The organism is Streptomyces sp. NPDC126499 (assembly GCF_040302485.1).
Lineage (GTDB): Bacteria > Actinomycetota > Actinomycetes > Streptomycetales > Streptomycetaceae > Streptomyces.
On record NZ_JBEOUO010000005.1, the window covers coordinates 280,057 to 336,616 of the forward strand.

50 protein-coding genes (2 of these 50 running past the window's edge) are annotated in these 56,560 nt (G+C 73.2%); 23 read left to right on the plus strand and 27 right to left on the minus strand.

From position 1 onward, the window contains the following. The 4 genes from ABTZ91_RS09805 to ABTZ91_RS09820 all read right to left on the minus strand — a co-directional run. On the minus strand, positions 1-135 hold the 5' portion of the coding sequence (locus tag ABTZ91_RS09805; protein ID WP_352076608.1) for an LD-carboxypeptidase. Its footprint begins 795 nt before the window's first position; 135 of the gene's 930 nt are visible here — the first part of the coding sequence; it begins with the start codon at positions 133-135; its stop codon lies beyond the left edge, outside the window. Beyond that, entirely contained in the window at positions 132-2,117 is a 1,986-nt protein-coding gene (locus ABTZ91_RS09810) for a prolyl oligopeptidase family serine peptidase (RefSeq protein ID WP_352076609.1), read from the minus strand. The genes ABTZ91_RS09805 and ABTZ91_RS09810 overlap by 4 nt, the downstream gene beginning before the upstream one ends. Positions 2,118-2,249: 132 nt before the next feature. After that, the gene (locus ABTZ91_RS09815; RefSeq protein ID WP_352076610.1) at positions 2,250-3,584 is read right to left on the minus strand and encodes a M20/M25/M40 family metallo-hydrolase; all 1,335 of its coding nucleotides are present in this window, start codon (positions 3,582-3,584) and stop codon (positions 2,250-2,252) included. After that, on the minus strand, positions 3,577-4,410 hold the full coding sequence (locus ABTZ91_RS09820) for a M55 family metallopeptidase (protein WP_352076611.1): 834 nt from the start codon (positions 4,408-4,410) through the stop codon (positions 3,577-3,579). Before ABTZ91_RS09820 ends, ABTZ91_RS09815 begins: the two co-directional genes overlap by 8 nt. Positions 4,411-4,597: 187 nt before the next feature. Here ABTZ91_RS09820 and ABTZ91_RS09825 point away from each other — a divergent pair, with 187 nt between their 5' ends. Further along, positions 4,598-5,644: a hypothetical protein gene (locus tag ABTZ91_RS09825; protein ID WP_352076612.1), complete on the plus strand. Its 1,047-nt coding sequence runs from the start codon at positions 4,598-4,600 to the stop codon at positions 5,642-5,644. A gap of 260 nt (positions 5,645-5,904) precedes the next feature. Here ABTZ91_RS09825 and ABTZ91_RS09830 read toward each other — a convergent pair whose 3' ends face one another. Next, on the minus strand, positions 5,905-8,349 hold the full coding sequence (locus ABTZ91_RS09830; RefSeq protein ID WP_407077932.1) for an MFS transporter: 2,445 nt from the start codon (positions 8,347-8,349) through the stop codon (positions 5,905-5,907). 320 nt (positions 8,350-8,669) lie between these two features. Further along, the gene (locus ABTZ91_RS09835; RefSeq protein WP_352076614.1) at positions 8,670-9,113 is read right to left on the minus strand and encodes an SRPBCC family protein; all 444 of its coding nucleotides are present in this window, start codon (positions 9,111-9,113) and stop codon (positions 8,670-8,672) included. 135 nt (positions 9,114-9,248) lie between these two features. On the opposite strand from ABTZ91_RS09835, the gene ABTZ91_RS09840 reads away from it, so the two are divergent. The 3 genes from ABTZ91_RS09840 (at position 9,249) to ABTZ91_RS09850 (ending at position 12,695) form a co-directional block, all read left to right on the plus strand. After that, the gene (locus ABTZ91_RS09840; RefSeq protein WP_352076615.1) at positions 9,249-10,280 is read left to right on the plus strand and encodes an Rv2578c family radical SAM protein; all 1,032 of its coding nucleotides are present in this window, start codon (positions 9,249-9,251) and stop codon (positions 10,278-10,280) included. A 183-nt stretch (positions 10,281-10,463) separates the two neighbouring features. Continuing rightward, positions 10,464-12,128, plus strand: a complete 1,665-nt coding sequence (locus ABTZ91_RS09845) for an alpha/beta hydrolase (protein WP_352076616.1) — start codon at positions 10,464-10,466, stop codon at positions 12,126-12,128. A gap of 108 nt (positions 12,129-12,236) precedes the next feature. Further along, positions 12,237-12,695 (plus strand): RidA family protein, encoded by a 459-nt coding sequence (locus ABTZ91_RS09850; RefSeq protein ID WP_352076617.1) that lies wholly within the window; start codon positions 12,237-12,239, stop codon positions 12,693-12,695. Here the strand turns inward: ABTZ91_RS09850 and ABTZ91_RS09855 are convergent. Next, positions 12,683-13,207: an FxLYD domain-containing protein gene (locus tag ABTZ91_RS09855; RefSeq protein ID WP_352076618.1), complete on the minus strand. Its 525-nt coding sequence runs from the start codon at positions 13,205-13,207 to the stop codon at positions 12,683-12,685. The two genes, ABTZ91_RS09850 and ABTZ91_RS09855, sit on opposite strands and share 13 nt — an antisense overlap. 206 nt (positions 13,208-13,413) lie before the next feature. Between ABTZ91_RS09855 and sigJ the strand changes: the two genes are divergently transcribed. Together sigJ and ABTZ91_RS09865 are read left to right on the plus strand one after the other, a co-directional pair. Next, the gene (gene sigJ, locus ABTZ91_RS09860; RefSeq protein ID WP_352076619.1) at positions 13,414-14,361 is read left to right on the plus strand and encodes an RNA polymerase sigma factor SigJ; all 948 of its coding nucleotides are present in this window, start codon (positions 13,414-13,416) and stop codon (positions 14,359-14,361) included. Positions 14,362-14,484: 123 nt separating this feature from the next. Further along, entirely contained in the window at positions 14,485-15,708 is a 1,224-nt protein-coding gene (locus ABTZ91_RS09865) for an FAD-dependent oxidoreductase (protein ID WP_352076620.1), read from the plus strand. 214 nt (positions 15,709-15,922) lie between these two features. On the opposite strand, the gene ABTZ91_RS09870 is transcribed toward ABTZ91_RS09865, so the two are convergent. Continuing rightward, positions 15,923-16,519: a HEAT repeat domain-containing protein gene (locus ABTZ91_RS09870; RefSeq protein ID WP_352076621.1), complete on the minus strand. Its 597-nt coding sequence runs from the start codon at positions 16,517-16,519 to the stop codon at positions 15,923-15,925. A gap of 402 nt (positions 16,520-16,921) precedes the next feature. Here ABTZ91_RS09870 and ABTZ91_RS09875 point away from each other — a divergent pair, with 402 nt between their 5' ends. The 9 genes from ABTZ91_RS09875 to pssA all read left to right on the plus strand — a co-directional run bounded on the left by ABTZ91_RS09875 (position 16,922) and on the right by pssA (position 28,317). Beyond that, a complete protein-coding gene (locus ABTZ91_RS09875; protein WP_352076622.1) occupies positions 16,922-18,703 on the plus strand; it encodes a 3-hydroxybutyryl-CoA dehydrogenase in 1,782 nt (593 codons plus the stop codon). 124 nt (positions 18,704-18,827) lie between these two features. Further along, complete coding sequence (locus ABTZ91_RS09880) at positions 18,828-19,667, plus strand: TetR family transcriptional regulator (RefSeq protein ID WP_352076623.1); 840 nt, start codon at positions 18,828-18,830, stop codon at positions 19,665-19,667. A gap of 856 nt (positions 19,668-20,523) precedes the next feature. Beyond that, the gene (ccrA, locus tag ABTZ91_RS09885; RefSeq protein ID WP_352076624.1) at positions 20,524-21,861 is read left to right on the plus strand and encodes a crotonyl-CoA carboxylase/reductase; all 1,338 of its coding nucleotides are present in this window, start codon (positions 20,524-20,526) and stop codon (positions 21,859-21,861) included. Between the two features lie 15 nt (positions 21,862-21,876). Next, the gene (locus ABTZ91_RS09890) at positions 21,877-23,934 is read left to right on the plus strand and encodes a protein meaA (protein ID WP_352076625.1); all 2,058 of its coding nucleotides are present in this window, start codon (positions 21,877-21,879) and stop codon (positions 23,932-23,934) included. Beyond that, the gene (locus ABTZ91_RS09895) at positions 23,931-24,896 is read left to right on the plus strand and encodes a CoA ester lyase (RefSeq protein ID WP_345484521.1); all 966 of its coding nucleotides are present in this window, start codon (positions 23,931-23,933) and stop codon (positions 24,894-24,896) included. The genes ABTZ91_RS09890 and ABTZ91_RS09895 overlap by 4 nt, the downstream gene beginning before the upstream one ends. A gap of 5 nt (positions 24,897-24,901) precedes the next feature. Next, positions 24,902-25,414, plus strand: a complete 513-nt coding sequence (locus ABTZ91_RS09900) for a MaoC family dehydratase (RefSeq protein WP_345484522.1) — start codon at positions 24,902-24,904, stop codon at positions 25,412-25,414. 3 nt (positions 25,415-25,417) lie between these two features. Beyond that, positions 25,418-26,623 (plus strand): acyl-CoA dehydrogenase family protein, encoded by a 1,206-nt coding sequence (locus ABTZ91_RS09905; protein WP_352076626.1) that lies wholly within the window; start codon positions 25,418-25,420, stop codon positions 26,621-26,623. Between the two features lie 166 nt (positions 26,624-26,789). Continuing rightward, positions 26,790-27,446, plus strand: coding sequence for a phosphatidylserine decarboxylase (locus ABTZ91_RS09910; RefSeq protein ID WP_352076627.1), 657 nt, complete (start codon positions 26,790-26,792; stop codon positions 27,444-27,446). Beyond that, positions 27,439-28,317 carry a CDP-diacylglycerol--serine O-phosphatidyltransferase gene (gene pssA, locus ABTZ91_RS09915; protein WP_352076706.1) on the plus strand — a complete coding sequence of 293 codons (879 nt, stop codon included), beginning with the start codon at positions 27,439-27,441 and terminating at the stop codon, positions 28,315-28,317. Before ABTZ91_RS09910 ends, pssA begins: the two co-directional genes overlap by 8 nt. A 99-nt stretch (positions 28,318-28,416) precedes the next feature. Here pssA and ABTZ91_RS09920 read toward each other — a convergent pair whose 3' ends face one another. The 6 genes from ABTZ91_RS09920 to ABTZ91_RS09945 form a co-directional block, all read right to left on the minus strand. Continuing rightward, positions 28,417-29,412: a GNAT family N-acetyltransferase gene (locus tag ABTZ91_RS09920; RefSeq protein WP_352076628.1), complete on the minus strand. Its 996-nt coding sequence runs from the start codon at positions 29,410-29,412 to the stop codon at positions 28,417-28,419. Positions 29,413-29,478: 66 nt separating this feature from the next. Further along, positions 29,479-30,744 (minus strand): ABC transporter substrate-binding protein, encoded by a 1,266-nt coding sequence (locus ABTZ91_RS09925; RefSeq protein WP_352076629.1) that lies wholly within the window; start codon positions 30,742-30,744, stop codon positions 29,479-29,481. Continuing rightward, a complete protein-coding gene (locus ABTZ91_RS09930) occupies positions 30,741-31,829 on the minus strand; it encodes a branched-chain amino acid ABC transporter permease (RefSeq protein WP_352076630.1) in 1,089 nt (362 codons plus the stop codon). Before ABTZ91_RS09930 ends, ABTZ91_RS09925 begins: the two co-directional genes overlap by 4 nt. Next, the gene (locus tag ABTZ91_RS09935) at positions 31,822-32,712 is read right to left on the minus strand and encodes a branched-chain amino acid ABC transporter permease (protein ID WP_352076631.1); all 891 of its coding nucleotides are present in this window, start codon (positions 32,710-32,712) and stop codon (positions 31,822-31,824) included. The genes ABTZ91_RS09930 and ABTZ91_RS09935 overlap by 8 nt, the downstream gene beginning before the upstream one ends. Next, positions 32,709-33,617: an ABC transporter ATP-binding protein gene (locus ABTZ91_RS09940; RefSeq protein WP_352076632.1), complete on the minus strand. Its 909-nt coding sequence runs from the start codon at positions 33,615-33,617 to the stop codon at positions 32,709-32,711. The genes ABTZ91_RS09935 and ABTZ91_RS09940 overlap by 4 nt, the downstream gene beginning before the upstream one ends. Before the next feature lie 82 nt (positions 33,618-33,699). Beyond that, complete coding sequence (locus ABTZ91_RS09945; protein WP_352076633.1) at positions 33,700-34,530, minus strand: ABC transporter ATP-binding protein; 831 nt, start codon at positions 34,528-34,530, stop codon at positions 33,700-33,702. 175 nt (positions 34,531-34,705) lie between these two features. Between ABTZ91_RS09945 and ABTZ91_RS09950 the strand changes: the two genes are divergently transcribed. Continuing rightward, complete coding sequence (locus ABTZ91_RS09950; protein ID WP_352076634.1) at positions 34,706-35,908, plus strand: helix-turn-helix domain-containing protein; 1,203 nt, start codon at positions 34,706-34,708, stop codon at positions 35,906-35,908. Between the two features lie 34 nt (positions 35,909-35,942). Then, positions 35,943-36,557: a hypothetical protein gene (locus ABTZ91_RS09955; RefSeq protein WP_352076635.1), complete on the plus strand. Its 615-nt coding sequence runs from the start codon at positions 35,943-35,945 to the stop codon at positions 36,555-36,557. Between the two features lie 438 nt (positions 36,558-36,995). On the opposite strand, the gene ABTZ91_RS09960 is transcribed toward ABTZ91_RS09955, so the two are convergent. Next, complete coding sequence (locus tag ABTZ91_RS09960; RefSeq protein WP_352076636.1) at positions 36,996-38,147, minus strand: glycerate kinase; 1,152 nt, start codon at positions 38,145-38,147, stop codon at positions 36,996-36,998. Between the two features lie 112 nt (positions 38,148-38,259). On the opposite strand from ABTZ91_RS09960, the gene ABTZ91_RS09965 reads away from it, so the two are divergent. The 3 genes from ABTZ91_RS09965 (at position 38,260) to ABTZ91_RS09975 (ending at position 41,645) form a co-directional block, all read left to right on the plus strand. After that, positions 38,260-40,011, plus strand: coding sequence for a BCCT family transporter (locus ABTZ91_RS09965; protein WP_352076637.1), 1,752 nt, complete (start codon positions 38,260-38,262; stop codon positions 40,009-40,011). Between the two features lie 72 nt (positions 40,012-40,083). Then, on the plus strand, positions 40,084-41,157 hold the full coding sequence (locus tag ABTZ91_RS09970) for an ADP-ribosylglycohydrolase family protein (protein ID WP_352076638.1): 1,074 nt from the start codon (positions 40,084-40,086) through the stop codon (positions 41,155-41,157). Beyond that, positions 41,154-41,645: an NUDIX hydrolase gene (locus tag ABTZ91_RS09975; protein WP_352076639.1), complete on the plus strand. Its 492-nt coding sequence runs from the start codon at positions 41,154-41,156 to the stop codon at positions 41,643-41,645. Before ABTZ91_RS09970 ends, ABTZ91_RS09975 begins: the two co-directional genes overlap by 4 nt. Positions 41,646-41,718: 73 nt before the next feature. Here ABTZ91_RS09975 and ABTZ91_RS09980 read toward each other — a convergent pair whose 3' ends face one another. After that, positions 41,719-41,919 carry a DUF2191 domain-containing protein gene (locus ABTZ91_RS09980; RefSeq protein ID WP_352076640.1) on the minus strand — a complete coding sequence of 67 codons (201 nt, stop codon included), beginning with the start codon at positions 41,917-41,919 and terminating at the stop codon, positions 41,719-41,721. A 64-nt stretch (positions 41,920-41,983) separates the two neighbouring features. Here ABTZ91_RS09980 and ABTZ91_RS09985 point away from each other — a divergent pair, with 64 nt between their 5' ends. Next, complete coding sequence (locus tag ABTZ91_RS09985) at positions 41,984-42,700, plus strand: Sir2 family NAD-dependent protein deacetylase (protein ID WP_352076641.1); 717 nt, start codon at positions 41,984-41,986, stop codon at positions 42,698-42,700. Positions 42,701-42,710: 10 nt separating this feature from the next. On the opposite strand, the gene ABTZ91_RS09990 is transcribed toward ABTZ91_RS09985, so the two are convergent. The 3 genes from ABTZ91_RS09990 to ABTZ91_RS10000 all read right to left on the minus strand — a co-directional run bounded on the left by ABTZ91_RS09990 (position 42,711) and on the right by ABTZ91_RS10000 (position 46,201). Then, the gene (locus ABTZ91_RS09990; protein WP_352076642.1) at positions 42,711-43,208 is read right to left on the minus strand and encodes a methylated-DNA--[protein]-cysteine S-methyltransferase; all 498 of its coding nucleotides are present in this window, start codon (positions 43,206-43,208) and stop codon (positions 42,711-42,713) included. Positions 43,209-43,222: 14 nt separating this feature from the next. Beyond that, positions 43,223-44,722 carry an AlkA N-terminal domain-containing protein gene (locus ABTZ91_RS09995; RefSeq protein ID WP_352076643.1) on the minus strand — a complete coding sequence of 500 codons (1,500 nt, stop codon included), beginning with the start codon at positions 44,720-44,722 and terminating at the stop codon, positions 43,223-43,225. A gap of 309 nt (positions 44,723-45,031) precedes the next feature. After that, entirely contained in the window at positions 45,032-46,201 is a 1,170-nt protein-coding gene (locus tag ABTZ91_RS10000) for a helix-turn-helix transcriptional regulator (protein WP_352076644.1), read from the minus strand. 145 nt (positions 46,202-46,346) lie between these two features. Between ABTZ91_RS10000 and ABTZ91_RS10005 the strand changes: the two genes are divergently transcribed. Beyond that, entirely contained in the window at positions 46,347-47,081 is a 735-nt protein-coding gene (locus tag ABTZ91_RS10005) for a helix-turn-helix domain-containing protein (RefSeq protein WP_352076645.1), read from the plus strand. Positions 47,082-47,338: 257 nt separating this feature from the next. Here the strand turns inward: ABTZ91_RS10005 and ABTZ91_RS10010 are convergent, their stop codons facing one another. From ABTZ91_RS10010 to ABTZ91_RS10045, 8 genes are all read right to left on the minus strand, one after another. Further along, positions 47,339-48,937 (minus strand): MFS transporter, encoded by a 1,599-nt coding sequence (locus ABTZ91_RS10010; RefSeq protein ID WP_352076646.1) that lies wholly within the window; start codon positions 48,935-48,937, stop codon positions 47,339-47,341. A 28-nt stretch (positions 48,938-48,965) separates the two neighbouring features. After that, positions 48,966-50,126: a type III polyketide synthase gene (locus tag ABTZ91_RS10015; RefSeq protein WP_352076647.1), complete on the minus strand. Its 1,161-nt coding sequence runs from the start codon at positions 50,124-50,126 to the stop codon at positions 48,966-48,968. Positions 50,127-50,213: 87 nt separating this feature from the next. Further along, entirely contained in the window at positions 50,214-51,476 is a 1,263-nt protein-coding gene (locus ABTZ91_RS10020; RefSeq protein ID WP_352076648.1) for a beta-ketoacyl-[acyl-carrier-protein] synthase family protein, read from the minus strand. Further along, on the minus strand, positions 51,466-51,732 hold the full coding sequence (locus ABTZ91_RS10025; protein ID WP_352076649.1) for a phosphopantetheine-binding protein: 267 nt from the start codon (positions 51,730-51,732) through the stop codon (positions 51,466-51,468). Before ABTZ91_RS10025 ends, ABTZ91_RS10020 begins: the two co-directional genes overlap by 11 nt. Next, positions 51,729-52,709: an acyl-ACP desaturase gene (locus ABTZ91_RS10030; protein ID WP_352076650.1), complete on the minus strand. Its 981-nt coding sequence runs from the start codon at positions 52,707-52,709 to the stop codon at positions 51,729-51,731. The genes ABTZ91_RS10025 and ABTZ91_RS10030 overlap by 4 nt, the downstream gene beginning before the upstream one ends. 312 nt (positions 52,710-53,021) lie before the next feature. Next, positions 53,022-53,543, minus strand: coding sequence for an O-acetyl-ADP-ribose deacetylase (locus ABTZ91_RS10035; protein WP_352076651.1), 522 nt, complete (start codon positions 53,541-53,543; stop codon positions 53,022-53,024). Beyond that, positions 53,540-54,979 carry an NAD(P)/FAD-dependent oxidoreductase gene (locus ABTZ91_RS10040; RefSeq protein WP_352076652.1) on the minus strand — a complete coding sequence of 480 codons (1,440 nt, stop codon included), beginning with the start codon at positions 54,977-54,979 and terminating at the stop codon, positions 53,540-53,542. Before ABTZ91_RS10040 ends, ABTZ91_RS10035 begins: the two co-directional genes overlap by 4 nt. Before the next feature lie 70 nt (positions 54,980-55,049). After that, a complete protein-coding gene (locus ABTZ91_RS10045; RefSeq protein ID WP_352076653.1) occupies positions 55,050-55,901 on the minus strand; it encodes an inositol monophosphatase family protein in 852 nt (283 codons plus the stop codon). Between the two features lie 179 nt (positions 55,902-56,080). On the opposite strand from ABTZ91_RS10045, the gene ABTZ91_RS10050 reads away from it, so the two are divergent. After that, positions 56,081-56,560, plus strand: partial view of a lipoyl protein ligase domain-containing protein gene (locus ABTZ91_RS10050; RefSeq protein WP_352076654.1) — the start only. It continues 576 nt past the right edge of the window; the window shows 480 of its 1,056 coding nt (coding positions 1-480); it begins with the start codon at positions 56,081-56,083; its stop codon lies beyond the right edge, outside the window.

Below are 56,560 nucleotides of genomic sequence, written 5' to 3' on the forward strand. Positions count from 1 at the left end.
CGGGTCGAGGTCCCAGTCGCGCAGGATGGCGAGTCCGGCCCGCAGCCGCTCCTCGGGGACGGGGCCGCTGGGCGCGACGACGGCCACCCGGTCACCGGGGCGCAGCCTCGGGGGCCGTACCGGCGGCGTGGTCATTTCCTCATCTCCAGGGCGGGCACGTCGAAGCGGTCGAGTCCGAAGGTGCGGACGTACAGGCCGAGTTCGGCTTCGAGGGCGCGGGTCATCGTGTCGGCCCTGCGGAAGCCGTGCCCCTCGCCCTCGAAGGCGAGGTAGGCGTGCGGGACGCCCCGGCCTGCCGTCTTGGCGAGGAACCTCTCGGCCTGGGCTGGCGGGCAGATCACGTCGTCGAGGCCCTGGAGCAGCAGGAAGGGCGCGGTGACCCGATCGACGTGCTCCAGCGGGGAGCGTTCCCGGTAGCGGGCGGGCACCTCGTCGAGCGGGCCGATCAGCGAGCGCGGGTACTCCGCTTCAAAATCGTGGGTCTCGCCGTCCGCCCAGGCGGCCGGGTCGAGGATGGGATAGATGATGGTGCCGCAGGCGTAGAGGTCGCTGTGGACGAGGGAGGTGGCCGCGGTCCAGCCGCCGGCGCTGCCGCCCCGGACGGCGAGGCGGGCCGGGTCGGCCGTGCCCTCGTCGGCGAGGGCGCGGGCCACGGCGGCGCAGTCCTCGACGTCGACGACGCCCCACTGTTCGCGCAGCCGCTCGCGGTACTCCCGGCCGTAGCCGGTGGAGCCGCCGTAGTTGACCTCGGCGACGCCGATGCCACGGGAGGTGAAGTAGGCGATCTCCAGGTCGAGTACGAGCGGGGCGTGCCCGGTGGGGCCGCCGTGTGCCCAGATCACATAGGGCGGGAGCTGGTCGCCGGGGGCGGTGCGGTCGGGGTTGTGCGGCGGGTAGACGTGGGCGTGGATCTCGCGGTCGCCGGGTCCGGTGAAGGTGCGGATCTGTGGCTCGGGGTAGTAGGCGGGGTCGACCGGGTCGTGGTGCGGGGAGCCGATGACCCTGGTGCGGCCGGTACGGGTGTCCAGCTCCACGACCTCGTAGGCGCTGCGGGGGCTGGCGGCGACGCCGACGACGCGGGTGCCGTGGACGGCGAGGGTGGCGGCCCACTCGGTCCAGGGGCCGGCGGCGTCGACCAGCTCGCCGGTCTCCGGGTCGAGTATGCCGAGGGCGGTGGCGCCCGTGCCGTGGACGACGGCGATCAGCCCGTTGTCGAGCGGCTGGAACCAGCTGAGGCCGATCTTCCAGAGTGCCCCGCCGAACTCCTCGGGGCGCGGGCAGAGCGGCACCGGCTCGCCGGTCTCGGCGCCGCGGTAGAGGTTCCACCAACCGGTGCGGTCGCTGAGGTGGAGCAGTCGGCCGTCGGGGGTCCAGCCGACCTGCGGCACCGATTCCTCGGGACCGCCGGCGACGGTACGGGGGCTGCCCAGACGGCCGTCCTCGGTGACCTCGGCGAGCAGGACCTCGGTGCCGTCCCAGGGCATGCGGGGGTGGTCCCAGGCGATCCAGGCGGCCCGCCGCCCGTCGGGCGAGAGCCGGGGGCCGGTGACGAAGCGGTGGCGCGCGTCGGTGAGTTCACGCACCAGGGAGCGGTCCTCGGCGGCGGAGCCGTCGAGCGGCACGGCGGCGATGACCCGGCGTACGTCGGTGGGCGCGGGGCCGGTGAACTCCTCGAGCACGCACCAGACCTCGCCCCGCTCGGGGCGGAGCACCGGATCGACCCAGCGCAGTCCACCGCCGGTGGTGGAGACGGGGGTGAGCGGCCTCGGCCCGGCGCCGTCGGCGGCGTCCGGCTCGTAGGCGTAGAGCCGCTGGTCGGGGTGGTGGCAGAAGACGAGGAGCGTCGAACCGTCCGCCCGCACCGTGCCGGCCCAGGGCTGCCCGCCGTACTCGATGACCCTGCTGCGCACGTTCCACGGCGAGGGCAGCACCGACTCCTCGGTGCCGTCGGGGCGGAGGCGCACCAGGGCGCGGCGCCCGCCCTCGGCGGGGCGCGGGGCGGTCCACCAGACCTCTTCGCCGACGACGCCGACGTACTCGGGTCGCCCGTCGTGCGCGGCGGCGAGCGCGGCGCCGATGGGTGACGGCCAGCTGCCGTAGGTGGCCGTGGGTGCCATCAGGTTCCCCCTTTGTGCGGGTCGTGCGGGCGCGTGTGCGCGGTCGGGTCTTCGGGTCGTTGGGCCGTCGGGTCGTCGGGCCGTCGGGTGGTCGGGTGGTCGTGTCGTCGGCGGTCGGGTGGTCGAGCGGGGTCAGGCGGTCCGCAGGTAGTGGTCGAGGACGCGGACGCCGAAGTGGAGGGCGTCGACCGGGACGCGCTCGTCGACGCCGTGGAACAGCGCCCCGTAGTCCAAGCCGGGCGGCAGCTTCAGCGGAGAGAAGCCGTAGCCGGTGATGCCGAGTCGGGAGAACTGCTTGGCGTCGGTGCCACCCGACATGGAGAAGGGGACGACGTGCCCGTCCGGGTCGAAGCGCTCGACCGCGGCGCGCAGCTTGGCAAAGGTCGGCGAGTCGACCGGCGCCTCCAGGGGCACCTCGCGGTGGTGGAACTCCCACTGCACGTCGGGACCGGTGAGCCGGTCCATCGTCTCGGCGAACTCCTCCTCACCGCCGGGCAGCATCCGGCCGTCGACGTAGGCGACGGCATGCCCCGGGATCACGTTCACCTTGTAACCGGCGTCCAGCATCGTCGGGTTGGCGCTGTTGCGGACGGTGGGCTGGACCAGGGCGGCGGCCGGACCCAGCTTCTCCAGGAGGACGTCGGTGTCGAAGTCGGGGGCGTCGACGTCGGTCTCGATCCCGTACAGCGCGGCCAGCTCCCTGAGCGCGGCCCGCACGGTCGGGGTGAGCCGGACAGGCCACTGGTGGGCGCCGATGCGGGCGACGGCCGCGGCGAGACGCGTGACCGCGTTGGCCGTGTTGACCTTGGAGCCGTGGCCGGCCCTGCCGTGCGCGGTGAGCTTGAGCCAGGCCGTGCCGCGCTCGCCGGCCGCGATCGGGTAGAGGGTGGTGCCGGGGTCGGGATGGAAGCTGAACGCGCCGGACTCGCTGATGCCCTCCGTGCAGCCCTCGAAGAGGCCGGCGTGCCGGTCGGCGAGGAAGCCTGATCCGTCCTCGGCGCTCGCCTCCTCGTCGGCGGTGTAGGCGATGACGACGTCCCGGCGCGGCCGGACGCCCTGGCGGGCCCAGGAGCGGACGACGGCGAGCACCATCGCGTCCACGTTCTTCATGTCGACGGCGCCCCGCCCCCAGACGACCCCGTCGCGGACCTCGCCGGAGAAGGGGTGCACGGTCCAGTCGGCGGCCTCCGCCGGGACGACGTCGAGGTGACCGTGGACGAGCAGCGCGTCGGCCGTGGGGTCGGTGCCGGGGATCCGGGCGACGACGTTGGTGCGGCCCGGGGTGCGCTCCAGGAGCGTGGGCTCGAGACCGGCACCGGCGAGCCGCTCCGCCACGTACTCGGCGGCGGGCCGCTCGCGGCAGTCGCCGCCGCCGCGGTTGGTGGTGTCGATCCTGATCAGTTCGGAGGTGAAGGTGACGACCTCGTCGAGCGCCGCACCGTCAGGACCCCGGTCCTCCTCAGCCATACTGCTCCTCCACAGCGGCGGACACGATCGTGGTGACCGCCTTGAACGTGCGAATTGCCTCGTACATCGTCTCGCTGGTGTAGGCGACGCGTCTCTCGCCACTCCGTCCCGTACCCGGGACCACCGTCGCGGCGGCGGCCAGATGCTCGGCGTCGAACTCCAGCTCCACCGTGAACGGCCCGCCGGCGACCGGCTCGTGCCGCACGGCGAGCGAGGCCGCGTCCTTGGCCGCCGCGCGGATCTCGGCGGCCGTGCGGGCGGGCGTACGGCAGACGGCCGCGTAGCGCGAGACGTGGTCCTTCACGGCGACCTTGCGCGCCTCCGGTGCGTAGCCGAGGGCGTCCTCGCAGGTCAGGTCGTCGCCGGTGACGAGGATGACGGGGACTCCGAACTCGGCCACGACGTGCGCGTTGAGCAGCCCTTCGCTCGCGCGCACTCCGTTGAGCCAGACGCCGGTGATGGAGTTGGCGAGATAGGTGTGGGCGAGGACCCCCTCGGCGCCCGCTCCGGTGTGGTAGCCCACGAAGGCGATGCCGTCGACGTCGCCGTGCTGGACGCCCTCGACCATGGACAGCGACTTGTGACGCCCGGTGATCATCTCGGCCCGCTCGTCGAGCCGCTCCAGGAGCAGATTGCGCATGGTCCAGTGCGCCTCGTTGACGAGGACCTCGTCGGCGCCGCCGTCGAAGAAGCCGAGCACCGCCGCGTTCACGTCCGAGGTGAACATGGACCGGCACCGCTCCCACTGCGGTGTGCCGGGCAGCACGTCGGCGGGCCAGGTCACACCGGTGGCGCCTTCCATGTCGGCGCTGATCAGGATCTTCATGTCTGGCACCGTACGCGCCGGGCCACGACCCCCACCACCCCTGTGGATAAGTGTCGAAGGCCTGGACCGGTGACGGCGGTTCGGCCTCCGCGTCGCGGCCGGGGATTCGGGCGAATCCTTTCATCGGTCGCGTATAGGCTTACCGGCGCACATTCCCGCCCCGCTCACCCCTTTGAGGAGACTCTCGGTGACCACCTCGCTCGCTCCGGTCGAGACCGACACCTGGATCGAACCCGCCGCCGAGGCCGTCGCGGAGGCCGTGGTCCGCGACGCCCGTGACTTCGGGGTGTACGCGAGGACGGGCGGCTGGGCGTTCGCGCTGAAGGTGGCCCGGAGCGTCCGGCCCGGCGGGCAGGCGGCGGAGGGCTCCGAGAAGGTGTCGGCGAAGGCGTTCGCGGAGCTCGCCGGCTGCTCGCCCGAGCGGGTCATGCGCTACTACAAGGCCTGGGACATGGCCGCGGACGACGGCCTGGTGCCGCAGTTCGAGGCCCTGGTGCCCGGCGAGGACGTCGAGCTGCCCGAGGCCGACGTCTGGCTGTCGTACTACTCCTCCCGCTCCAGCGCCACGTCCGTGCGCGGCCACGCGATCACCGCGGCGGCCGAGGCGGAGGGCATCAAGCCGACGAAGGCGCTGGAGGTCGCCGAGAACCCGACCGCGCTGCGGGCCGCGATCCTCGCCGACCCCGGTACGGCCGAGGCGGCGCGCGGCGCCCTCCTTGACCGGATGAAGGAGGACCCGGCGCTGCAGACCGAGATGGCGCGGGCCATCGCGCGCACCGGCGAGCTGAAGAAGGCGGTCGCGCAGGAGGCGAAGGCCGCCGACCGGATCGAGTACGTACGGCAGATCGCCGAGGGCGGCCGGATCCGCACGCCCGCGGGCCAGACCGTCGAGGCCCCGCCGGAGCTGCGCGCGGAGGCCGAGCGGCACCTGTCGCTCATCGACGAACTCGACGACTCGGAGGAGGCCGGCGAGTGGGCCGGCGAGGCCTACGACACGGTGCGGTCGATGGTCGCCCAGGCGGTCGACGCGGACCCGGCGCTGCGGGTCCAGGAGCGCCGGACGAAGTTCTACAACAGCCTGCAGAAGGCGACGAAGGTCTTCGAGGAGCTGACGCTCGACGAGGTCCTGGAGGAGGACGTCGTCGAGGAGGACATGCTCCAGCGCCTGGAGGCCCTGCAGGAGGCGATCGGCGCCTGCATCAGCGCCCTGCGCAAGGCGACCGCCGCGCACTGAGGCGGCGGCGGGGGCGGCGGCGCCGGCGCCGCGGCTTGGCGGCCGGGCTGCGGCGGGCGGGGCCGGGAGCCGGTGGCCGCTTCGTACGGGACCGGCCCGAGGCGGATCCGTACGGGGGCGACCGAGGCCGATCCGTACGGGCCCGGCCCGCAGGCCGAGGGTGCGGGCCTTCAGGCCGGTGGCGGCGCCGGGCAGGCGTACCCCGGCCGCACGGACCCAAGCCTCGCCCCGCCCCGATGGCCCTCCCCCGGCCGCCCCCCTCAGTCCTCGTGTCCCAGTTGCAGGTCGCGCTCCGTGCGGCCGCCGCCCGCGAGGTGGAGGACCGTGGCGACCGGGGGGTAGCCGGCGGCGATGACCGTGTATTCGCCGGAGGAGAGGTCCACGAAGCGGAAGGTGCCGTCGGGGCCCGTGGTGAGGGTGTCGACGACGTTGCCCGCCGCGTCGAGGAGGGTGACGCGGGCGTCCTCGACGGGGCGGCCGCCGCCCGCCCGTACCGTTCCGCGGAGGACCGCGCCGCCGGCCAGTTCGATGTCCTGGCGGGTCTCGCGGGAGGACTGCACGCTGACCGGGAGGGCGGCGGGGCGGAAGGCGGGGGCGCTGGCGGCCAGGGTGTACTCGCCGGCGACCAGCTCGCCGATCACGTATCCCCCCTCGCGTCCGCTGCGGGTGGAGGCGACGACCTCGCCGCGGACGTCGGTGAGGGTGACGGCCGCGTCCCGGACGGGGGTGCCGTCGGCGGTGTGGACGGTGCCGGCGAGGCGGCCCGCGCCGCCGAGGACGACGTCCAGTTCGACCGGGCGCTCCCCCACGGTGACGGAGACGGCCTGCGGCTGGTGGCCGCCGGCGGCGGCGATCAGGACGTACGAGCCGGAGCCCGGCACGCTCAGCGCGTACCGGCCGTCGTCGCCGCTCGCGCCGCGGCCGATCTGCCGGCCCTGGACGTCGATGAGGGTGAGCGCGGCCCGGGGCACGCAACTTCCGTCGTGGTGCTGGACGCTGCCGCAGACGGGGACCCCGGCGGGCAGCGGGGCGGCGGTGGGGGCGGCTCCCGCGCGGGCGTGCGGAACGGCGGTCGTGGGGGCCTCGGTGGCGGGGGTGTGGTGGGACACCAGCGGTTTCTCCTTGAGGAAGAAGGCGAGGACGAGGCCGAGCACGAGGACCGGCACGAGGTAGAGGAAGATCCGGGGCATCGCGTCCGCGTAGGCGTGGACGAACGCGTCGCGCAGCGCGGGTGGCAGCGCGTGGACCGTCTGCGGGGTGATCGAGTCGGCCGGCGGGAGCGCGGCGGCGCCGTCCCGGGGCAGCCGCTCGGCGAGGGCGTCGTCGAGGCGGGCGGCGAAGAGGGTGCCGAAGACGGCGGCGCCGACGCTGCCGCCGATCTGGCGGAAGTAGTTGTGGGCGCTGGTGGCGGTGCCGAGGTCGGCGGGGCGTACGGAGTTCTGCACGGCGAGCACGAGGACCGGCATGACGAGGCCGATGCCGACGCCGAGGACGGCCTGCCAGAGGCTGTGCGTCAGGCGCGGCGTGTCGGTGTCCATGCGGGAGAGCAGCCACATGCCGAGGGTGGAGACGGCGCCGCCGAGGACCGGGTAGACCTTGTAGTGGCCGGTGCGGGTGATGAGGTGGCCGGAGACGATCGACGCGATGACGATGCCGCCCATGAGCGGCAGCATCAGGAGGCCGGATTCGGTGGCGGTGGCGCCCTCGACCATCTGCAGGAAGGTGGGCAGGTAGCTGGCGGCGCCGAAGAGGGCGATGCCGATGACCGCGCCGACGAGGCTGGTGACGGTGAAGACGGAGTCGCGGAACAGGCGCAGGGGGATGAGGGGTTCGGGTGCGAAGCGCTCGACGACGAGGAAGAGCACGGTCGCGGCGGCGGCGCCGCAGCCGAGTCCGAGGATGACCCGGGACCCCCAGGCGTGTTCGGTGCCGCCCCAACTGGTGAGCAGCACCAGGCAGGTGGAGGCGGCGGCGAGCAGCAGGGCGCCGAGGACGTCGAAGCGGGCGCGGGCGGTGGGCTTGGGGAGCTTGAGGACGACGGCGACGACGGCGAGGGTGACGAGGCCGAAGGGCACGTTGAAGTAGAAGCACCAGCGCCAGGAGACGTGGTCGGTGAAGAAGCCGCCGAGCAGGGGCCCGGCGACGGAGGCGAGTCCGAAGGCGGCGCCGATGAGGCCCATGTAGCGGCCGCGTTCCCGGGAGGGGACGATGTCGGCGATGATCGCCTGGACGCCGATCATGAGTCCGCCGGCTCCGGCGCCCTGGAGGGCGCGGAAGGCGATGAGCTGGTCCATGGTGCGTGACCAGCCGGCCAGGCCGGAGCCGATGACGAAGACGACGATCGCGAAGAGGAAGACGCTCTTGCGGCCGAGGAGGTCGCCGAGCTTTCCGTAGATCGGCAGACCGATGGTGGCGGTCAGCAGGTAGGCGGTGATCGCCCAGGACATGCGGTCGAGGCCCTGGAGCTCGCCGACGATCTTCGGGAGGGCGGTGGCGACGATCATCTGCTCCAGCGCGGCGAGGAGCAGCGCGAGCATGAGTCCGCCAAAGACGAGCCGGACGCGGCGCGGATCGAGGCTCTGTTCCGGTTCGGCCGGTGGCGGGGTGCCGCCGGGCCGGTCCGCGGCGAGGAGCGCCGCCCGGCCTTCGCCGCCCTCGGCGGCCTCGCCGTCCCTGCCGGCTTCGGCGGCCTTCACGGCCGTGATCGCACCCACGTGCTGCTCCCCTCGTCCCGGCGTCTGCTTCCGGCGTCTGCGCGCGCCATTCTTCGCATTGGGCGCGAAGCGGGAGCAAGTCGGGCGGTACGAGGGGCAGGTGGGGCGGGGGGAATCGAACAGCCCTGGGGGACGGCGCACTTGGGGCGCTCATCAGGGCGTTTACGTGAGGGCCCGCGACCCCTGAGTGCGCCGGGCGCTCTTGCGGGGGTCGCGGGGAAACCACTCGAATCGGTGACGGGTCCGGGCGTTACTTCCGGGTTCCGGTTTCCCGAGGCTACTTCCGGTGGTCGCTCGCGAGGGCGAGCTGTCTACTTCTCGACCTCGGCGGCGAGGTTGGCGAGCACCGCGTCGTAGATGCGGGCGAGGCCCTTGGGGGCGAAGGCGCGCTCGAAGAAGCCGCCGATGCCGCCGGCGCCGTTCCAGACGGTGGTGACGACGGCCTTGGACCTGCCCTCACCGGCCGGGGTGACGGTCCAGGTGGTGACCATGGAGGAGTTGCGGTCCTTCTCGACGAGCTGGCCGTCGGTGGGTTCGGTGACCTCCAGGAGGCAGTCGCGGACGCGCTTGCTGGTGGCCTGGAGCTTCCAGTGGACCAGGGTGCCCTCGCCGTCGCCGCCCTCGCGGACCTCGTACTCGCTGAAGTGCTCGGGGAGCAGCTTCCCGCGCGTGCCGCTGTAGTCGGCGAGGGTGTCGAACACCGTCTCCGCGTCGGCGGCGATGATCCGCTCCGTCGTGGCCTCGACCTGCGCCATTGCACTTCCTCCAGCTTGGTGTCTCGGGATGTGGCCCAAGCCAACCACCTGGGCGCCGGGGCCCAAAATCCGGGTTGCGGCGATCAAGGGAACATGTGTTCTAATCTGGGACCACCCGTCACCGAGGAGGCGACCATGCGCTGGGACCATCTGGCCGACACTCCCGCCGTCCCCGCCGACATCGCGCTGTTCGGCAGGGACGCGGTCACCACGCGCGTCTTCGACACGCCCGAGTTCCGCGGGATCACCTTCCACGAGGTGCGGGCCCGCTCGATCGTGAACCGGGTGCCGGGCGCCTCCCGCATGCCGTTCGAATGGACGGTCAACCCGTACCGCGGCTGCACGCACGCGTGCGTGTACTGCTTCGCCCGCAAGACCCACAGCTATCTGGATCTCGACACGGGGATCGGCTTCGACTCGCAGATCGTCGTCAAGGTGAACGCGCCGGAGCTGCTGCGCGGACAGCTCGCCTCGCGCCGCTGGCAGGGCGCCCACATCGCCATGGGCACCAATGTCGACTGCTATCAGAGGGCGGAGGGCCGCTACCGGCTGATGCCGGGCATCCTCGAGGCCCTGCGCGACCACGCCAACCCGTTCTCGATCCTCACCAAGGGCACCCTGATCCTGCGCGACCTGGACCTGCTGCGGCAGGCCGCCGAGGTCACCGAGGTGGGCGTCTCCGTCTCCGTCGGCTTCACCGACCAGGAGCTGTGGCGCACCATCGAGCCCGGCACCCCCTCCCCCGAGCGGCGCCTGGACGTCGTACGGACCCTCGCCGGCCACGGCATCGGCTGCGGGGTCCTGATGGCCCCGGTGGTGCCCTTCCTCGGTGACCGGCCCGAGCAGCTGCGGGCCACGGTCCGCGCCGTCGCCGAGGCGGGCGCGACCTCCGTCACCCCGCTCGTGCTGCACCTGCGGCCCGGCGCCCGCGAGTGGTTCTTCACCTGGCTGCGCCGCCACCACCCGGAGCTGGTCGGGCGCTACGAGCGGATGTACGCGGCCGGCGCCTACGCACCCACCTGGTACCAGCGCCGGATCACCCGTCAGGTGCACGAGCTCGCGGCCGAGTTCGGCATGGGGCCCGCCGGGCGCGGTGCGCATCGCGCCACTCCCGTACCCGACCACCACGCGCGCGCGGTGGAGCCCGAGCAGCTCACCCTGCTGTGAGCCGGTGACGGCGCCGACCGCCGCCGGCACCGGCACCGGCACCGGCACCGGCACCGGCACCGGCACCGCCGACCTCACGGCGGCCTGCCCGGCCACCCCCTTGACGTCGTGTCACCTCCTCCGAACGGGTCAACTCTCGCCGCAGGAGTTCCTTTCGCACCGCCCGCGGGGCACGCACGCCGTATGAACCCACGCGCAGGAATGCTGATCGCCGCTGGGGCGCTGGTCGCCGGGACGGTCACCGTCCTGCCCGCGTCCGCGGAGGCCTCCCCCGCCGCCGGGCCTGAGCCGGCCGTCCGCCCCGTGAGCCCGCTCGCCTGGAAGGACTGCGGCACCAAGGCGTACCCGAAGCTCCAGTGCTCGACGCTGAAGGTGCCGCTGAACCACGACGACCCCACCGGGCGGACGATCTCCCTGGCCCTGACCCGGGTCCCGCACACGGCGAGGAACCACCAGGGCCCGCTCCTGGTGAACCCCGGCGGTCCGGGTGGCAGCGGACGCGGGATGGCGGGATACGTGGCGGCCGCGCTGCCCGCGAAGGTCGCCGCGCAGTACGACGTGATCGGCTTCGACCCGCGCGGTGTCGGCAGGAGCGAGCCCGCGCTGAACTGCCGCCCCGGTCACTTCGACCCGGTCCGCCCGGACTCGGTGCCCAGCGGGGCCGAGAGCGAGCGGGCGGGCGTCGAGCGCGCCCAGGCCTTCGCCAAGGCCTGCGGCGAGAAGTACGCCGACGTCCTGCCGTACATCGACACCGTCTCCACCGCCCGCGACCTGGACGCCATCCGTGCCGCCGTCGGCGCACCGAAGGTGAACTACCTCGGCTACTCCTACGGCACCTACCTCGGCGCCGTGTACGCGCGGCTGTTCCCCGACCGGGTGCGCCGTTTCGCCCTGGACTCCGTCGTCAACCCGCACGGCGTCTGGTACGAGGACAACATCGCCCAGGACTACGCCTTCGACACCCGCCACAAGGACTTCATGGCCTGGGTGGCCCGCCATGACGCCGACTACCGCCTCGGCGCCGACCCTGCGGTCGTCGAGGCCGCCTGGTACCGGATGCGCGAGGAGCTGCGGACCGCTCCGGCGGGCGGCAAGGTCGGGCCGGGCGAGCTGGAGGACACCTTCCTGCCGGGCGGCTACTACAACGGCTACTGGCCCCGGCTCGCGGCGGCGTTCGCCGCGTACGTCAACGACCGCGACAGCGCACCGCTGGTGAAGGCGTACGAGGACCACGGCGCCGCGGACAGCGCCGGCGAGAACGGCTACTCGGTCTACACGAGCGTCCAGTGCCGGGACGCCGCCTGGCCGCGCGACTGGAACGTGTGGCGCAAGGACAACTGGAGCGTGCACGCCAAGGCCCCGTTCTCCACCTGGAACAACGCCTGGTACAACGCGCCGTGTGCCTTCTGGCCGGTCGACTCGCTGACACCGCCGGACGTGACCAACGACCGGGTGCCGCCGATGCTGATCCTCCAGGCCACCGACGACGCCGCCACGCCGTACGAGGGCGGGGTCGCGCTGCACCGGATGGTGCGCGGCTCCAGCCTGGTCGTCGAGCAGGGCGGCGGCAACCACGGTGTGACGCTGGCCGGCAACGACTGCATGGACGAGCACCTCGCCGCGTACCTCGCCACCGGTGAGGTGCCGCGCGGGGAGGCGGGTGCGGAGGCGGACGCGGTCTGCGAGACGACGCCGGAGCCGAAGCCCGAGCCGAAGCCGCAATCGAAGCCCGCCAAGACGGGCGGCGGGGCGGCGGAGACGGCGAAGGCCGCGAGGACGGCCTCGGTGCGGGGCGCGGTCCCGCCGGCCGGCGCCACGCTGCACGGGCTGCTCGGCCACGTGCGCTGAGGCGGCCGCCCGGCCCCGCCCGGGGCCGGGCCGGACCCGGTGGTGAGTTTTCCACAGGCGGGCGGGGGGCCGGCCGGACTGTCAGTGGCATGGGTCAGGATGTGAGCCATGAGCACGCACCTGACCCATGTGTCCGCCCCGGAGGGCCTCGCGCCGAGCCCGCAGTACAGCCATGTCGTCTGGGGCACCGGCCGCTTCGTGGCCGTGTCCGGCCAGATCGCCCTGGACGCCTCGGGCGCCGTCGTCGGCACCGGCGACCCGGCGGCACAGGCCCACCGGGTCTTCGAGAACCTCGGCCACTGCCTGGCCGCGGCCGGCGCGGGCTTCGAGGACGTCGTGAAGCTGACCTACTTCGTCACGGACATGGCGCACCTGCCCGCCATCCGCGAGGCCCGTGACGCCGCCTTCGGCCCGCTTCCGCTCCCGGCAAGCTCGGCGGTGCAGGTGGCCGCCCTGGTGCGGCCCGAAATCCTCGTCGAGATCGAGGCGTTCGCGCTCATACCCGAGGACCGTGACGCCCTCCAGGACGGCGTCACGGTCTCACCGGACGAGGCTCAGGACGCGTAGCGGGTCACGTCCGTGATCCGGCAGGTGATCTTGGCGGTGATCTGCGCCAGTCCCTGCGCCGTCACCTTCGACTGCTGCCCGGGAGCCAGGTTGCTCGTGGCCGCGGTCGCCTCGTCCAGGCGCCTGCCGGAGGCATCGACGAATTCGACCTGCACGAGGTAGTTGCTGGTCTTGCTGGACCGGTTCGTGATCAGCAGCTCCGCGTCGGCCCATTTCGTGGCCGAGTCCACCGCACACGCGGTGATCCTCACGTCTCCTTCGGGGCCCTCTTCCTGCGGCCTCTCGGAGGCGCGCGTCTCACGCGTCGCGGCGGGGCTCGTCGGGGTCCGGTCCGGTTCGTCGTCGTCTCCGCCGATAGCGACGACGGCGATGATCAGCACGACGACGAGCGCGAGCACGCCGAGACAGGAGAAGCCGATGATCTTTCCGGTGCTGCGTCTGCGGGGCGGGGGCGGCCCTCCCTGGCCGGGCGGCGGGGCGCCCCAGCCGGGCTGCGGGTCCTGATGCGACATGAGCACATGGTCCGCCCGCCCCCTTCCCGGGCGCATGCGGACAGGACCGGACGGACGACCCGTGACCCGCCGGACACCTCGCAGGCACAGGGAGCGCGACCGGTCTCCACGCCGCCGGGACGGCGTCGGCACCCGGAGCGGACGCCGGCCGTCGTCGACGGGGGACACCGGTGCCCCGTTCTCCCCGGGCGGCTAGGATCGCGCGCATGGCCCTGCTCACGAGTGACGTCGACCGGTTCGAGGCTGCCCGGCCCCGGCTGGAGGCCATCGCCTACCGGTTGCTCGGCTCGGCGAGCGAGGCGGAGGACGCCGTGCAGGAGACGTATCTGCGCTGGCAGGCGGCCGATGTCGAGCGGATCGAGGTGCCCGAGGCCTGGTTGACGAAGGCCCTCACCAACTTCTGCCTCAACCAGCTGACTTCGGCGCGCGCACGGCGCGAGACGTACGTGGGGCAGTGGCTCCCCGAGCCGCTGCTCGCCGGGGACCCGATGCTCGGTCCGGCCGACACCGCCGAGCAGCGCGAGTCCGTGTCGTATGCCGTGCTCGTCCTCCTCGAGCGCCTGTCCCCCAACGAGCGGGCGGTGTACGTGCTGCGCGAGGCCTTCGACTACCCGCACCGGGAGATCGCCGAGATCCTCGACATCACCGAGTCCGCCAGCCAGCAGATCTTCCACCGGGCCAAGAAGCACGTCGCGGACGGCAAGGCGCGCTCCGAGATCGACGAGGCGGCCGCCCGCAGGATCATCGAGGAGTTCCTGGCCGCGGCGACCAGCGGCCGTACCGAACCCCTCGTACGACTGCTCACCCAGGACGCCGTCTCGATCGGCGACGGCGGCGGGAAGGTCCCGGCGCGCGCCAAGGCGTTCGAGGGCGCGAAGGCGGTCGCCACCTTCCTGCGCGGCCTGTTCAAGCCCAGCGACGCAAAGCGGGCCTACGTCGGCGGCGCGCCCGACCTCTACGCCACGACCGCCAACGGCGAGCCCGCCCTCGTGGCGGTCGTCGACGGCCGGGTCGTGGGCGTCACCTGCCTGGAGGTCACCGAGGACGGCACCATCGCCGCGGTCCGCAGCCAGGTCAACCCCGACAAGCTCGTCCGCGCGACGCAGCGGTGGGCCGCCGAGGGGCGCGCGGACGCCCCGCTCCTCACCCTCTGACCGCACGTCTGGCCAATGTGACGTGCTTCACATCCTGATCCTGTCAGGAAACGCCGGGCTGTCCGGTTCAAGGGGCGAAACCGCGCAAGACAGCGGCGGAACCCTCGCAGACAGGAGCAGGACATGCAGCACCGCATCGTCGTCCTCGGAGCCGGCTACACCGGAGCCGTCGCGGCCGGCCGTCTCGCCCGGCGGCTGCACCGCGAGGACGTCACCATCACCCTCGTCAACCCCGAGCCCGACTTCGTCGAGCGCGTGCGGCTGCACCAGGTGGCGGCCGGTCAGGAGCTCGCGCCCCGTCCGTTCGGCGAGATGTTCGACGGCACGGGCGTGCAGCTGAAGCTCGCGAAGGTCGACGCCGTGGACGTGGACCGCAGGACGGTGACGGTCACGACCGCGTACGGCCGCGACACCGCCTCGTACGGCCCGGAGCGGGAGGAACTGGCGTACGACACGCTGGTCTACGCCCTCGGCAGCGGCTGGAACGACGGTGGCGTCCCCGGCGTCGCCGAGCACGCCCACGATGTCGCCGGCCGGCCCGGCGCCCTGCGTCTGCGGGAGCGGCTGGCGGCCCTGGACGCAGGCCGGCCCGTGCTGGTGGTCGGCGGCGGTCTGACCGGCCTGGAGGCGGCGACCGAGATCGCCGAGGCCCGCCCGGATCTCGACGTCGCCCTCGCAGTGCGCGGCACCCTGGGCGACTGGCTCTCGGCGAAGGGCCGCGCCCACCTGCGGAAGGTGGTGGACGGTCTCGGCATCACGGTCCACGAGCACACCTCGGTCACCGCCGTGGCGGCGGACGGCGTGACGACGGCCGACGGCCTGCGGATCCCGTCCGACGCCACGGTCTGGACGACCGGCTTCGCCGTCCGCCCGATCGCCCGGGCCACCTCTCTGGAGGTGACCGACCGCGGTCAGATCGTGGTCGACGGCACGATGCGGTCGGTCTCCCACCCGGAGGTGTACGCCGTCGGCGACGCCGCGATGGCGATCGGCCCGAACGGCAAGCCGCTGCGCATGTCCTGCGCCTCGGGCGTCCCCATGGCCTGGCAGGCCGCCGACGCCATCGCCGCCCGCCTCGCCGGGGCGAAGGTCCCCCAGGTCTCCATCCGCTACTTCCAGCAGTGCGTGTCGCTCGGCCGCAAGGAGGGTCTGATCCAGTTCGTCACGGCCGACGACCGGCCGGTGGAACGGGCCCTGACGGGTCGCCTGGCCGCCCTCTACAAGGAGCTGATCTGCAAGGGAGCGGCCTGGGGCGTCGCTCACCCGACGGCGGGCCTGCCCTCCCGGCGCCGGCGCGTCGTCCACCAGGAGACCCCGCGCCCGGTCCCGGTGGAGACGACGGCCTGACCCCGTACGCGCTGCCGGCCCCGGCCCCGCACCGGGACAGCCCGTCGGCCCGGACCCGCCATCTCCTCTCGGCCGCCCCGACACCCCGACGCCCCGTGCCGCAGGCAGGCCCGGGGCGTCGAGCCCGTCCGGGCGGCCCGCGATCAGGTGCCGTGCGGAACAGGGGCCGTACGGAACAGGTGCCGTACGGGGATGGTGGCCGTGCCGTACCCGGCTACGCGTCCAGCCGTCCCAGCGCCTCCCTCGCCGCTCCTCCGAATCGCGGGTGCGGCAGCGCCGCCTCCAGCACCGGGCGAGCGCGCGGGTCGGCGAGGGCGGCCAGGCCCTCCACGCAGGCCAGGCCGACGCGCCAGTGCGGATCGCCGGCCGCAAGGCGGCGCTCCAGGACGGTGACGAGCGCGGGCACGCTCTCCGGGGCGCGCAGCCGGGCCAGCAGACGGACCGGCACGAGGGCGTAGGCGACGCGGAGTTCGTTGGTGGCGAGGGCGGCGGCGGCGCGGGCGGTGCGCGGGTCTCCCAGCCGGGTGAGGGCGTAGGCGGCACAGACGCAGCGTTCCGGGTCGCGGTGGTTGAGGAGGAGGACGAGGGCTTCGAAGGCGCGCGGGTCGCCGGCGAGGCCGAGCCGGAAGGCGGCGATCTCGCGGGCCCAGAGCGGCCGCCCGGGCGCGGTGAGGACGTGGTGGAGTTCCTCCGCGCCGAGCGGTCCGAGGAGTTTGCCGAAATCCGCGGGAACCTCTTCCCCGGTATTCCGGATCTCTTCCCGCAATCGATCGATCATCGAGCAGAATTCGGGGTCCTCGGCGAAATTCATGGGGCGGAGCCTATCCGCGATCCAGATCACATTCGGTTCAACTTCCCGGGACTGGCGCGCTCGTTACCCACCGGTTAATCTCAGGTGAGCGGGCTACCCCCGCATCTCGCAACGGCCTGGTGACGCAGCCGTCGTGAGAGTTGTTCGGTTCGGCAGTTTTCGGCGTGACTCCGGGACAGAGTCCGTCGCCCTTTCCCTCATCGCGCTTTCGCGCGACGCGTGCCCGCTTCTGACGGGGCCATTCGCGGCACTGCACCGCAGCACCGCACCGCCGCGTACGCACACACCGTGCGCAGCGGCAGCACGCAGGACCGCATCGCCGCAGGAACGCACCGCCGCGGCCTCGCGCCGCGGCACCGCCTCCTGCCCTCAGTCGTCACTCTTCCTCCCAGGAGTCCCCTGATGGACACCCCTCTCTCCACCATCGCCGTCGTCGGTCTCGGCACCATGGGCACGGGTATCGCCGATGTCCTCGCACGGGCCGGCCGTGAGGTCATCGGCATCGACATCAGCGAGAGCGCGGCGGCCCGGGCCGTCGCCGCCCTGGAGGCCTCCACCGCCCGCGCGGTGGCCCGCGAGCGCATCACGGAGGAGGAGCGGCAGGACGTCCTCGCCCGTTTCCGCACCTTCTCCGACCTCCAGGCCGCCGCCGAGGCCGATCTCGTCATCGAGGTCGTCCCCGAGTCGTACGAGACGAAGCAGGAGGTCTTCCGGGCCCTGGACGGGATCGTCCGGCCCGAGACGATCCTGGCCACCGGCACCAACGCCCTGTCGGTCACCCGGCTCGCCGCCGACTCGGCGCACCCCGAGCGCGTGCTCGGGCTGCACTTCTTCGCTCCGGTCCAGGCGATGAAGCTGGTCGAGGTGGTCTCCTCGGTCCTGACCGCCCCGCAGGCCGTCGACGCCGTCACCCGTCTGGCCCAGGAGCTCGGCAAGGAGACCGTGGCGGTCGGCGACCGGCCCGGTTTCGTCGCCGACGGCCTGCTCTTCGGCTACCTGAACCAGGCCGCCGCCATGTACGAGGCCAAGTACGCCTCCCGCGAGGACATCGACGCGGCGATGCGGCTCGGCTGCGGCCTGCCGATGGGCCCCCTCGCGCTGCTCGACCTGATCGGCATCGACACCGCCCGCACCGTCCTTGAGGCCATGTACGCGGCCTCGCACGACCGCCTGCACGCGCCCGCCCCCATCCTCAAGCAGCTCAGCGAGGCGGGGCTGACCGGCCGCAAGTCCGGCCGCGGCTTCTACACGTACGAGGCTCCCGGCTCGGCCGTCGTCGTCCGCGACGCGCTCACCCCGCTGGAGGCCGCGGCCACCGCCCAGGGCCGCGAGGTGCGCTCGGTCGGCGTCGCCGGCTCCGGCACCATGGCCTCCGGCATCGCCGAGGTCTTCGCCAAGGCCGGTTACGACGTCGTCCTCGCCGCCCGCTCGCAGGAGAAGGCCGACACCGCCAAGGCCCGGATCGCGAAGTCCCTGGCCCGCTCCGTCGACAAGGGCCGGATGACCGGCGAGGCGCGGGACGAGACGCTGGCCCGGATCGTCCCGGCCGGCTCGCTCGACGCCTTCGCCGAGGTGGACCTGGCGGTCGAGGCGGTCGCCGAGGACCTGGAGATCAAGCAGGACCTGTTCGCCCGCCTCGACAAGATCTGCAAGCCGGGCGCGGTGCTCGCCACCACGACCTCCTCGCTGCCGGTGGTCGCCTGCGCCAGGGCCACCTCGCGGCCGCAGGACGTCATCGGCATGCACTTCTTCAACCCGGCGCCCGCGATGAAGCTGGTGGAGATCGTCCGTACGGTGCTGACCGCCGACGACGTCCACGCCACCGTCCGCGAGGTCACCGCGAAGATCAGGAAGCACCCGGTGGACTGCGGCGACCGGGCCGGCTTCATCGTGAACGCCCTGCTGTTCCCGTACCTGAACAACGCGATCAAGATGGTCCAGGAGCACTACGCCTCCCTGGACGACATCGACACGGCGATGAAGCTGGGCGGCGGCTACCCGATGGGGCCGTTCGAGCTCCTCGACGTGGTCGGCCTGGACGTCTCGCTCGCCATCGAGAAGGTGCTGCACCGCGAGTTCCGCGACCCGGGCCTCGCCCCGGCGCCGCTCCTGGAGCACTTGGTGGCCGCCGGCTGCCTCGGCCGCAAGACGGGGCGCGGCTTCCGCGAATATGCCCGCCGCTGAGGCCGGGGCCGGGCCCCGCGGGGGGTGGGGAGGGCTGCTCAGCCGGTCCGGCGCCGCGGGTGCCGGGCCGGTCTCCCCTCCCCCACCTGGGCACACTCCCGCTCCGATGCAGTACGTTCGGGACATGTCCAAGGCCGCGAAGACACCCCGTGCCACGTCCACGCCCGACGCTCAGGAGAGCCCGGCGGGGACCCGTGCCGCCGCTCAGCGGCTGAAGATGCGCCGGGAACTGGCCGCCGCGGCCATGGAGCTCTTCGCCACCAAGGGCTACGAGGCCACCACCGTCGACGAGATCGCGGCGGCGGCCGGGGTGGCGCGCCGGACCTTCTTCCGCCACTTCCGTTCCAAGGAAGAGGCGATCTTCCCGGACCACGACGACACCCTGGTCCGGGCCGAGGCGGTCCTCAACGCGGCGCCGCCGCACGAGCATCCGCTCGACACGGTGTGCCGGGGCATCAAGGAGGTCATGAAGATGTACGCGGGTTCGCCCGCGGTCTCCGTCGAGCGGTACCGGCTGACCCGTGAGGTGCCGACGCTGCGCGAGCGCGAGATCGCCTCGGTGGCCCGCTACGAGCGCCTCTTCACCCGCTATCTGCTCGGCCACTTCGACGAGCGGGACCACCACGACGGCAACGACGACCCGCTGCTCGCCGAGGTGGCGGCCTCGGCCGTGGTCACCGCCCACAACCACGTCCTGCGCCGCTGGCTGCGGGCGGGTGGGCAGGGCGACGTGGAGGCCCAGCTCGACCACGCGTTCGCCATCGTCCGGGAGACCTTCGGCTCGGGCATAGGCGCCGGCCGCAAGTCCGGCACGGTGGCCGCCGGGGCCGGTGCCGCCGCCGAGGAGCCGGCGGCGGTCGCCTCGGTCTCCCCCGGCACCGACGTCGTGGTCACGGTGATGCGCTCCGACGCCCCGCTGGACGAGGTCGTGCGGACCATCGAGGAAGCCCTCAAGAAGCGCTGAGGCCCGGCGCGGCGGTCGCCGCCTCGGCCACCCGCCCCGGCGACCCGAGGGCCGTCCGGTGCCCCCGCGCGCCCGCGCCCTCGGGCCCCGGCCCCGCCCGGACCCGCCCCCGGCCGCGCGCCGCCCCGGCCGGCCCGGACCCGCCCCCGGCCGTACCCGCGCCGTCCCTTCACCCGTACGGCACCGCGTGCCCTGCCCCGTACTCGTACTGGCGCGCCGCCCGAAACCGCCCACGCGGCTGCCCGCGCACCGGCCTCGGCCCGACACCGCCCACGCGACTGCGCCCGCGCGGGCCTCCGACGGGCACCACGCCCGCGCCGGCATCCGCCCGGCGCCCCCGCCCGCACCGGCCGCCCCCCGCACCGGCCGCCGGCCGCCCCGGCCACGCTCCCGCCACTCCCCGTCGCCCTGAGCCGTTCGTCACTCCCCCTGACCGGCCCGTCCGTCCGAATGGTCCCTGGTCAGACGGGTTTACCGGGCCGCATCGATCGATCATCGCTCATCTGTAGCGCGCGGATCGCATCTGAGTGAAAATGTTGGCACGCAGTGCCTTGTCAGGTGACACGGCGTGCCATACGTTGATGTCGTCCGGGCGGTCGGCGCGCCGAGGACTCCTCGCGCGCCGGCTGTCCCCACGAGCGATCCTGCTTGTGCGCCCGGGCGCCTGCGTCACAGGCAACCTCGCGCCACTGCTTTGCTTCCTCAGAGCCTTTGTCACGAGCAAAGGCGGAGCGAAGCGGAGCCACGGCGCCGCCACCGCACCACCGCGCCGAACCGACGGCACACCTCCACAGCAAAGCAACCCCGACGTAACCCTCAGCGCGCCCCGTGGGCGCCGCACCGCCGGAGGCATCCCGTGAAGGACATCCTGGACGCGATCCAGTCGCCCGACTCCACCTCGGCCGACTTCGCCAACATCAAGCTCCCCGAGTCGTACCGCGCCGTGACCGTCCACAAGGACGAGACCGAGATGTTCGCCGGGCTCGAGAGCCGCGACAAGGACCCCCGCAAGTCGCTCCACCTGGACGACGTCCCGCTGCCCGAGCTCGGCCCGGGCGAGGCCCTGGTCGCCGTCATGGCGAGCTCCGTGAACTACAACTCGGTCTGGACCTCGATCTTCGAGCCGGTGTCGACCTTCGGCTTCCTGGAGCGCTACGGCCGCCTGTCCGAGCTCACCAAGCGCCACGACCTGCCGTACCACATCATCGGCTCCGACCTCGCGGGCGTCGTCCTGCGCACCGGCCCCGGTGTGAACTCGTGGAAGCCCGGCGACGAGGTCGTCGCGCACTGCCTCTCGGTCGAGCTGGAGTCCTCGGACGGCCACAACGACACGATGCTCGACCCCGAGCAGCGCATCTGGGGCTTCGAGACCAACTTCGGCGGACTCGCCGAGATCGCCCTCGTCAAGTCCAACCAGCTGATGCCGAAGCCCGACCACCTCAGCTGGGAGGAGGCCGCGGCGCCGGGCCTGGTGAACTCGACCGCGTACCGCCAGCTGGTCTCCCGCAACGGCGCCGGCATGAAGCAGGGCGACAACGTGCTCATCTGGGGCGCGAGCGGTGGCCTCGGCTCGTACGCCACCCAGTTCGCGCTGGCCGGCGGCGCCAACCCGATCTGCGTCGTCTCCTCCCCGGAGAAGGCCGACATCTGCCGCTCCATGGGCGCCGAGGCGGTCATCGACCGCAACGCCGAGGGCTACAAGTTCTGGAAGGACGAGCAGACCCAGGACCCGAAGGAGTGGAAGCGCTTCGGGTCGAAGATCCGCGAGCTGACCGGCGGCGAGGACATCGACATCGTCTTCGAGCACCCCGGCCGCGAGACCTTCGGCGCCTCGGTCTACGTCACCCGCAAGGGCGGCACCATCACCACCTGCGCCTCGACCTCCGGCTACATGCACCAGTACGACAACCGCTACCTGTGGATGTCCCTGAAGCGCATCATCGGCTCGCACTTCGCCAACTACCGCGAGGCGTGGGAGGCCAACCGCCTGATCGCCAAGGGCAAGATCCACCCCACCCTCTCCAAGGTCTACTCCCTGGAGGAGACCGGCCAGGCCGCCTACGACGTCCACCGCAACCTGCACCAGGGCAAGGTCGGCGTGCTCGCCCTCGCCCCGCAGGAGGGCCTCGGAGTCCGCGACCCGGAGATGCGCGCGAAGCACATCGACGCCATCAACCGCTTCCGTAACGTCTGACCCCCGGGACCACAGATGACAGAGCGTCAGACCGCGCAGGTGCGAAAGGAAAAGGACCGGCCGTGGCTCATGCGGACGTACGCCGGTCACTCGACCGCCGAGGCGTCGAACGAGCTCTACCGGCGGAACCTCGCCAAGGGCCAGACCGGCCTCTCGGTCGCGTTCGACCTGCCCACGCAGACCGGCTACGACCCCGACCACATCCTCGCCCGCGGCGAGGTCGGCCGGGTCGGGGTGCCCGTCTCGCACCTCGGTGACATGCGGCGGCTGTTCCAGGACATCCCCCTGGAGCAGATGAACACCTCGATGACCATCAACGCCACCGCGATGTGGCTGCTGGCGCTCTACCAGGTGGTCGCCGAGGAGCAGGGCGCGGACATCACCAAGCTCCAGGGCACCACCCAGAACGACATCGTGAAGGAGTACCTGTCGCGGGGGACGCACGTCTTCCCGCCGGGGCCGTCGCTGCGCCTGACGACGGACATGATCGCCTACACGGTGAACCACATGCCGAAGTGGAACCCGATCAACATCTGCAGCTACCACCTGCAGGAGGCGGGAGCCACTCCGGTCCAGGAGATCGCGTACGCGATGTCCACGGCCATCGCCGTCCTCGACGCCGTCCGCGACTCGGGGCAGGTCCCCGAGGAGCGGTTCGGCGAGGTCGTCGCCCGGATCTCGTTCTTCGTGAACGCCGGCGTCCGCTTCATCGAGGAGATGTGCAAGATGCGCGCCTTCGGCCGCATCTGGGACACCCTCACCCGCGACCGCTACGGCATCGAGGACCCCAAGCAGCGCCGTTTCCGCTACGGCGTGCAGGTCAACTCGCTCGGCCTGACGGAGGCCCAGCCGGAGAACAACGTCCAGCGGATCGTCCTGGAGATGCTGGCCGTCACGCTCTCCAAGGACGCACGCGCGCGTGCCGTCCAGCTCCCGGCCTGGAACGAGGCGCTCGGTCTGCCGCGGCCCTGGGACCAGCAGTGGTCGCTGCGCATCCAGCAGGTCCTCGCCCACGAGTCGGACCTCCTGGAGTACGAGGACATCTTCGCCGGCTCGCACGTCATCGAGGCCAAGGTGGACGCCCTCGTCACCGAGAGCATGGCCGAGATCGAGCGGATCCAGGAGATGGGCGGCGCCATGGCCGCCGTCGAGTCCGGCTACCTCAAGGCGCAGCTGGTCTCCTCGCACGCCGAGCGGCGCGCCCGCATCGAGTCGGGCGAGGAGAAGATCGTCGGCGTCAACATCTTCGAGACGACCGAGCCGAACCCGCTGACCGCGGACCTCGACACCGCGATCCAGACGGTCGACCCGGCCGTGGAGGCGCGGGTGGTGGCCGCCCTCAGGGAGTGGCGGGACACCCGCTACCAGCCGCCGTTCAACCACCCCCGTCCCTGCAAGGCCCTGGAGCGCCTCAAGGAGGCCGCCAAGGGCACCGGGAACCTCATGGAGGCCACCCTGGAGTGCGCCCGCGCGGGTGTCACGACCGGCGAGTGGGCCGGGGCGCTGCGCGAGGTCTTCGGCGAGTTCCGCGCCCCGACCGGTGTCTCCTCCGCCCCGGTGGCGGTGCCGGCCGAGGCGGGTTCCCCGCTGGCCGAGGTGCGCCGCAAGGTGGACCGCACCGCCCAGGACATGGGGGTCGGCAAGCTCCGCTTCCTGGTCGGCAAGCCGGGTCTTGACGGGCACTCCAACGGTGCCGAGCAGATCGCCGTACGGGCCCGCGACGCCGGGTTCGAGGTGGTCTACCAGGGCATCCGGCTGACGCCCGAGCAGATCGTGGACGCCGCCCTGGAGGAGGACGTGCACGCGGTCGGCCTGTCGATCCTGTCCGGCTCGCACGCCCAGCTGGTGCCGGACGTCCTCGACCGCCTGAAGGAGGCGGGCGCGGCCGACATCCCGGTCGTCGTCGGCGGGATCATCCCGAACGCCGACGCCGAGGAGCTGCGGGCGGCGGGTGTGGCCGCCGTCTTCACGCCGAAGGACTTCGGCATCACGGGGATCATCGGCCGTATCGTCGACGAGATCCGCAACGCCAACAAGCTCAGCCCCCTTGAAAGTACGGAGGTCCCCGCATGACCAGCCCCGTGAACCGCCTGCGCCCCCGCCGCTCGTGCCTGGCGGTCCCCGGCTCCAACCCGCGCTTCCTGGAGAAGGCCCAGGGTCTCGCCGCGGACCAGGTCTTCCTCGACCTGGAGGACGCCTGCGCGCCGCTGGCCAAGCCGGAGGCCCGGCACACCATCGTGAAGTTCCTGAACGAGGGCGACTGGACGGGCAAGACCCGGGTCGTCCGGGTCAACGACTGGACGACCCACTGGACGTACCGTGACGTCGTCACGGTCGTCGAGGGCGCCGGCCAGAACCTCGACTGCATCATGCTGCCGAAGGTGCAGAACGCGGAGCAGATCGTCGCGCTCGACCTGCTGCTGACGCAGATCGAGAAGACGATGGGCTTCGAGGTCGGCAAGATCGGCATCGAGGCGCAGATCGAGAACGCCCAGGGTCTCGTCAACGTGAACGCGATCGCCCAGGCCTCGCAGCGCGTGGAGACGATCATCTTCGGCCCGGCCGACTTCATGGCCTCCATCAACATGAAGTCCCTGGTCGTCGGTGAGCAGCCGCCCGGCTACCCGGCGGACGCGTACCACCACATCCTGATGAGCATCCTGATGGCCGCCCGCGCCAACAACCTCCAGGCGATCGACGGCCCGTACCTGCAGATCCGCAACCAGGAGGGCTACCGCGCGGTCGCGCAGCGGGCCGCGGCCCTCGGCTTCGACGGCAAGTGGGTGCTGCACCCGGACCAGGTCGCCGCCGCGAACGAGATCTTCTCGCCGTCGCAGGAGGACTTCGACCACGCCGAGCTGATCCTCGACGCGTACGACTACTACACGTCCGAGGCCGGCGGGAAGAAGGGCTCGGCGATGCTCGGCGACGAGATGATCGACGAGGCCTCCCGCAAGATGGCGCTGGTCATCTCGGGCAAGGGCCGTGCCGCCGGCATGCAGCGCACGTCGAAGTTCGAGATCCCGGAGGCGTAAGACCCATGCAGTTCGGCCGCACGTACGAAGAGTTCGAGATCGGTGCTGTCTACAAGCACTGGCCCGGGAAGACGGTCACCGAGTACGACGACCACCTCTTCTGTCTGCTGACGATGAACCACCATCCGCTGCACATGGACGTGAATTACGCGGAGAACACGACGGACTTCAAGAAGAACGTCGTCGTCGGCAACTACATCTACTCGCTGCTGCTCGGCATGTCCGTGCCGGACGTCTCCGGAAAGGCGATCGCCAACCTGGAGATCGAGTCGCTGCGGCACGTGGCGCCGACCTTCCACGGCGACACCATCTACGGCGAGACGACCGTGCTCGACAAGACTCCGTCGAAGTCGAAGAGCGACCGCGGCATCGTCTACGTCGAGACCAAGGGCTACAAGCAGGACGGCACCCTGGTGTGCGTCTTCCGCCGCAAGGTGATGGTCCCGACGGCCGAGTACATCGAAGCGCGCGGCGGCGAGCAGCCCGGCCGCCCGGTCCTCAACGAGCAGGGGAAGTAAGTCATGGCGCGACTCGCCCAGACGCACGGTCTGACCGACGTCCAGCAGGAGATCCTCTCCACCGTCCGTGACTTCGTGGACAAGGAGATCATCCCGGTCGCCACGGAGCTGGAGCACCGTGACGAGTACCCGCAGCAGATCGTGGACGGGCTCAAGGAGCTCGGCGTCTTCGGCCTGATGATCCCCGAGGAGTACGGGGGCCTGGGTGAGTCGCTGCTCACCTACGCGCTGTGCGTGGAGGAGATCGCGCGCGGCTGGATGTCGGTGTCCGGCATCATCAACACGCACTTCATCGTGGCGTACATGCTGAAGCAGCACGGCACCCAGGAGCAGAAGGACCACTTCCTTCCGCGGATGGCGGCCGGCGAGGTGCGTGGCGCGTTCTCGATGTCGGAGCCGGGGCTCGGCTCGGACGTGTCGGCGATCACGTCCAAGGCGGTGAAGGACGGCGACGAGTACGTCCTGAACGGCCAGAAGATGTGGCTGACGAACGGTGGTACGTCAACGCTGGTGGCCGTTCTCGTCCGAAGTGACGAAGGACACCCCGAGGGGACCGCCCCGCACAAGTCGATGACGACCTTCCTCGTCGAGAAGGAGCCCGGTTTCGGTGAGGTCCGTCCGGGCCTGACCATTCCCGGCAAGATCGAGAAGATGGGCTACAAGGGCGTCGACACGACCGAGCTCATCATGGACGGCCTGCGCATTCCGGCCGATCGGGTGCTCGGCGGGGTCACCGGCCGCGGTTTTTACCAGATGATGGACGGCGTGGAGGTCGGCCGCGTCAACGTCGCGGCGCGTGGCTGCGGTGTCGCTCAGCGTGCCTTCGAGCTGGGCGTCCAGTACGCCCAGCAGCGTCACACCTTCGGCAAGCCGATCGCCCAGCACCAGGCGATTCAGTTCAAGCTGGCCGAGATGGCTACCAAGGTCGAGGCCGCTCATGCCATGATGGTGAACGCAGCGCGCAAAAAGGACTCCGGGGAACGAAACGACCTTGAAGCAGGGATGGCGAAGTACCTCGCCTCCGAGTACTGCAAGGAGGTCGTGGAGGACGCGTTCCGCATCCACGGCGGTTACGGGTTCTCCAAGGAGTACGAGATCGAGCGCCTCTACCGCGAGGCACCGATGCTGCTCATCGGCGAAGGTACCGCCGAGATCCAGAAAATGATCATTGGTCGTCGGCTGCTCGAGGAGTACCGATTCCAGGGTTGATTGTCGCATTTGGGTCGGTTCGGCCGCGAAGAAGATCACACCCTGTGTTCGTCTTCCGGCCGCCGACTCGGCTTCTGGCTTGCCCAGTTGCGGCCCGCAACCGATAGCATCGCCGGAAAGCCGCCGTCCCCCGCCAGTGCGGCATCATCCGCTACGAAGGTCATCCATGCCCCACAGCCAAACCTCTGCACACCGCGACAGCCTCAAGGGCGTCAGCATCGCACGCGGAGCATCGCCGTGGCTTCTGCCGACCGTCGCCACCGCGGCGCTCAGCCTCGCGCGCGCCCGGAAGTCGAAGCGCGCCGCGGCGATCGCCGTGCCGGCCACCGCTCTCGCGGCCGGCATGCTGTGGTTCTTCCGCGACCCCGAGCGCGAGATCGCTCGGGGCCGGGTCATCTCGCCCGCCGACGGTGTGGTGCAGAGCATCATGCCGTGGAAGGACGGGCGCACCCGTGTCGCCATCTTCATGAGCCCGCTGAACGTCCACGTCAACCGCGCGCCGCTGGCCGGCACGGTGACGTCCGTGGAGCACGTGCCCGGTGGGTTCGTGCCGGCGTTCAACAAGGAGAGCGAGAACAACGAGCGCGTTGTCTGGCACTTCGACACCGAGCTCGGTGACATCGAGATGGTGCAGATCGCGGGCGCCGTCGCCCGGCGGATCGTGCCGTACGTCCCGCAGGGGACGAAGGTCGAGCAGGGTGACCGGATCGGTCTGATCCGCTTCGGGTCGCGGGTCGACATCTACCTCCCGGAGGGTGTCGAGGTCGCCGTCGAGGTGGGACAGCCCACGACCGCGGGGGTGACTCGCATTGACCGTGATTGATCCCGACACACGGGCGGCCGACTGGGTCGCCGACGCGGAGGCCGAGGCGGCCGAGGATGCCGAGGAGATGCCGCTGTCGCTGAGGCTGTCCATAGCGGACGCCCTCACGCTCGGCAACGCCACCTGCGGATTCATGGCGGTGTACTTCACCACCACCGGCATCCTCATCCCGCACCTCACCGGCAGCGGTGTGGAGACCGGCATGGCGCGCCACTCGGCCGCGACCGCCGTGATCCTGATGCTGGGCGCGGCGATCTTCGACCTGTTCGACGGCATCGTGGCGCGCAAGCTCCGCAGCTCGCCGATGGGTGCCGAGCTCGACAACCTGTCGGACCTGATCAGCTTCGGTCTGGCCCCGGCGTACTTCGTGCTCGTGTACGGCATGGTCGCGGACGACGCGCACCAGAAGGTCTCGGCGGTGGCCGCGATCGTGGTGCTGCTCGCGGTGGTGCTCAGACTCGCGCGGTTCTCCTGCGTGACGATGAAGGACGGCATGTTCCAGGGCATGCCGAGCCCGTTCGGCGCGCTGACGGTCGTCTCGATCGTCCTGCTGGAGCTGCCGTTCATCCCGACCCTGCTGGCGATCATCGGCACGGCGTGGCTGATGGTGAGCCGGGTGGAGTACCCGAAGCCGCGGGGTGTCCTCGCGGTGGCGATGCTCAGCTGGATCGTGGGAGCGATGGCCATGCTGGCGGCCTGGGCGTTCGACGCCCCCGGCGGTCAGCTGCTGCTCCAGACCGGCTGCGCGCTGCAGGTGGTGCTGGGCGCCGTGATCCCCCTCTTCGCGACGGCCCGGCGCGTGAACACCTTCCGTGACAACCGGCGCGAGAGCCGGGAGGCGCGGCAGGCGCAGGCGGCGCAGCTGCCGTAGCGGCAGCGCCGGAGAGACATACGGGAAGGGCCCCGGACGCGGATCGCGTCCGGGGCCCTTGCCGTGCGCCCGCGCGCCTGGGGCGGGCCGCGCGCGTGCTCAGCGGGCGAGGCGCTTGTAGTACAGGGTGGTGGGGCGCAGGGTGCCGTCCGGGGCGGCGGCGAAGTCCGGGACCACCCCGGCGGCGGTCCAGCCGGCCGCTCGGTACAGCCGCTCGGCGGGACTGTCGGTCTCGGTGTCGAGGACGAGCAGGGTGAGGCCGTGGGCGGCCGCGTGGGCCTCCGCCGTGGCGAGGAGCCGGGCGCCGAGTCCCCGGCCGCGGGCGGAGCGGTGGACCACCAGCCGGGCGATCTCCCCTCGGTGCCGCCCGTTCGCCTTGCCGTCGCGGACCAGGGTGACGGCGCCCAGGACCTCGTCCGCGGGCCCGAGGGCCGCCCAGACCTCCCGTACGCCCCGCTCGGCGTCCTCGGCGGCCCCGTGCCACCAGGCGGCCGCCTCGGCGGGGTCCAGGGGCGCAAGGAAGCCGACGGAGGCCCCGCCGTCCACGGCGTCGCACAGGAGCGCGGCGAGGCCGTCGGCGGCCCGGGAGCGGATGTCGTCGGCGGAGAGCCGCAGGACGCGGTCGAGGGGCTTCTCCAGGCACACCAGGCCGGGCCGGTCGTCCCAGGGGCGGGCCGTCCGGAAGCCGAGCCGCCGGTACAGGGCGAGGGCGCGCTCCCGCCAGGCCCACACCGACAGGCGTACGGAGAGGGCGCCGCCGGCCTCGGCGCGGCGCAGGGCCTCGGCCGTCAGGGCCCGTCCGGCGCCCCTCCCCCGGGCGCCGGGCTCCACCCACAGCCGCTTGAGCTCGCCCCGGGCGGTGAGCACGACCAGGCCGGCCGCCGGCTCTCCCGGCGCCTCGGCCAGGAGCAGGGTGTCGTCGGCGAAGGCGGCCCCGGGATCGAGCACCTCGGCGCGGTAGACGGCCGGCAGCCCGTCGACGGTGTCGACGGGCTGTCCCTTCTCGGCCTCGGTGCCGAGGTGGTACGCGGCCAGGAGGGCCGGGACGCGGGGATCGTCGGGGGCGGCGGGGCGGACCCTGAAGAGATCGTTCATGGCCCGAGCTTCACATTCCGTTGTTTCCGGTGGGTGACGGCACGCCCCGGGGCGGTCGGTGGAGGGTCAGGGCGTGTAGGACGCCACCGCCTCGGCGGTGAACGGCTGCCGGACCGTCCGCATGCCACCGGGCACGGAGGCGTCCGGCTGGAGGATGACCGACTCGCGCGACGAGGGCGCCTTCGGGTCGCCGAAGTCGTGGGTCATGCCGAAGCCCGCGTCGTACGAGGTCATCGTCAGCAGCGCCTTGCCGATGCCCTCGCGGGTCAGGTCCTTCTCGGCGCAGGCCTTCTTCAGGGCCTCGCCGAAGACGCTCGCGGCGGTCCAGCCGGCCACGATGCCGTTGTCCAGGCTGTCGCCCGGGTAGGCGGCCTTGTAGTCGGCGACCAGCTTCTTCGCGGCCGGGGTGTCCGCCCCGATCGGGAGGCTCGGGGAGGCCACCCAGTACATCTTCTGCAGGGCCGGTCCGGCCTGGGTGCCGAGCAGCTGCGGCGAGAACGCCGAGTTGTTTCCGACGACCGGCACCTTGAGGCCCGTGGCGGCCGCGACGCCGACGAGGGAGGCGGCCTGGCGCGGGCCCGCGCTGAGGACGACGGCCTTGACCCCGGCCTGCTTCAGGGCCGCGACCTGCGCCGACATGTCGTTGTCGGTGGGCTTGATCTTCTGCTCGACGACCTTCAGGCCCGCCTTCCCGGCGGCGTGCTCGGCGCCCGCGAGCGCGTTCTCGCCGTAGTCGCCCTCGAAGTAGACGTGGCCGATCCGGTCCCCCGCCTTCAGGCCCTTCTCCTTCACCAGGAAGTCGACGGCGTTGATGGTCTCCACGTCGTACGTCGAGCCGAGGACGCGGATGGACGGTGAGCCGAGCAGCGAGGCGGACCAGGCCTGCGGCAGGACCAGGCCCTTGTCCAGGCCGTCGACGCGCCCCTTGACGGCGGCGACGAAGGGCGAGCCGATGAACTGCGGGTAGCCGACGACCTTCGGCTCCAGCTCGGTGTAGGCGGCGAGCGCCTTCTGCGGGTCGTAGCCGTGGTCGCGGACCGTCAGCTCCAGCTGCCGGCCGCAGATCCCGCCGGCCGCGTTGACCTGCTTCACGTACAGCTGCTGGGCCTGCGTGACGCTCTTGCCGAGGGTGGCGTACACGCCGGTCATGTCGGTGAGCGCGCCGAGGGTGATCGCCTTGTCGGTGACGCCCTTGCCGGCGTTCACCCCGCCCGCGCCGGTGCCCTCGCCGTCGCCGCCCTTCGCCTTGGAGCTGCAGCCGGCGGCGGTCAGCGCGACCAGGGTCGCGAGGGCGGCGGCCAGGCCCCGCACGGCCTGTCGTCTGTGGTTCATCGTTCCTCCCCAGAGGTGGACGGTGTGCGCCGGGCGGCCGGCCGGACCAGGCCACCGGGCAGGAAGAGCACCACCGCGACGACGGCGGCGCCGTAGAGGTAGCGCGCGGCCTCCCCCGGTGCGATCCCGCCCGTCCCGGGGGCGGAGACCAGGGGGAGGACGTCGCTGTACCGGTTGAGGAGCTGCGGCAGCAGGGAGACGAAGACGCCTCCGACGACCGCTCCGGCGACCGAACCGAGACCGCCGATGACGATCATGGCCAGGTATTCGAGGGAGAGCATCATGCCGAAGTACTCCGGCACGGTGCGCTGGAAGACCAGGGCGAGCACCACGCCCGCCAGGCCCGCGTACATGGACGACAGGACGAACACGGCGGCCCGGTAGCGGGCCACCGGGATGCCCATCACCCCGGCCGCGATCCGGTGGTCCCGGATGGCGTTCATGGCCCGTCCCGGCCGGCCGCGCAGCACGCCCCGGGCGAACAGGGCGCCCGCGAGGAGCAGCACCAGGCCGAGGTACCAGAGCTTCTCGGCCGAGCCGAACGGCACCGCCGCGACCAGCAGCTCGCTGTCGTCGAAGGTGAGGCCGAACAGGCTCAGCGGCGGCACGGCCCGGCCGTTGTAGCCGCCGGTCAGGTCGTGCGCGTTGAACAGCACGTGCTGGCCGATGAAGATCAGCGCGAGGGTGGCGATACCGAGGTACGCGCCGCGCAGCCGGCCCGCGATCGGCGAGAACACCCCGCCCGCGAGGCCCGCGAGGGCGACGGCGAGCACGGCGGCGAGCCAGCCGGGCAGCCCGAGGCCGGTCAGCCCGTCGGAGCCGTCGCCCGCGAAGGCGCAGTAGCCGTACGCGCCGACGGCGAGGAAGAAGGCGTGGCCCATGGAGAGCTGCCCGGTGGCGCCGGTGAGCAGGTTGATCCCGATGGCGCCGATGGCGGCGGCCATGGCGAAGAGCCCGGCCTGCAGCCAGAAGCGGTCCAGATAGAAGGGGAGGGCGAGCAGCACGAGACCTGCGGCGGCCCAGGCCCAGGGCCGGGGCCGGGCGAGGACGGCGGTACGGCGGGCGGTGGGCGTCGTCTCAGACACGGGCCAGCTCCTTGGTGCCGAAGAGCCCGGCCGGGCGGACGAGCAGCACCGCGACCATGACGAGGTACGGGGCGAGGTCGCCGATCCCGCGGCCCAGGAAGGTCAGGTCGCCCTGGTAGCCGGTGGCCAGGGACTCGGTGACGCCGACGAGCAGGCCGCCGACGAGGGCGCCGGTGGTGGAGTCCAGGCCGCCGAGGATGGCCGCGGGGAAGGCCTTGAGCGCGGCCAGCGAGGTGGAGCGCTCCAGACCGGGGGTCGGGAAGACGGTGAGGAACAGGGCGGCGACGGCGGCGAGCGCGCCCGCGACCGCCCAGGCGCCGAGGGAGACCCGGCCGAGGCGGATGCCCATCAGGGCGGCCGTCTCCCGGTTCTCGGCGGCGGCCCGCATGGCCACGCCCCAGGACGTGTAGCGGAAGGCCAGCAGGAAGGCGGTGATGAGCAGTCCGGCGGCGAGGAACGCGGCGATCCGGGTCTGCGCGATCGTCACCGGCCCGATCGTGACGACGGTGTCGCCCCACGGGTCGCCCAGGGCGAGCACGTCGGTGCCGATCCGGCGGGTGAGCTCGGTGGTCAGCAGGATGTCGACGCCGATGGTGACGATGGCGAGGACGCTGTGGTCGGAGCCCCGGTAGCGGCGCATCACCAGGAACTCGACGGCCGCGCCGACCAGGGCCGCGCCGGCGACGCCGACGGCGAGCGCGGGCCAGAAGCCGAGGTCCTCGTGGAGGACGGCGGTGAGGTAGCCGCCGGCGAGCAGCAGCGAGGCGTGGGCGAAGTTGACGACTTCCGTGGCGCGGAAGATGACGACGAACCCGAGGGCGATGAGGGCGTAGATCGAGCCCAGTGAGACGCCGTTGACGAGGAGTTCGGCGAAGGTGCTCACTCGGCGTCCTCCTCTCCGAGATAGGCGCGGACGACGGCCGGGTCGTTCTGGACGTCGGCGGGGGTGCCGTCGGCGATGCGGCGGCCGAAGTCGAGGACGGTGACGGCGTCGGCGAGCCGCATCACCACCCCCATGTCGTGTTCGACCAGGACGATGGAGATGCCGAGGCTGTCGCGGACACCCGCGATGACGGCGGCGGTGCGGCGGCGTTCGTCGGCGGTCATCCCGGCGACGGGCTCGTCGAGGAGGAGCAGCCTGGGCTCCATGCACAGGGCGCGGGCGAGTTCGGCGAGCTTCTGCCTGCCGTACGGGAGGGAGCCGGCGGGTCGCGCCAGGTCCTCCTCCAGGCCGACGAAGGCGGCGATCTCCCGCACCCTGGCCCGGTGCCGGGCCTCCTCGCGGGCGGCGGAGGGCAGCCGGAGCCCGGCGGCGAGGAAGCCGGTCCGGGTGAGCCGGTGCCGGCCGAGCATCAGACTGTCCTCGACGGTGGCGCGGGGCGGCAGGGCGAGGTTCTGAAAGATCCGGGCGATGCCGAGGTCGGCGATCCGGTGCGGGGGCAGCCCGGTCAGTTCGTGGTCGCCGAAGCGGACGGAGCCGGAGGTGGCCCGGTAGACGCCGGAGAGCACGTTGAAGCAGGTGGACTTGCCGGCGCCGTTGGGCCCGATGACGGCGTGCACGGTGCCGGGTCGGACGGTGAAGGAGACGCCGTCGAGGGCGGTGAGCCCGGCGAAGCGGACGGTGACGTCGCGGACGTGGAGGGCGGGGACGTCGGTGGGGGCGGTGGCTTTGGCGGAGCCGGCGGTCCCGGTGGGGGCGGGGGCCTTGCCGGGGGTGGCACCGGCGGCGGCCCCGGCGGGAGCGGGCTCCGGGTCCCGGCCCGGGGGCGGGAGCGGGGTGCGGCTCATCGGGACTCCTCCCAGCGGGCGAGCGCCGGACGGCGGGCCGGACCGGTCGTGCCGCCGTCCGGACGCGGGAGCGGGGTACGGCTCATCGGGACTCCTCCCAGCGGGCGAGCACCGGACGGCGGGCCGGACCCGCCGCGGTGCCGTCCGGGCCCCCGGCGGGCTCGTCCTCGTCGGCGACGCCGAGGTAGCGGCGGCGGATCTCGTCGGAGGCGGCGAGTTCGGCGGCCGGGCCGGAGAGGGTGACCCGGCCGACCTCCAGGACGTACGCGCGGGAGGCGAGCCGCAGCGCGAGGGCCGCGTTCTGCTCGACGAGCAGCACCGCCGTGCCCTGCGCGTTGATCTCCCGGATGGTGTCGGCGATCCGGGCGGCCATCAGCGGCGCGAGACCGAGGGAGGGCTCGTCCAGCAGGAGCAGCCGCGGGGACGCCATCAGGGCCCGGCCGACGGCCAGCATCTGCTGTTCCCCGCCGGACAGCAGGCCCGCCTGCTGGCGGGCGCGCTCGGCGAGGACGGGGAACAGCTCGTGGACCCGCTTCAGGGCCGCCGCCTTCGCGGCCCGGTCGCCGCGGGCGCCGAGGGCACCGGCGCGCAGGTTGTCCTCCACCGTCATCCGGGCGAAGACCTGGCGGCCCTCCGGGACCTGGGACACCCCGGCGGCCACCACCCGGTCCGTCGCGAGCCCGTCGAGCGGCCGGCCGCCGAAGCGGACGGTGCCGCCCGTGACCGCGCCGCCGTGGAACGGCAGTGTGCGGGAGATCGCCCGCAACAGGGTGGACTTGCCGGCGCCGTTGCCGCCGAGGACGGTGACGACCGCGCCCTCGGGCACCTCGACCGACACCTCGCGCAAGGCGCGTACCGGCCCGTATCCCGCCGTCAGGTCCGTGACCTCCAGGGCGAGTGCGGTACCTCCCATGGTTCCCCTTCCGTGGTGCGTGGCGCTCACCCCAGCACCGGGCCGGGCCGCCCGTCCACGTTCGGCGGCCGAAACGCTGCCGTTGACCAGCGGGCCCGACGGCGGGTTGTGCACGCGCACAACGGTGCGTGTCAGGGGCCTGTGGGAAGCGGCGGAGGGATGGCATCCTCCGGACATGGGACGGCGCAGACCGCGGACCGGCGATGACTGGAAGCTGCTGGCACAGGCGTGCACGGCGCTCCTCGAACGGCTGCCGGAGCTGGTGGACGAGCATCTGAGGGAGCTGCACGAGTACGAGCCGGCGTACGGCCGGATCGTGCCGTACGACCAGCACTGGCAGGAGGCGCACGAGGCGATGCGGATCGGGATCGAGATGATCTCGGCGCCGCGCGACTCGCCCCGGCGGGACCTGGAGCACGCGGACGAGATGGGCCGGCGGCGGGCCGAGCAGGGCATGCCGCTGGAGCTCGTCGTGCACGCGTACCGGCACGCCGGGCACCTGGTGTGGGACGCGCTGATCGAGGGCGCGGCGGCGCGGCCCGGGGAGCTGAAGGCGCTGATGCAGGCGGCCACGATGGTGTGGCAGGCGGTGGACACGCAGGCGGACACGGCCTCGGAGGCGTACCGGGCGACGGAGCTGGAGCTGCGGCGGCGGACCGACGAGCAACTGGCGGCGCTCCTCGACGAGCTGCTCGGCGACCGCCCGCAGACCGCGGAGGTGGTGGCGCGGGCCGCGGCGGGCCTGGACCTGCCGGAGCACGGCCGGTACGCGGTGGTCGTGCTGCGGCAGGACCGGCGCGAGGTGCCGGAGCCGTTCCACCGGCGGGTGCGGGGGGCGGGGGTGCGGTTCCTGTGGCGGATGCGGGCGCACTGCGAGATCGGGGTCGTCGCGCTGGCCGACGGCACCGACCTGGACGCGCTGTCCGATCTGCTGCAGGGCCGCTGCCCCGGTCCGGGCGGGATCAGCCCGGTGGTGACGGGACTCGCGGAGCTGGGGCGGGCGCGGCGGCTGGCGGAACTGGCCCTGCGCACCTGCCCGCCGGACTCGCACGAGATCGTCCGTCTGGACCGGCGGATGCCGGGCGCGCTGGTGGTGAGCCAGCCGGAGATGGCGGGCCTGCTCGTCCACGACGTCCTCGGCGGCCTGCTCGAACTGGATCCGGCGGACCGGGCGGTGCTCCTGGAGACGCTGGACGTGTGGCTGGACTGCGAGGGCTCGGCGGGCCGGGCGGCGGGGCGTCTCTACTGCCACCGCAACACGGTCTTCAACCGCCTGCGCCGCCTGGAGCAGCTGACGTCGAGGTCGCTGTCCCGGCCCCGGGACCTCACGGAGATGACGCTGGCCCTGGACGCCTTCCGCCTGACGTCGGCGGGGTGAGCGCCGGGGTGGCCGCGGCTGGGAGGATGCCCGGGTGACGACGATGACGAACACCCGTACGGGCCGGGGCGGTCGCCTCCTCGGCGGGCTGCTCCTGGTGGCGGGCCTGCTGGCGGTGGCGGCCCACCCGCTCGGTTCCCGGGCGGCCGACTCGACCCGGCTCCTGGTTCTGGTCTCCGCGTTCGAGTACCGCTGGCCGTGGGCCCTCACGGCCTCGCTGCTGCTGGGCGCCGGCGCCTGGCTGGCGACCCGCCGGAACGCGATACGGGTGCCGGCGGCCGTCCTGTGCGGGGTGGCGGCGGCCGGGGTCCTGGCCTTCCGCCTGCTGCTGTTCCCGATCCTCGGCGGCGACTGGGAGGAGACCGACCGGCGGGCCGCCCCGCACCACGCGCAACGCCATCTCGTGGTGGAGCGCGGCTCCGCGATGATCGACCCCCTGTGGCGCGTCTCGGTCGTCGACGGCCCGCCCCTCACCGCCCACCACTGGCCCGCCGGCTCCTTCAACGGCGACGACCCCGCCGACGAGCTCCTCGACGTCACCTGGTCGGACCCGGACACGCTGAGCTTCACCACCGGCGACGGCACGGTGACGACCGTCCGCCTCGACCGCGACACGGGCAGGCCGGAGCGGGAGGTCTCACGGCCGTAGCGCGACGCGGGCAGCGCGGCAGACACCCGGGCCTGCGCGGAGGGCCCCCCAGGCTGGGCCCTGACCGGAGAGGGAGACCCCCGCCGTGACGTGCACGGCCCCGGCTGGGCCCCGGGCGGAGCGGAAGGTCTCCTGGCCGTAACAGGCACGGTCCCGGCTGGAGCGGGAGGCCTCCCGGCCGTAACGCCGCGCGGGCAACACGGCGCACACCCCGCCTGCACGGGCCGCGCCCGGGACCGGAGCCAGGGCCGCTGCGAGGCCCCGGCCGGCCGGGGCTCCGGACCGTCGGGGACGCGACGAAGCCCGGAACTGTCGATGACCCGCACGAGGGTCAGGGCCATGGCCGGCCCGCCACGAGGGTCAGGGCCATGGCCGGCCCGCGACGAGGCCCGGAGCCGGCCAAGGCCCGGCCCGGCCAAGGCCCAGGCCCGCGCCCCGTCAGCTCAGGAAGTCGCGGGCGATGTTCGCCGAGACCTGTTCCAGGAGGGGGCCGGCGTTCGGGATGGACTTGGCGGGGTCCGGCTCCAGGTCGCTCAGCGGGTAGGCGCGGCGGATGCCGGCGGCGCCGAGGGTTTCCGGGGGGAGGGCGAGGCGGCCGCAGACGGCGACGACCTCCTTGCCGGCCGCGCGGGCGGCCGCGGCGACACCCGCCGGGGCCTTGCCGTGGAGGGTCTGCTCGTCGAGGGAGCCCTCGCCGGTGATGACCAGGGTGGCGCGCTCCAGGGCCGGAGCGAAGCCGAGGACCTCCAGCATCAGCTCGATGCCGGGGCGGAAGCTCGCGCCGATCAGCAGGGCGCCGTAGCCGATGCCGCCGGCGCCGCCCGCGCCCGGGGAGGCGGCGAGCTCGGCGGCCTTGGGGCCGATCGACTCCTCCAGGATCCGGGCGTAGTGCCCGAGGGCCGCGTCCAGGATCTCCACGTCCTCGGGCGAGGCGCCCTTCTGCGGGCCGTACACCGCCGCACAGCCCTTCGGGCCGGTGAGCGGGTTGTCCACGTCGCTGGCGAGGACGAGGTCGACGTCGGCGAAGCGCGGGTCGACGCCCGACAGATCGGCGGAGGCCAGCTCCGCGAGAGCCGCGCCGCCGGGGCCGACGGGCTCGCCCGCGGCGTCGAGGAAACGGGCGCCGAGCGCGGCGAGCATGCCGGCGCCGCCGTCGGTGGTGGCGCTGCCGCCGACGCCGAAGACGATCGTGGTGGCCCCGGCGTCGAGGGCCGCGCGCAGCAGCTCGCCGGAGCCGTAGGTGGTCGCGGTGAGCGGGGCGAACTCCCCGGGCGGCAGGAGCTGGAGGCCGGACGCCTCCGCCATCTCCACGACCGCCGTGGTCCCGCGCAGCGCGAACGCCGCCGTGACGGGCTCGCCGACCGGCCCCGTGACGGTGACCTCACGCCGTTCGAAGCCTGCCGCGACGGCCGCCGCGACGGTGCCGTCGCCGCCGTCCGCGACGGGCAGCGTCTCCACCTCGAGCTCCGGGACGACCCGTCGCAGTCCTGCTGTGACCCGCTCCGCGACCTGTACGGCCGTGAGCGAACCCTTGAACTTGTCGGCCGCGACGAGCACGCGTGCGACCTCAGTTACTGCTCCGTCCGTCACCTTGCATCCCTTGCTTTCGAACAGGCAGTCGCGCCGAGGCCGACCCTATCCGTACCGCAAGACGGCGTGCCACCCCCGGATAACGCGATATTCCGCACCATAGTGGGGCGGCATGAGCACGGAACCGATCGATCACCTCCCCGGACCGGGCGCCCGACCGGCCGAAAGCCGTCCCGACACGAAGGTCATCGGCATCGGGATGGTGGCCGTCGTCGCGGTGGTGGGATGGGCGGCGCTCGGCAGGGACTCCTTCGACGACGCCTCCTCCACCGCACTGGACTGGGTCCTGTCCGATTTCGCCTGGCTGTTCGTGACGGCCGCCGACGTCTTCCTGGTGCTGTGCGTGGTGATCGCGCTCAGCCGCTTCGGGCGGATCCGGCTCGGCGCGGACGACTCGGAGCCGGAGTTCACCAACCTGGCGTGGATCGCGATGATGTTCAGCGCCGGGATGGGCATCGGTCTGATGTTCTACGGGGTCGGGGAGCCGCTCCAGCACTATCTCGACCCGCCGCCGGCGAGCGGCGTGCCGCCCCGGTCCGGCGCCGCGGCCCGTACCGCCATGGAGTACTCCTTCTTCCACTGGACGCTCACCCCGTGGGCGATCTACGGCATCGCCGGTCTCGCCCTCGCCTACGCGGGCTTCCGCAAGGGGCGCGGCAACACGCTGAGCGCCGCCTTCGTGCCGCTGATGGGCGAGCGCAGGGCGCGGTCCTGGCCGGGCAGGGCGATCGACCTGCTGGCGGTGTTCGCGACCGTCTTCGGCACCGCGACCAGCCTGGGCCTGGGCGCGCTCCAGGTGGCGGAGGGCCTGAACCTCACCATGGGCGTGGACCCGACTACCACCACCGAACTGATCATCATCGTGTCGCTGTCGGCGGCCTTCGTCCTCTCCGCCTTCTCCGGGCTGCACAAGGGCGTGAAGTGGCTGTCGACGCTGAACATCGTGCTCGCCGCCGCTCTCATGCTCTTCGTGTTCCTGCTCGGTCCGACCGTGTACGTCCTCGACACCATCCCGGCCTCGGTCGGCGGCTATCTCCACCAGCTGCTGCCGATGGCGAGCCGCACGGGCGCGTTCTCGGACCGGGCCTGGCTCGGCACCTGGACGATCTTCTACTGGGCGTGGTGGCTGTCCTGGGCTCCGTTCGTCGGCACGTTCATCGCCCGGATCTCGCGCGGCCGGACCGTACGCGAGTTCCTCATCGGGGTGCTGCTCGTGCCCTCCGGCGCCACGGTCGTCTGGTTCTGCGTGATGGGCGGGACCGCCATCCGGCTGGACTCGACCGGCGCCGCCGACCTGGCGGGCGCGGTGAAGGACGGGGCGGAGGCCTCGCTCTTCGCGATGCTGGAGGCGCTGCCGATCGGGACGGTCACCTCGTACGTGGCGATGCTCCTGGTCATGACGTACTTCGTGACCAGCGCCGACTCGGCCTCGCTGGTGATGGGCTCGCTGACCAGCCGGGGCGCGCTGCACCCGCCGACCTGGCTGGTGGTCGCCTGGGGCGTCCTGATGGCCGCCGTCGCCGCCGTGCTGCTGCTCGCGGGCGGCCTGAACTCGCTCCAGACGGCGACGATCCTGGTCGCACTGCCCTTCGTCCTCGTGATGCTGGGGCTGTGCTGGGCGCTGGTGAAGGAGCTCCGCGAGGACCCGGGCGCGGGCCCGGCCCGGCACCACGCGCTGCACGGCGTACGGGACGCGGTGCGGGCGATGGTGGGCGACGCGATCACCGAGCAGGGCGCCTCGCGCCACCACCGGCTGCGCCGGGCGGCGCGATCCCGTCTCGGAGGAGACAGCGGAGGGGAGACCGGAGGTGCGGGCGGCGGCGCGGAGGCCGGGGACGGGAGCCGGGACGGCGAGGACCGCTGACGGGGCCGGTCACGCGCTGCCGGGCGGGTGCGTCGCCGCGCGCCCGCGCCCCGCATTCGGTACACCGGAGGCATGGGCCTGCTCAAGCACAGCGAACTCGCCGACCGGATCCTCGGCGGCTGGACGGGGCGGATCGCCGGGAACATGCTCGGCAAGCCGGTCGAGAGCGGCGACCACTGGACGTCCGAGCGGATCGACGCCTATCTGCGGCTGACCGACGCCCTGCCGCTCACCGACTACCTTCCTCCGCCGCCGGCCGCCGGAGCCGACGGCTTCGAGCTGCGGCCGGAGTGGCCGCAGTGCGTGCGCGGCCGGATCAACGGCAGCTGCCGGGACGACGACATCGACTACACGATCCTGGGGCTGCACCTGCTGGAGACCCGCGGCTTCGCCTTCACCACCGAGCAGGTGGGCGAGCACTGGCTGCTGCGGCTGCCCTACCTGCAGACCTTCACGGCGGAGCGGGTGGCCTACCGCAATCTGGCCAACGGCCTCAAGCCGCCGCTGACCGCCACGTACGACAATCCGTACCAGGAGTGGATCGGCGCGCTGATCAGGGCGGACGTCTACGGCTGGACCTCGCCGGGCGACCCGCGCCGGGCGGCCTCGCTCGCCCGCCGGGACGCGGCGCTGTCGCACACGGGCAACGGGGTGTACGGGGCGATGTGGGCGGCGGCGCTGATCGCCGCCGCGTTCACCGCCCCCGACGTGCGCTCCGCGCTGCGGGCCGCCCTGGAGCGGATCCCGGCGAGCAGCCGGCTGGCCCGGACCGTACGGCACACGATGGCGCTGCACGAGGCGGGCGTCGAGTGGTCGGACGCGCTCGCCGAACTGGCGAAGGAGAACGGCTCCCTCGGCTGGATCCACACGGTGCCGAACGCGGCGGTACTGACCGCCGGACTCCTGTACGGGGACGGCGACTTCACCCGCACGGTGACGCTGACCGTGCGCGGCGGCCTGGACACCGACTCCAACGGGGCGACGGCCGGTTCGGTCGCCGGGGTGCTGTGCGGGGCCGGGGCGATCCCGCCGCAGTGGTCCAAGCCGCTGCGGGACCGGGTGCGCAGCACGGTCGCGGGCTTCGACCACGCGCGGATCAGCGACCTGGCCGAGCGGACGGTCCGGCTGGCTACGCTGACGGGATGACGACCTCTGACTTCGCGACCTACCTGGCGGGCCTGCCCCGGGTCCTGGCCGGTGCGGCCGCCCTCTTCCGGGACGCGGCCGGCCGGGTGCTCATCGTCGAGCCGAACTACCGGGAGGGCTGGGCGCTGCCGGGCGGCACGATCGAGTCCGACGAGGGCGAGACGCCCCGCCAGGGCGCCCGCCGCGAGACGGCCGAGGAGATCGGCCTGGACGTCGAGCTGGGCCCGCTGCTCGCGGTGGACTGGTCGCACGGCCCGGACCGCCCGCCGCTGGTGGCGTACCTGTACGACGGCGGGGTCCTGTCGGACGAGCAGCTGGCGTCGATCCGGCTCCAGGAGGAGGAGCTGATCTCCTGGAAGCTGGTGCACCCCGACGAGGTCCTCGCCCACCTGCCCGGCTCCCTCGGCCCCCGTGTGCTGGCCGCCCTCGACGTCCTGGAGCACGGCCGCGGCCCGGTGGAGCTGGAGAACGGCCGCGCCGCACGGTGAACCGGCGGCGGTGCGGGCTCGTCACCGCGCCGTGGGCGCGCCGGGGGCGGCTGCTGCGGGGTGCGCCGGGCGTTCAGCCCTGCTGCGGCTCCTGCGGGACGAGACCTCCGCGTACCGGCTCGTCGCGGGAGGCGGTGCGGGCCTCGGTGCGGTGGCCGCGGGCGATGTAGTCGCGGACGACCGCCTCGACGGCGTCCTGGGGGTTGCCGATGCCGGCGAGCACCATGACCTCGACGACGAGTTCGGCGTCGAGGGAGACGTTGACCTTGGCCATGCGGGCAACCTAGCAGCCGGTAATCGGCTCGCGGGAGGGCTCGGGGGCCACCTACGCTCGCCGTATGACCATGGTCGCGATCTTCACCGGTGCCGGCATCTCCACGGACTCGGGCATCCCCGACTACCGGGGCCCGAACGGGCTGTGGCGTCGTGACCCCGAGGCCGAGCGACTCGTCACCTACGGGCCGTACATGGCCGACCCCGAGGTCCGCCGCCGCTCGTGGCGGATGCGGCTCGACGGCGACGCCCTGAACGCCGGGCCGAACGCGGCGCACCACGCCGTCGCCGCGTACGAGAAGACCGGCAACGCGCTGCGGGTGATCACCCAGAACGTGGACGGACTGCACCAGGCCGCCGGCGTGCCGGAGCGCAAGGTGCTCGAACTGCACGGCTCGGCGCGGTCGGTGGTGTGCACGGCCTGCCACGCCCGGTCGGCGATGGCCGAGGCCCTGGAGCGGGTACGGGCCGGCGAGGACGATCCGGCCTGCCGGGCCTGTGGCGGGATCCTGAAGCCGGCGACCGTCATGTTCGGGCAGCGGCTCGACCCGGTGGTACTCGGCCAGGCCATGTCGATCGCGAAGGCAGCGGAGGTCTTCGTCGCCGTCGGCTCCAGCCTCCAGGTGCAGCCGGCCGCCTCGCTCACGGGCATCGCCGCCGAACACGGCGCCCGTCTCGTCATCGTGAACGCCGAGCCCACCCCGTACGACCCGCTCGCGGACGAGGTCGTACGCGAGCCGATCGGGACGGCGCTGCCCGCGCTCCTGGAGAAGCTGCGCTAGCACTCGCCTCCTAGAACAGGGCGTCGGGGGCCGCCCCCGACTCGAAGGCGAGCAGGCGCTTCTTGCGGTCGAGGCCGCCGCCGTAGCCCGTGAGGCTTCCGCTCGTCCCGATCACCCGGTGGCAGGGGACGACGATGCTGACCGGGTTCCTGCCGTTGGCGAGGCCGACCGCGCGCGAGGCGCCGGGGCTGCCGAGGGCCTCGGCGAGTTCGCCGTAGGTCCGGGTCTCCCCGTACGGGATGAGCCGCAGCAGCTCCCACACGCGCAGCTGGAAGGGCGTGCCGATGAGCTTCAACGGCAGGTCGAAGACGGTGAGTTCGCCCGCGAAGTAGGCGTCGAGCTGGCGCACGGCCTCCGTGAAGGGGCGCGGGTCCCGCTCGCCGAAGGTCTCCTCGGGCGGGCGGTGGCGCTGGTCGGTCATGTGGATGCGACTGAGGACGCCGTCGACGGCGACGAGGGTCAGCGCGTCGTAGGGGCTGTCCACGATCGTGTGCTGGACGGTGGGCACGGGGTTCGACTTCCTTACGCGGGGAGGTGGTTGATCGGGTGGGCGTCGGTGGCCCAGAGGTACTGGACCGCGTACGCCCGCCAGGGCCGCCAGTGCGCGGCGCGGGCGGTGAGCGCGCCGGGGGTGGCGGGCAGGCCGAGGCCCTGGGCGGCGCGGCGGACGCCGAGGTCGCCGGGGAGGAAGGCGTCGGGGTCGCCGAGCGCCCGCATGGCGATGACCTCGGTGGTCCACGGTCCGAACCCGGGCAGGGCGAGGAGCCGTTCGCGGGCCTCGGTCCAGTCGCTCTCCGGGCCGAGGGCCAGGCTGCCGTCGGCGAGCGCGCCGACCAGGGTGAGCAGGGTCGTACGGCGGCTGCGCGGCAGGGCCAGGGCGTCCGGGTCCAGGCCGGCGAGCGCGGCGGGGCTCGGGAAGAGGTGGGTGAGGCCGCCCTCGGGGTCCTCGACCGGGACGCCGTGCGCGCTGACCAGGCGGGCCGCGTGGGTGCGGGCGGCGGCCGTGGACACCTGCTGGCCGAGCACGGCCCGTACGGCGAACTCGGCGGCGTCGACGGTGCGCGGCACCCGCCGCCCGGGCGCCGCGTCGACCAGCGGCGCGAGCAGTGGGTCGGTGCGCAGCTGTTCGTCCACGGCGACGGGGTCGGCGTCCAGGTCGAGGAGCCGGCGGCAGCGGCTGATGGCGTGGGTGAGGTCGCGCGGGTCGGTGAGGGAGAGGCGGCACAGGACGTGGTCGGGGCGGGGCGCGAGGGCGACGATGCCGTGCCCGTAGGGGAGGCTCAGGGTCCGCCGGTAGGCGCCGTCGCGCCACTCCTCCACGCCGGGGACGGCGGTGGCGGCGAGGTGGCCGAAGAGGTTGGAGGGGTTGAGGGGGGCGCGGACCGGCAGCCGGAGGGTGATCACGCCGGGCGGTGCGGGTGACACCCGGGTGGCATCGCCGATTCCGGTGGCGCGACGCCCGGCAGCGCGGGTGCGGAGTTCGCCGGGGGTGAGGGCGAAGACCTCGCGGACGGTGTCGTTGAAGGTGCGGATGGAGGCGAAGCCGGCCGCGAAGGCGATCTCGGCCATCGGCATGGGAGTGGTCTCGATGAGCAGCCGGGCGGTCTGGGCCCGCTGGGCGCGGGCCAGGGCGAGCGGCCCGGCGCCGAGTTCGGCGAGGAGCTGGCGCTCGATCTGGCGGGCGGAGTAGCCGAGCCGGGCGGCGAGACCGGGGACGCCCTCCCGGTCGACGACGCCGTCCTGGATCAGCCGCATGGCGCGGGCGACGGTGTCGGCCCGCACGTTCCAGTGCGGCGATCCGGGGCTGGTGTCGGGCCGGCAGCGCTTGCAGGCGCGGAAGCCGGCCCGCTGGCAGGAGGCGGCGGTGGGGTGGAACTCCATGTTCTCGGGCTTGGGCGGTACGACCGGGCAGCTCGGCCGGCAGTAGATCCGGGTGGTGCGGACGGCGGTGAAGAAGACGCCGTCGAACCGGGCGTCCTTCGAACGGACGGCCCGCACGCAGCGCTCGGTGTCGGTGTGCATGTCTCAAGGATGGGGGGTGGGAGGGGGGCGGGCTGGCGAGAAAACGACATGGACCTTGCCCCGTGGCCGGTGCTGCCGGGCGCGGGCGCGGCCCCGGCTTCTCGGCGCCGCGACCCTGTCCAGGCGGGGCAGCACGCTTCCACAGGGCCCCCCGCCCTGCCCTGGCGGGGGCGGCACGCCTCCCCACGGTCCATCGCCCCTTCATGCCGGACGCGGCGCCGGCTTCTCGGCGCCGCCACCCCGACCCGCCGGGGTGGCGCGACCGCCCACCGGCGCCACCCCCGCCCGACCCCTCCGCCTACCTCGCGTTCATCCCCCGCCACCTTGTCCTGTCGCCCCGCCCGTCCCGGCCGCCGTTCCCGCGAGCGGCATGTCCGGCAGGTAGTGCGAGAAGAAGATCCGGGCCACCAGCTCACGGCGTGACCGGACCCCGGTCTTCGCGAACACCGACTTGAGGTGGTCCTGCACGGTGAACGGCGAGAGCGCGAGCCGCGCCGCGATCTCGGTCGTGGGCGCGCCGCTCACGACCTGGGCGAGGACCTGGCACTCGCGGGGGCTGAGCGCGTACGCCTCCATGAGCGCGGCGACCCGGTCGGGTGGGGACGCCGGCCCCAGGGACAGGGCGATCCGGGCGCCGTCGCCCGTCTCGAGGCGCCAGCCCTCGATGGCGGCCCAGCCGCCGGAGCGGGTCGGGACGCACACGCGGCTGCCGCCCGTCGGGCTGCTCAGGGCCGCGGCGGCGGCACCGTACGCGGCGGCCGGCAGGCCCGTGCCGCGCGCGGGGGTCTCGGCCAGTTCGGCGTACCAGGCGGCGGCGGTCGTGGACGCCGTGACGATCTCGTACTCCGAGGTGAGCACCACCAGGGCGCGGGCGTCGAGGCCGGGGGCGGCGGGCCGCTCGGTCAGCGAATCCCGCAGGGCGCGCCCCAGCGGGCCGGAGAGCCGGGCGGCGGCGGCCGTCTCGGCGGCGGAGAACGGCGGCCGGTCCTCGGACCGTACGAGCACCAGGGCGCCCCACACCCGGCCGGCGTCGCGCAGCAGCACCCGCATCTCGTCGGCGAGGCCGAGGGGGCGGTAGATGTCCCGGTAGCGGGCGCTGCGGTCGAGGCGGCCGTCGAGGGCCGTGGTCAGCGTGCCGACGGGGCAGGGCTGCCGGGCCAGGGCCGGCATCAGCAGGGCGTCTCCCTCGCGGTACTCGATGTCGAGGAGCCGCGGCATCCACTCGGCACCGAGGCCGTGGCGGTAGCAGCCGCCGACGTTGAGGAGGGTCACCGGGTCGAGCAGCACGCCGGCCCAGAGCTCGTACGGGACGACGTCGGCCAGGGCCGCGGCGGCGGCCTCCAGGACGGCGACGGGACCGCCCCCGGTCGCCCGCGCTCCCGCGAGGGCGCGTCCGAGGGCGCGTGTCCCGACACGCCCGTGGCCGTGCCCCCGGCCACGGGCGTGGTCTCTTCGCCGGTCCGCGACAAGTCGGTCCATGGAGCCTCCCGGTGTCCCCCGCCCCGTCCCGTCCGAGGTGGTCGTCCCAGCGTCCTCCGGTCCGCTGAACGTCTGATAAACGACTGGCCCTTCCCCAGATTCCTGGGATACCGCGACGGGCGGCGCCGTCCGCAGACTGCGCCGCATGGCGACGACGAGAACGAAGACGAGACGGGCGGGAACGGAGACTGCGGCGCCGGGCAGAGGCGTCCTCGAAGGGGCGTTCGCGCTGCTCGACGCGCTGCGGCGGCGAGGCGGGGAGGCGGGTCTGACGGAGCTCGCGGCGGCGTGCGGGGTTCCCAAGGGGACGGCACACCGCCTGCTCGACCAGCTGGGGCCGGTGGGCGCGGTCGAGCGGCGCGGGCGCAGGTATGTGCTGGGGCCTCAGCTGTTCCGGCTCGGCGAGTCCTGGCAGCCGTATCCGGGGCTGAGGGACGCGGCCCGGCTTCCGCTGCACCGGCTGCGGGCCGCGACGGGGGCCGCTGTGGTCCTCGCGGTGCCGCACGGCGGCCGCGCGCTCGCCGTCGCGTGCGTCCCCGGGCGGCCGGAGGGAGCCGTGACGGTCCGCGAGGGGACGGCCTTCCCCGTCGGCACGGCGGTGGGCCGAGCCCTGGAGGGCCGTGAACGCGGTCCGTTCGTGGACCGGGACACCCGGATCCCCGACCTCGTGGGAGCGGCGGTGGTGGTCGGGGTCGACTGCGTCGCCCTGCCGGTACGGGGGCCCGGGGGTCGCGTGATCGCCTCGCTCGCCGCACTGACTCCGGCGGGCGGAAACCTCGCCCCGGTCGTGACCGCGACGGCCTCGGCCGCCTCGGCGGTCGCAGCGGGGCTCGCGGCGGCCGGCCCCGCGCGGGGGACGACGGTCGTGGCGGCGGGGTGATCCGCGGGGCGTCGGCCGAAGCTCTGGCGAGGCGACCCATCGGAACCAAACGCGTGGGCGTCGCGCCACGCGCGGCGGCCCATCGGGTGTGGCGCCGCGACAGCGACAGTTCGCCCAGACGCACGCAGCAGACGACGGCGACGAGCACCAGAAGCTCGAGCGGAACCGTCACCGGCCCGGGGATGCATGTCTGTCTGCCTCCGACTCGCATGCTCGGAAGTCCCGCATCGGAAGTCGGGCACCGCAGTCCCGCATCCTCAGTCCCGCATCATCGCGCCGACACCCTTCCGCCCTGCCGACCGGGCGCCCTGGCCCGTACGATCCCCACCGGGTTTCCGCCGCCTCCCGCTCCCCGCCAGCGCGCAGACCGCGGCGGCGGTGACGACGGCGACCGCGAGGACCGACGCGGACATACCGCTCATGAACGCGTTCCGTACGTCTTCGGCGAGCGCCGCACCCCGGGGGCCGAGGCGGTCGGCGACGTACAGCCCGCCGACCGGGGAACGGCGCACGGCGTCGGTCGCGGCTTCCGGGAGCCCCCCGGGGTCCAGGGTGAGCGAGGAGCGGTAGCGGTTGCCGAAGACGGAGCCCATGAGGGCGACGCCGAGGGCCGCCCCGATCTCGCGGGTGGCGTCGTTGGCGGCGGACGCCACCCCCTGCTGGTCGGCGGGCAGCGAAGCGGTGATGGCGGTGGTGCCGACGGGCCCGGTGAGACCGAGGCCGAGACCGGCGAGCAGGAGGGCGGCGAGGAAGGGGAAGTAACCGGAGGCGGCCGTGAGAAGGGACAGCGCGACCAGGCTGGCACCCAGCAGCACCAGACCGCAGGCCAGCACCGCACGCGTGCCGTACCGCTGCGCCAGGGCGGGCGCGACGAGCGAGACGGGCACGACGACGAGCGCTACGGGAACCAGGGCGACGGCCGACGTCAGCGGCCCGTACTCCAGGATCAGCCGCAGGTACTGCAGCCCGACGAAGTAGAAACCGAACAGCACCATGAACTGCACGGTGAGCGCGATGCTGCCGGCGGAGAAGTCCGGCACGCGGAACAGACGCGGATCCAGCAGAGGGTTCTCGGCACGCCTGCCGAGGACGGCGTAGGCGACGCCGGTGACCACCGCGACGGTCAGGGCGGCCACGACGTCAGGGGTGCTCCAGCCCTCTTCGTTGCCCGCGATGAGGGCGTACGCCAGGGCTCCGGGGGCAACAGCGGTGCAGACGGCGCCCGCGGTGTCGAAGCGGCCGGGTGAGGGGTCCTTCGTCTCGGGGGCCCACAGGACGCTCGCCAGAGCCATGACGGCAGCCGCGCAGCCGCCGGCAAGGAAAATGGACCTCCAGGAGAACCACTCCAGCAGGGCTCCGGAGGCGAGCATGCCGAGGATGGAGCCGACACCCGCGCAGGCGGACCAGATCGCCACCGCTCTGCCGCGCCGGTCCTGCGGGAAGACCGCCGTGACGGTCGAGAGGGTCCCCGGCATGATCATCGCCGCGCCCAGTCCCATCACCGAGCGCCACACGATCAGGGCGGTCGTGCCGGACGACGCCACTGCGGCGAACGCGGCGCCGCCGAAGACGACCGTCCCGGCGACCAGCACGGCGCGGCGCCCCACACGGTCGCCCAGGGCGCCCAGGGGAAGCACCAGACCGGCCAGGGCCACCGTGTAGCTGTCGACGATCCAGGTGAGCGCGGTGAAGGAGGCCGACAGGTCGAGGGCGATGTCGGGCAGCGCCAGGTTCAGGGCCGGCATGAAGGCCACGACGAGCATCAGGGCCAGGCACATGCAGGTCAGCACGCGTCGGCGTGCGGCCGGGTCGAGCACGACGGTGGCGGCGGCCCGAACGTGGGGTGGGGACGTCATGGGCGGGCAGCCTCCTCGTCTGTCGTGTTCACCACCGGGTGAGGACCAGTTCGATGGAGAACCCGGGGCCCATGGCGGCGATGACACCGGGGGCGCCCGCGGGCGGAGGCGTCCGCATGTACGTCTCCAGGACGTGCAGGACGGAGGCGGAGGAGAGGTTGCCCTTGTCGGCCAGCGACCGCCGCGTCGGTGCGAGCGCGTGCGGCGGAAGGTCGAGAACCCGCTCGACGGCGGTGAGCACCTTCGGCCCGCCGCCGTGGACGATCCAGGCCGCGACCTGCTCGGGGGCGAGGGCGTGCGTACCCAGAAGCCGGCGGACGGCTGCGGGCAGGTGCTCCGCGGTGAGGGCCGGTACCTCGGGGGACAGCAGGATCCGCAGACCGTGCGAACCGATCTCCCAACCCAGCACGTCCTCCGAATCGGGCACCAGATGACTGTGGCTGTCCACGAGCTCGGGGGTACCCTGACCACCGCCACCGCTGCCGCTGTCGCCTCCGCTCTCGCGGTGCCGCCGCGCACCGGTGGCCACGACGGCCGCCGCGCCGTCCCCGAAGAGACTGCCGGCGACGATGTTCGCCATCGAGGTGTCCTGCGTCTGGTACGCGAGGGAGCACAGTTCGACGGACAGCAGGACGGCGATGTGGCCGGGGTGCGCCAGGAGGTAGTCGCGCAGCCGGCCGAGTCCGGCGGCGCCGCCCGCGCATCCGTTGCCGAACAGCGGAATGCGCCGTACGTCGGGGCGCAGACCGATCCGGTGCGCGAGCCGCGCCTCGAGGGACGGCACGGTCAGTCCGGTGACGGTCGTACTGATCACGGCGTCCACGTCCCCGGGCCGTACGCCCGCCGTCTCCAGCGCTTCGGTGACGACCCGCTCGCCGAGTTCCAGAGCGGTGTCGAGCCACACGCGATTGGCGTCCGTGAAGTCGGTCAGGTCGCGCAGCTCCGCCAGTGGTCGGGCGAAGTGGCGGGTGTTCACGCCGGCGTTGGACTGGATCTTACGGAGCATCAGCCGGCCGGTCGCCGACCGCCCCAGCGTCGTACTGGCCAGCGCCTCCATGACCTCTTCCTGGGGGAAGCGGTGCGGCGGCACGGCGGTGCGGATCGCCGTCACGCGAGGCCCCGGAGTGCTCGGGCCCCAGCCCTCGCGGCGCGTGGGCGTCGGCATGGTCGTCGTCCGGCTCGTCGGCATGGGGATGTGGCCTTTCCTCGGGGTTCTGCGTCGTCCGGGCGGCGTCGGCGGCGGAGTGCCGCGGCCGGCGAGATCGGGAAGAGACGGCTAGTCCGCGGTGAGCAGCACCACGGCGTTCTGACCGCCGAAGCCGAAGGAGCAGCTGATGCCCGCGCCGACGGCCGGCCGGGGCACACCCGCCACGATGTCGAGCTTGTGCTCGCCGTCCTGCCCTTCGAAGTTGGCGACGGGCGGCACCGTGCCGTTGCGCAGGGCGAGCACGGTGCAGGCCGCCTGAATCGCCCCGGCCGCGCCGAGCGCGTGGCCGACGACCCCCTTGGCCGCGGTCACCGGAGGCACGGCGTCCCCGAACACGCGGGTGAGGGCGGCCGCCTCCGCCGCGTCGTTGAGGGGAGTACCGGTCCCGTGCGCCTGGACGTGACCGACGTCCCCCGGGCCGCAGTCCGCGTCCCGCAGGGCTGCCGTGATGGCGCGCACGGCACCGTCACCCTGAGGATGCGGGGCGACGGGGTGATGGGCGTCGGCACCGGCCCCGAATCCACGGAGCACGGCGAGCACCCGGGCACGGCGGGCGCGCGCGTCTGCGGCCCGTTCCAGGACGAGAACGGCGGCGCCCTCACCGAGGACGAAACCGTCCCGCCGCGCGTCGAACGGACGGCAGGCCAGCGAGGGCTCGTCACGACGGCGGGACAGCGCGCGCATCCGGGTGAAACAGGTGGCCGTCATCCTCGAACGGGCCGACTCGCTGCCGCCCGCAAGGACGATGTCGCACGTGCCCGACCGCAGCAGATCACGCGCCACGCCCAGGGCGGTGGTACCGGAGGCGCAAGCGCTCGCGGTCGTGAAGTTCGGCCCGCGCGCCCCCACGTCGATGGCGACCTCGCCCGCCGCCATGCTGGGAACGCTGCGCGGCAGCGCCAGGGGCGAGACCCGGTCCGGGCGGCCGGCGCCGAGGTGCCCGAACTCGGGCACGTACGTGCTCAGGGAGTTGGACCCGACCCCGAGGACGACACCGACCCGCTCGCCCAGCTCCTCGCGACCGCCGGCGCCCACGCCCCCGCCACCGCCCGGCCCGAGGTCGCCGCCGAGGCCTGCGTCGGCGACGGCCCGGCGGGCGGCGACGAGGGCGAACTGGATGAACCGGTCCGTACGCCGGGCCAGGGGCCGCCCCAGTTCACCGGTGGCGTCGAACCCGGTCACCTGACAGGAGAAGTCGACGGGCAGTCCGGCCAGTTCGGCGTCGCGGGCGGCCAAGGAGCGGCCCTGGCACAACGCCGTCCAGTTCTCCTCGGGTGTGTGGCCCGCCGGAGTCACCAGCCCCAGGCCGGTGACCGCGATCTCAGCGGGCACGGCGCGCCTCGTCGAAGGCGCGGGCCGCCTCGGCGAGCGTCGACGCGGGAGAGAGGTCCAGGGTCTCCTCGGGCAGGACGATCCCGAACTCCTCCTCGGCCGACACGACCAGCTCCATCAGGGCCAAGGAGTCCACGTCGAGACTCTCGAAGCTGGCCGACGGCGTGAGACTTTCGGGGGCGGCCTTCACGCCCAAGTGGTCGGTCAACAGCGTGACAAGCTCTTCGGGAAGGGTGCTTTCGACCGCCTGGCTCATCCCTGTGCCTCCTGTTCGCATGCCGCAGAGACTGCGACATGTCCGCCGGTGTTCCTGTCGCTGTTCATGCGCTCGAAGAGCTCCCGGGCACGGGCGGCCTGAGCGCTCAGCCGTCCGACGTGGAGCTCCAGCCGCTCCCTCGCCCGCTCGCCGGCAGGCCCAAGCCCGGTCAGGGACGCCACCTTCAGCGCCCGCAGCAGGGGGGCCACGACGTACTCGAGGTGGACATCCAGGTGGTAGATGCCGAAGGCCGCGATGCGCGCGGCCCTTGCCCGGAAGCCGGGAATCGTCGCGCCGGGCATCTCGAAGTCGACCAGCACGTCCGTCAGGGCGGTGACGGCCGCGTCGGGGAACAGGGCGAGCGCGTCGGCGAAGAGATCCCGGTAGAAGATCATGTGCAGGTTCTCGTCGGCGGCGATCCGCGCCATCAGCTTCTGCCCGGCGGCGTCCCCGCACACCGCACCGGTGTTGCGGTGCGCCTGGCGGGTGGCCAGCTCCTGGACCGTGACGTACGCCAACGAGTGCAGACAGGTCGGCAGGCCGGACCGGAAACCGGTCCCCACCTGCCGCATCCGCAGCTCTTCGAGGGCCACGGGATCCACGGCTCGGCGGGCGTGGACGTAGGCGCGCAGCACCGCCGCGTGCCGGTCCTCCTCCGCCGTCCACCGGTGCACCCAGGCACCCCACGCGCCGTCCCGTCCGAACCGGGTGGCGATCTCGAAGTGGTAGCTGGGCAGGTTGTCCTCGGTCAGCAGGTTGACGACCAGCGCGTCCTGAACGGCACGGGGCAGTTCCGACTGCTCCGGCTCCCAGGCCGTACCGCCCAGCGGCCCGTCGTAATCGCGGCCGGCGCCCCACGGCACGTACTGGTGCGGGAACCAGTCCCGCGCGGCGTCCAGATGCCGTTCCAACAGGCGCTCCACCGACGGCTCCAGCTCCCGCAGCACACGCGCCGCCTCCGCGGCGGCCTCAGCCATCCATCTCCTCCTGCACGTCGCTGCGACCTCGGCCGTACCGCGGTCCGTCAGGGCATACGGCCGGTCGGGCAACGACCTTTCACCATCCCCGGCCCTGGCGGCGGCCGACGCTCCCGAGGTCACCTCACCGAGGTACGGGCGAATCCCCCCGACTGCGCCAGATAGCCCACGCCGCACCCGCAGGTCGCGGTCCCCACGCTCCCCTCCCGCTCCGCCACCGCGGCCCCCGGGGGCCCGCGTGCCACAGCGCCACCGTCCCGGCCGGCCTGCGCGGCCCCGCTGCGGATGCTCCGGGCACCCGCCGCCCTCCGCTCAGCCCAGCGCCGCCTCGAACGTCTCGTACGCGGCCCGGTCGAAGAGCACGAACCGCACCTCCCGCACCGGGGCGGCGGTCGCCTCTCGTACCGTACGGATCGCGATGCGGGCCCCGTCGTCCATCGGCCAGCCGTAGACGCCGGTGGAGATCGCGGGGAAGGCGACGGTCTCGGCGCCCAGTTCGGCGGCCAGGCGCAGGGACTCCCGGTAACAGGAGGCGAGCAGGTCGGAGCGGTCCTCGTCGGGGCTGTGGACCGGGCCGACGGTGTGGACGACCCAGCGGGCGGCGAGGTCGCCGGCGGTGGTGGCGACGGCCTGGCCGGTGGAGAGGCCGCGGCCGTAGTGGCCGGCGCGGAGTGTGCGGCAGGCGTCGAGGATGGCGGGGCCGCCCCGGCGGTGGATGGCCCCGTCGACCCCACCGCCGCCGAGGAGCGAGGAGTTGGCGGCGTTGACGATGACGTCGGTGTCCTGCTCGGTGATGTCGCCGCGGACCAGGATGATCTCGGGTCGGATGGTCATGCGCCCAGTCTCGCACCGCCGCCCGGGGCGCGCAGTCGCCGCCAGACGGCCTTGGCCGCGTTGTGGCCGGACATGCCGTGGACGCCGGGGCCGGGCGGGGTGGCGGAGGAGCAGAGGAAGACCGCCGGGTGCGGGGTGCCGTAGGGGAAGAGGGACAGCTTGGGGCGCAGGAGCAGCTGGAGGCCGCGGGCGGCGCCGCAGGCGATGTCGCCGCCGATGTAGTTGGCGTTGCGGGCGGCGAGTTCGGGCGGGCCGGCGGTGGCGCGGGCGAGGATCAGGTCGCGGAAGCCGGGGGCGAAGCGCTCGATCTGACGCTCGATCGCCTCGGTGAGGTCGCCGCGCCAGCCGTTGGGGACGTGGCCGTAGGCCCAGAAGACGTGCTTGCCCTCGGGGGCGCGGCCGGGGTCGACGAGGCTGGGCTGGGCGGTGATGAGGAACGGGGTGTCGGGGGCGGTGCCGGAGGAGGCCTGGCGCAGGGCGGTGCCGATCTCGCCCCGGGTGGGGCCGACCTGGACGGTGCCGGCCCGGCGGGCGGCCTCGGCGGTCCAGGGCACGGGGCCCGACAGGGCGTAGTCGATCTTGAAGGCGCTGGCGCCGTAGCGGTAGCCGTCGTAGAAGGACCCGAGGCCCGCGATCCGGGCGAGGGCGGTGGGCGAGGTGTCGAAGACGTAGGCGCGGGCCGGCGGCAGGTCGTCGAGGCGCTTGACCTCGAAGTCGGTGTGGACGGTGCCGCCGAGCTCCTTCAGATACGCGGTGAGGGCGTCGGAGATCGCCTGGGAGCCGCCCCGGGGCAGCGGCCAGCCGGCCGCGTGGGCGGCGAGCGCGAAGACCAGGCCGACGGCGCCGGTGGCGAGGCCGCCGAGCGGGGCGATGACATGGCCGACGAGCCCGGCGAACAGGGCCTGCGCCTTCTCGTCGCGGAAGCGGCGCATCAGCCAGGTGGACGGCGGCAGTCCGGTCAGGCCGAAGCGGGCGAGGGTGACCGGGTCGCGCGGCAGCGCGGTGAGCGGCAGCTGCATGAAGTCCCGGAAGAGGGACTCCCACCGGGGCAGGAACGGCTCGACGAGACGCCGGTAGGTGCCGGCGTCTCGCGGCCCGAAGGAGGCGGCGGTCTCGGCGACGGAGCGGGAGAGGACGGCGGCCGTGCCGTCGTCCCACGGGTGCGCCATGGGCAGGTCCGGGTGCAGCCACTCCAGGCCGTGGCGGTCCAGCGGCATGGTCCGGAAGACGGGCGAGGTGACGCCCAGCGGGTGCACGGCGGAGCAGGGGTCGTGCCGGAAGCCGGGCAGCGTGAGTTCCTCGGTGCGGGCACCGCCGCCGACGGTCGGCTTCGCCTCGAACACGGCGACGGAGAAGCCGCGGCGGGCGAGCTCCACGGCTGCGGTCAGTCCGTTGGGTCCCGCCCCCACGACGACGGCATCGAGCATCGACGGCACCTTCGGACTCCTTCGTCATCCATCGGCCACAGGCCAAGGATCCCAGCATATTCCCGGCCCCGTACGGGACTTACCGGCCCCCGAGCAGTGACCGGATCCTGGCGGCGGTCGCGGCGTCGCGGGCCGCGACGAACGGCAGGGTGTTGCCTCCGGTGATGCGGAACGGCTCACCGGTGAGGGTCAGGTCGGCACCGCCCGCCTCCGCGACCAGGAGCAGTCCGGCGGCGTGATCCCACGCGTACTCCCAGCTGAAGGCGACTCCGTCGAGCAGGCCCCGGGCGACCGCCAGGTACTCCAGGCCGGCCGAGCCGCAGGGGCGGGGGCGGACGCCTTCGGCGCGCAGTCCGAGCAGGGCGCGCTTCTGGTCCGGGGTGGTGTAGTCGGGGTGGGAGGTGGCGACCTCCAGGACCGCCCCGGGAGCGGGCGCCCCGGACCGTATCGCCGCCCCGTTCAGCGTGGCGCCGTGGCCGCGCACGGCGACGGCGAGCTCCTCCAGGGCGGGGGCGTAGGTCCAGGAGGCGAGGACCTCGCCGCGGCGGGCGAGGGCGACGAGCGTGCAGAAGCCGGGCTCGCCGCGGACGAACTGGCGGGTGCCGTCGACGGGGTCGACGATCCACACCGGCGCGTCGCCCTTGATCGCCTCGTAGACCGCCGGGTCGGCGTGCACGGCCTCCTCGCCGACGACCACGGAGCCGGGCAGCAGGGCGGTCAGGGAGGTCGTCAGGTGTGCCTCGGCGGCCCGGTCGGCGACGGTGACGAGGTCGTGGGGCCCGTTCTTCTCGACGATGTCGTCCGCGCCGAGCTGGCGGAAGCGCGGCATGATCTCGGTGGCGGCGGCCTTGCGGACCGCCTCCTCCACCTCGGTCGTGCCGCCGGCGAGGACGTGGTCAAGGAAGTCGGTGACGTCGGTGTGTCCGCTCATGTGACCAGCCAAGCACACCCGGCTGACATTCCGGCGGCCGTGCGGCGACCTGTGGACAACCGGCGGACGACCCCGGGCCCGCGAGTACTCTTTGATCGAGTTCGCCCCTTGTATCCGGGGCGCCGGGGGTGTCCGGGGTGTCCCGGGTGCCCGAGGGGGTTGTATCCCAGGGAGGGTCCGTGCACGGCGAGTACAAGGTCCCGGGCGGCAAGCTGGTCGTCGTCGACCTCGACGTGGAGGACGGCGTGCTGCGCCGGGTCCGGGTCGCGGGCGACTTCTTCCTGGAGCCGGACGAGGCGATCGAGGCGATCGACCGGGCGCTGGAGGGCGCTCCCGCCGACACCGACGCCGCGGGCCTGGCGGCCCGCATCGACCAGGCGCTGCCGCCGGGCACGGAGATGTTCGGTCTGACGACGGAGGGCATCGGCGTCGCGGTCCGCCGGGCCCTCGCCCACGCCACGGACTGGACCGACTACGACTGGCAGCTGATCCACGAGCCGCCGCAGCCGCCGGCCCTGCACATGGCGCTCGACGAGGTCCTCACGGCGGAGGTGGCGGCCGGTCGCCGGCCGCCGACGCTGCGCATCTGGGAGTGGGCCTCCCCCGCCGTGGTGATCGGCAGCTTCCAGTCGCTGCGCAACGAGGTGGACGCGGAGGCG

Coding starts and splice junctions, on each gene's coding strand:
- ABTZ91_RS10035 (WP_352076651.1), bottom strand. CDS start 53,543: ATGACCATCCGACCCGAGATCATCCTGGTCCGCGGCGACATCACCGAG.
- ABTZ91_RS09965 (WP_352076637.1), top strand. CDS start 38,260: ATGAGCACGGAACCGATCGATCACCTCCCCGGACCGGGCGCCCGACCG.
- ABTZ91_RS09855 (WP_352076618.1), bottom strand. CDS start 13,207: ATGTCGCATCAGGACCCGCAGCCCGGCTGGGGCGCCCCGCCGCCCGGC.
- ABTZ91_RS09925 (WP_352076629.1), bottom strand. CDS start 30,744: ATGAACCACAGACGACAGGCCGTGCGGGGCCTGGCCGCCGCCCTCGCG.
- ABTZ91_RS09900 (WP_345484522.1), top strand. CDS start 24,902: ATGCAGTTCGGCCGCACGTACGAAGAGTTCGAGATCGGTGCTGTCTAC.
- ABTZ91_RS09875 (WP_352076622.1), top strand. CDS start 16,922: ATGGACACCCCTCTCTCCACCATCGCCGTCGTCGGTCTCGGCACCATG.
- ABTZ91_RS09940 (WP_352076632.1), bottom strand. CDS start 33,617: ATGAGCCGCACCCCGCTCCCGCCCCCGGGCCGGGACCCGGAGCCCGCT.
- ABTZ91_RS09910 (WP_352076627.1), top strand. CDS start 26,790: ATGCCCCACAGCCAAACCTCTGCACACCGCGACAGCCTCAAGGGCGTC.
- ABTZ91_RS09815 (WP_352076610.1), bottom strand. CDS start 3,584: ATGGCTGAGGAGGACCGGGGTCCTGACGGTGCGGCGCTCGACGAGGTC.
- ABTZ91_RS09920 (WP_352076628.1), bottom strand. CDS start 29,412: ATGAACGATCTCTTCAGGGTCCGCCCCGCCGCCCCCGACGATCCCCGC.
- ABTZ91_RS10000 (WP_352076644.1), bottom strand. CDS start 46,201: ATGGACCGACTTGTCGCGGACCGGCGAAGAGACCACGCCCGTGGCCGG.
- ABTZ91_RS10010 (WP_352076646.1), bottom strand. CDS start 48,937: ATGACGTCCCCACCCCACGTTCGGGCCGCCGCCACCGTCGTGCTCGAC.
- ABTZ91_RS09995 (WP_352076643.1), bottom strand. CDS start 44,722: ATGCACACCGACACCGAGCGCTGCGTGCGGGCCGTCCGTTCGAAGGAC.
- ABTZ91_RS09905 (WP_352076626.1), top strand. CDS start 25,418: ATGGCGCGACTCGCCCAGACGCACGGTCTGACCGACGTCCAGCAGGAG.
- ABTZ91_RS10030 (WP_352076650.1), bottom strand. CDS start 52,709: ATGGCTGAGGCCGCCGCGGAGGCGGCGCGTGTGCTGCGGGAGCTGGAG.
- ABTZ91_RS09970 (WP_352076638.1), top strand. CDS start 40,084: ATGGGCCTGCTCAAGCACAGCGAACTCGCCGACCGGATCCTCGGCGGC.
- ABTZ91_RS10025 (WP_352076649.1), bottom strand. CDS start 51,732: ATGAGCCAGGCGGTCGAAAGCACCCTTCCCGAAGAGCTTGTCACGCTG.
- ABTZ91_RS09835 (WP_352076614.1), bottom strand. CDS start 9,113: ATGGCGCAGGTCGAGGCCACGACGGAGCGGATCATCGCCGCCGACGCG.
- ABTZ91_RS09950 (WP_352076634.1), top strand. CDS start 34,706: ATGGGACGGCGCAGACCGCGGACCGGCGATGACTGGAAGCTGCTGGCA.
- ABTZ91_RS09840 (WP_352076615.1), top strand. CDS start 9,249: ATGCGCTGGGACCATCTGGCCGACACTCCCGCCGTCCCCGCCGACATC.
- ABTZ91_RS09845 (WP_352076616.1), top strand. CDS start 10,464: ATGAACCCACGCGCAGGAATGCTGATCGCCGCTGGGGCGCTGGTCGCC.
- ABTZ91_RS09975 (WP_352076639.1), top strand. CDS start 41,154: ATGACGACCTCTGACTTCGCGACCTACCTGGCGGGCCTGCCCCGGGTC.
- ABTZ91_RS09850 (WP_352076617.1), top strand. CDS start 12,237: ATGAGCACGCACCTGACCCATGTGTCCGCCCCGGAGGGCCTCGCGCCG.
- sigJ (WP_352076619.1), top strand. CDS start 13,414: ATGGCCCTGCTCACGAGTGACGTCGACCGGTTCGAGGCTGCCCGGCCC.
- ABTZ91_RS10005 (WP_352076645.1), top strand. CDS start 46,347: ATGGCGACGACGAGAACGAAGACGAGACGGGCGGGAACGGAGACTGCG.
- ABTZ91_RS09820 (WP_352076611.1), bottom strand. CDS start 4,410: ATGAAGATCCTGATCAGCGCCGACATGGAAGGCGCCACCGGTGTGACC.
- ABTZ91_RS09810 (WP_352076609.1), bottom strand. CDS start 2,117: ATGGCACCCACGGCCACCTACGGCAGCTGGCCGTCACCCATCGGCGCC.
- ABTZ91_RS09980 (WP_352076640.1), bottom strand. CDS start 41,919: ATGGCCAAGGTCAACGTCTCCCTCGACGCCGAACTCGTCGTCGAGGTC.
- ABTZ91_RS10045 (WP_352076653.1), bottom strand. CDS start 55,901: ATGAGCGGACACACCGACGTCACCGACTTCCTTGACCACGTCCTCGCC.
- ABTZ91_RS09895 (WP_345484521.1), top strand. CDS start 23,931: ATGACCAGCCCCGTGAACCGCCTGCGCCCCCGCCGCTCGTGCCTGGCG.
- ABTZ91_RS10015 (WP_352076647.1), bottom strand. CDS start 50,126: ATGCCGACGAGCCGGACGACGACCATGCCGACGCCCACGCGCCGCGAG.
- ABTZ91_RS09985 (WP_352076641.1), top strand. CDS start 41,984: ATGACCATGGTCGCGATCTTCACCGGTGCCGGCATCTCCACGGACTCG.
- ABTZ91_RS09945 (WP_352076633.1), bottom strand. CDS start 34,530: ATGGGAGGTACCGCACTCGCCCTGGAGGTCACGGACCTGACGGCGGGA.
- ABTZ91_RS09880 (WP_352076623.1), top strand. CDS start 18,828: ATGTCCAAGGCCGCGAAGACACCCCGTGCCACGTCCACGCCCGACGCT.
- ABTZ91_RS09890 (WP_352076625.1), top strand. CDS start 21,877: ATGACAGAGCGTCAGACCGCGCAGGTGCGAAAGGAAAAGGACCGGCCG.
- ABTZ91_RS09865 (WP_352076620.1), top strand. CDS start 14,485: ATGCAGCACCGCATCGTCGTCCTCGGAGCCGGCTACACCGGAGCCGTC.
- ABTZ91_RS09870 (WP_352076621.1), bottom strand. CDS start 16,519: ATGAATTTCGCCGAGGACCCCGAATTCTGCTCGATGATCGATCGATTG.